At 48.4% G+C, this 57118-nt stretch carries 57 protein-coding genes and 2 riboswitches (1 of these 59 cut by a window edge); of the genes, 11 read left to right on the top strand and 46 right to left on the bottom strand.

Going from position 1 to position 57118, the window contains the following annotated elements; genetic code table 11:
* Positions 1-120 precede the first annotated feature (120 nt).
* From ACTRXI_RS05155 to acpS, 12 genes are all read right to left on the bottom strand, one after another.
* On the bottom strand, positions 121-723 hold the full coding sequence (locus ACTRXI_RS05155) for a PP2C family serine/threonine-protein phosphatase (RefSeq protein ID WP_474261398.1): 603 nt from the start codon (positions 721-723) through the stop codon (positions 121-123).
* On the bottom strand, positions 723-1529 hold the full coding sequence (gene sigB / locus ACTRXI_RS05160) for an RNA polymerase sigma factor SigB (RefSeq protein ID WP_022792609.1): 807 nt from the start codon (positions 1527-1529) through the stop codon (positions 723-725). The genes ACTRXI_RS05155 and sigB overlap by 1 nt, the downstream gene beginning before the upstream one ends.
* Positions 1483-1974 (bottom strand): anti-sigma B factor RsbW, encoded by a 492-nt coding sequence (gene rsbW / locus ACTRXI_RS05165; protein ID WP_474261399.1) that lies wholly within the window; start codon positions 1972-1974, stop codon positions 1483-1485. The genes sigB and rsbW overlap by 47 nt, the downstream gene beginning before the upstream one ends.
* Positions 1974-2309, bottom strand: coding sequence for an STAS domain-containing protein (locus ACTRXI_RS05170; RefSeq protein WP_322527002.1), 336 nt, complete (start codon positions 2307-2309; stop codon positions 1974-1976). Before ACTRXI_RS05170 ends, rsbW begins: the two co-directional genes overlap by 1 nt.
* Positions 2310-2399: 90 nt before the next feature.
* Complete coding sequence (locus ACTRXI_RS05175) at positions 2400-3413, bottom strand: PP2C family protein-serine/threonine phosphatase (RefSeq protein WP_319632359.1); 1014 nt, start codon at positions 3411-3413, stop codon at positions 2400-2402.
* 12 nt (positions 3414-3425) lie between these two features.
* On the bottom strand, positions 3426-3839 hold the full coding sequence (locus ACTRXI_RS05180; protein ID WP_022792605.1) for an anti-sigma regulatory factor: 414 nt from the start codon (positions 3837-3839) through the stop codon (positions 3426-3428).
* A gap of 2 nt (positions 3840-3841) precedes the next feature.
* The gene (locus ACTRXI_RS05185) at positions 3842-4198 is read right to left on the bottom strand and encodes an STAS domain-containing protein (protein ID WP_022792604.1); all 357 of its coding nucleotides are present in this window, start codon (positions 4196-4198) and stop codon (positions 3842-3844) included.
* Between the two features lie 4 nt (positions 4199-4202).
* The gene (locus ACTRXI_RS05190; protein WP_474261400.1) at positions 4203-5048 is read right to left on the bottom strand and encodes an STAS domain-containing protein; all 846 of its coding nucleotides are present in this window, start codon (positions 5046-5048) and stop codon (positions 4203-4205) included.
* A 316-nt stretch (positions 5049-5364) separates the two neighbouring features.
* Entirely contained in the window at positions 5365-5652 is a 288-nt protein-coding gene (locus tag ACTRXI_RS05195) for a CopG family ribbon-helix-helix protein (protein WP_322527004.1), read from the bottom strand.
* A 105-nt stretch (positions 5653-5757) separates the two neighbouring features.
* Positions 5758-6909 carry an alanine racemase gene (gene alr / locus ACTRXI_RS05200; protein ID WP_474261401.1) on the bottom strand — a complete coding sequence of 384 codons (1152 nt, stop codon included), beginning with the start codon at positions 6907-6909 and terminating at the stop codon, positions 5758-5760.
* Between the two features lie 15 nt (positions 6910-6924).
* On the bottom strand, positions 6925-8466 hold the full coding sequence (locus ACTRXI_RS05205; protein WP_474261402.1) for an NAD(P)H-hydrate dehydratase: 1542 nt from the start codon (positions 8464-8466) through the stop codon (positions 6925-6927).
* Between the two features lies 1 nt (position 8467).
* On the bottom strand, positions 8468-8833 hold the full coding sequence (gene acpS / locus ACTRXI_RS05210) for a holo-ACP synthase (RefSeq protein ID WP_462867249.1): 366 nt from the start codon (positions 8831-8833) through the stop codon (positions 8468-8470).
* A gap of 196 nt (positions 8834-9029) precedes the next feature.
* Between acpS and ACTRXI_RS05215 the strand changes: the two genes are divergently transcribed.
* The gene (locus ACTRXI_RS05215) at positions 9030-9731 is read left to right on the top strand and encodes a rhomboid family intramembrane serine protease (RefSeq protein ID WP_474261403.1); all 702 of its coding nucleotides are present in this window, start codon (positions 9030-9032) and stop codon (positions 9729-9731) included.
* A 111-nt stretch (positions 9732-9842) separates the two neighbouring features.
* Here ACTRXI_RS05215 and ACTRXI_RS05220 read toward each other — a convergent pair whose 3' ends face one another.
* From ACTRXI_RS05220 to ACTRXI_RS05230, 3 genes are all read right to left on the bottom strand, one after another.
* On the bottom strand, positions 9843-10103 hold the full coding sequence (locus ACTRXI_RS05220) for a metal-sensitive transcriptional regulator (protein ID WP_462867255.1): 261 nt from the start codon (positions 10101-10103) through the stop codon (positions 9843-9845).
* 91 nt (positions 10104-10194) lie between these two features.
* Positions 10195-11451 carry a hypothetical protein gene (locus ACTRXI_RS05225; protein WP_474261404.1) on the bottom strand — a complete coding sequence of 419 codons (1257 nt, stop codon included), beginning with the start codon at positions 11449-11451 and terminating at the stop codon, positions 10195-10197.
* Positions 11448-11987 (bottom strand): RNA polymerase sigma factor SigX, encoded by a 540-nt coding sequence (locus ACTRXI_RS05230; RefSeq protein WP_474261405.1) that lies wholly within the window; start codon positions 11985-11987, stop codon positions 11448-11450. The genes ACTRXI_RS05225 and ACTRXI_RS05230 overlap by 4 nt, the downstream gene beginning before the upstream one ends.
* A 361-nt stretch (positions 11988-12348) precedes the next feature.
* Here ACTRXI_RS05230 and ACTRXI_RS05235 point away from each other — a divergent pair, with 361 nt between their 5' ends.
* Positions 12349-13257, top strand: a complete 909-nt coding sequence (locus ACTRXI_RS05235; RefSeq protein ID WP_474261406.1) for a hypothetical protein — start codon at positions 12349-12351, stop codon at positions 13255-13257.
* Between the two features lie 54 nt (positions 13258-13311).
* Here ACTRXI_RS05235 and wrbA read toward each other — a convergent pair whose 3' ends face one another.
* The gene (gene wrbA / locus ACTRXI_RS05240) at positions 13312-13929 is read right to left on the bottom strand and encodes an NAD(P)H:quinone oxidoreductase (RefSeq protein WP_474261407.1); all 618 of its coding nucleotides are present in this window, start codon (positions 13927-13929) and stop codon (positions 13312-13314) included.
* Between the two features lie 158 nt (positions 13930-14087).
* Here wrbA and ACTRXI_RS05245 point away from each other — a divergent pair, with 158 nt between their 5' ends.
* Entirely contained in the window at positions 14088-14396 is a 309-nt protein-coding gene (locus ACTRXI_RS05245; RefSeq protein WP_474261408.1) for a winged helix-turn-helix transcriptional regulator, read from the top strand.
* Between the two features lie 98 nt (positions 14397-14494).
* Here ACTRXI_RS05245 and ACTRXI_RS05250 read toward each other — a convergent pair whose 3' ends face one another.
* Positions 14495-15166, bottom strand: coding sequence for a CAP domain-containing protein (locus ACTRXI_RS05250; protein ID WP_474261409.1), 672 nt, complete (start codon positions 15164-15166; stop codon positions 14495-14497).
* Between the two features lie 295 nt (positions 15167-15461).
* Between ACTRXI_RS05250 and ACTRXI_RS05255 the strand changes: the two genes are divergently transcribed.
* Positions 15462-17060 carry a peptide chain release factor 3 gene (locus ACTRXI_RS05255; RefSeq protein ID WP_474261410.1) on the top strand — a complete coding sequence of 533 codons (1599 nt, stop codon included), beginning with the start codon at positions 15462-15464 and terminating at the stop codon, positions 17058-17060.
* 216 nt (positions 17061-17276) lie between these two features.
* On the opposite strand, the gene ACTRXI_RS05260 is transcribed toward ACTRXI_RS05255, so the two are convergent.
* The 12 genes from ACTRXI_RS05260 to ACTRXI_RS05315 form a co-directional block, all read right to left on the bottom strand.
* Positions 17277-18374 carry an NAD(P)/FAD-dependent oxidoreductase gene (locus ACTRXI_RS05260; protein WP_474261411.1) on the bottom strand — a complete coding sequence of 366 codons (1098 nt, stop codon included), beginning with the start codon at positions 18372-18374 and terminating at the stop codon, positions 17277-17279.
* Between the two features lie 25 nt (positions 18375-18399).
* Entirely contained in the window at positions 18400-19833 is a 1434-nt protein-coding gene (locus tag ACTRXI_RS05265) for a dihydrolipoyl dehydrogenase family protein (protein ID WP_474261412.1), read from the bottom strand.
* Positions 19820-20425, bottom strand: a complete 606-nt coding sequence (locus ACTRXI_RS05270) for a CDP-alcohol phosphatidyltransferase family protein (RefSeq protein WP_474261413.1) — start codon at positions 20423-20425, stop codon at positions 19820-19822. Before ACTRXI_RS05270 ends, ACTRXI_RS05265 begins: the two co-directional genes overlap by 14 nt.
* Complete coding sequence (locus ACTRXI_RS05275; RefSeq protein WP_474261414.1) at positions 20422-21087, bottom strand: TVP38/TMEM64 family protein; 666 nt, start codon at positions 21085-21087, stop codon at positions 20422-20424. The genes ACTRXI_RS05270 and ACTRXI_RS05275 overlap by 4 nt, the downstream gene beginning before the upstream one ends.
* A gap of 14 nt (positions 21088-21101) precedes the next feature.
* Positions 21102-22022 (bottom strand): ABC transporter ATP-binding protein, encoded by a 921-nt coding sequence (locus ACTRXI_RS05280; protein WP_474261415.1) that lies wholly within the window; start codon positions 22020-22022, stop codon positions 21102-21104.
* Between the two features lie 12 nt (positions 22023-22034).
* Positions 22035-22817 carry an ABC transporter permease gene (locus ACTRXI_RS05285; protein WP_474261416.1) on the bottom strand — a complete coding sequence of 261 codons (783 nt, stop codon included), beginning with the start codon at positions 22815-22817 and terminating at the stop codon, positions 22035-22037.
* A gap of 1 nt (position 22818) precedes the next feature.
* Positions 22819-23673 carry an ABC transporter permease gene (locus tag ACTRXI_RS05290; RefSeq protein WP_474261417.1) on the bottom strand — a complete coding sequence of 285 codons (855 nt, stop codon included), beginning with the start codon at positions 23671-23673 and terminating at the stop codon, positions 22819-22821.
* Entirely contained in the window at positions 23654-24880 is a 1227-nt protein-coding gene (locus tag ACTRXI_RS05295) for an ABC transporter substrate-binding protein (protein WP_474261418.1), read from the bottom strand. Before ACTRXI_RS05295 ends, ACTRXI_RS05290 begins: the two co-directional genes overlap by 20 nt.
* A 138-nt stretch (positions 24881-25018) precedes the next feature.
* A complete protein-coding gene (locus ACTRXI_RS05300) occupies positions 25019-26410 on the bottom strand; it encodes a copper amine oxidase (RefSeq protein WP_474261419.1) in 1392 nt (463 codons plus the stop codon).
* A 175-nt stretch (positions 26411-26585) separates the two neighbouring features.
* Positions 26586-27359 (bottom strand): anti-sigma factor, encoded by a 774-nt coding sequence (locus ACTRXI_RS05305; RefSeq protein WP_474261420.1) that lies wholly within the window; start codon positions 27357-27359, stop codon positions 26586-26588.
* Positions 27349-27912, bottom strand: a complete 564-nt coding sequence (locus ACTRXI_RS05310; RefSeq protein WP_474261421.1) for an RNA polymerase sigma factor — start codon at positions 27910-27912, stop codon at positions 27349-27351. Before ACTRXI_RS05310 ends, ACTRXI_RS05305 begins: the two co-directional genes overlap by 11 nt.
* A 188-nt stretch (positions 27913-28100) precedes the next feature.
* Complete coding sequence (locus tag ACTRXI_RS05315; protein WP_474261422.1) at positions 28101-29378, bottom strand: NCS2 family permease; 1278 nt, start codon at positions 29376-29378, stop codon at positions 28101-28103.
* Between the two features lie 61 nt (positions 29379-29439).
* Positions 29440-29537, bottom strand: a riboswitch (purine riboswitch).
* A 129-nt stretch (positions 29538-29666) separates the two neighbouring features.
* Here ACTRXI_RS05315 and ACTRXI_RS05320 point away from each other — a divergent pair.
* A complete protein-coding gene (locus ACTRXI_RS05320) occupies positions 29667-30557 on the top strand; it encodes a Cof-type HAD-IIB family hydrolase (protein ID WP_474261424.1) in 891 nt (296 codons plus the stop codon).
* A 52-nt stretch (positions 30558-30609) separates the two neighbouring features.
* Here the strand turns inward: ACTRXI_RS05320 and ACTRXI_RS05325 are convergent, their stop codons facing one another.
* Together ACTRXI_RS05325 and ACTRXI_RS05330 are read right to left on the bottom strand one after the other, a co-directional pair.
* On the bottom strand, positions 30610-31029 hold the full coding sequence (locus ACTRXI_RS05325) for a universal stress protein (protein ID WP_322527031.1): 420 nt from the start codon (positions 31027-31029) through the stop codon (positions 30610-30612).
* Positions 31030-31075: 46 nt separating this feature from the next.
* Complete coding sequence (locus ACTRXI_RS05330) at positions 31076-32527, bottom strand: SulP family inorganic anion transporter (RefSeq protein WP_474261425.1); 1452 nt, start codon at positions 32525-32527, stop codon at positions 31076-31078.
* Positions 32528-32804: 277 nt separating this feature from the next.
* On the opposite strand from ACTRXI_RS05330, the gene ACTRXI_RS05335 reads away from it, so the two are divergent.
* Complete coding sequence (locus tag ACTRXI_RS05335; RefSeq protein ID WP_474261426.1) at positions 32805-33446, top strand: HAD family hydrolase; 642 nt, start codon at positions 32805-32807, stop codon at positions 33444-33446.
* Between the two features lie 43 nt (positions 33447-33489).
* On the opposite strand, the gene ACTRXI_RS05340 is transcribed toward ACTRXI_RS05335, so the two are convergent.
* On the bottom strand, positions 33490-34110 hold the full coding sequence (locus tag ACTRXI_RS05340; RefSeq protein WP_474261427.1) for an HD domain-containing protein: 621 nt from the start codon (positions 34108-34110) through the stop codon (positions 33490-33492).
* Between the two features lie 159 nt (positions 34111-34269).
* On the opposite strand from ACTRXI_RS05340, the gene ACTRXI_RS05345 reads away from it, so the two are divergent.
* The gene (locus tag ACTRXI_RS05345) at positions 34270-37503 is read left to right on the top strand and encodes a DEAD/DEAH box helicase (protein ID WP_474261428.1); all 3234 of its coding nucleotides are present in this window, start codon (positions 34270-34272) and stop codon (positions 37501-37503) included.
* 209 nt (positions 37504-37712) lie between these two features.
* Here the strand turns inward: ACTRXI_RS05345 and ACTRXI_RS05350 are convergent, their stop codons facing one another.
* The 7 genes from ACTRXI_RS05350 to ACTRXI_RS05380 form a co-directional block, all read right to left on the bottom strand.
* Entirely contained in the window at positions 37713-38858 is a 1146-nt protein-coding gene (locus ACTRXI_RS05350; protein ID WP_474261429.1) for a mannitol-1-phosphate 5-dehydrogenase, read from the bottom strand.
* Positions 38855-39295 carry a PTS mannitol transporter subunit IIA gene (locus ACTRXI_RS05355; RefSeq protein ID WP_322527037.1) on the bottom strand — a complete coding sequence of 147 codons (441 nt, stop codon included), beginning with the start codon at positions 39293-39295 and terminating at the stop codon, positions 38855-38857. Before ACTRXI_RS05355 ends, ACTRXI_RS05350 begins: the two co-directional genes overlap by 4 nt.
* A gap of 19 nt (positions 39296-39314) precedes the next feature.
* Positions 39315-41405, bottom strand: coding sequence for a BglG family transcription antiterminator (locus ACTRXI_RS05360; protein WP_474261430.1), 2091 nt, complete (start codon positions 41403-41405; stop codon positions 39315-39317).
* Between the two features lie 12 nt (positions 41406-41417).
* Positions 41418-43199 (bottom strand): PTS mannitol transporter subunit IIBC, encoded by a 1782-nt coding sequence (locus tag ACTRXI_RS05365; protein WP_474261431.1) that lies wholly within the window; start codon positions 43197-43199, stop codon positions 41418-41420.
* A 313-nt stretch (positions 43200-43512) separates the two neighbouring features.
* Positions 43513-44499 carry an aldo/keto reductase gene (locus ACTRXI_RS05370; protein WP_474261432.1) on the bottom strand — a complete coding sequence of 329 codons (987 nt, stop codon included), beginning with the start codon at positions 44497-44499 and terminating at the stop codon, positions 43513-43515.
* Positions 44500-44559: 60 nt separating this feature from the next.
* Positions 44560-44910, bottom strand: a complete 351-nt coding sequence (locus ACTRXI_RS05375; RefSeq protein WP_474261433.1) for an avidin-fold protein — start codon at positions 44908-44910, stop codon at positions 44560-44562.
* Positions 44911-44923: 13 nt separating this feature from the next.
* Positions 44924-45379, bottom strand: coding sequence for a hypothetical protein (locus tag ACTRXI_RS05380; RefSeq protein ID WP_474261434.1), 456 nt, complete (start codon positions 45377-45379; stop codon positions 44924-44926).
* Positions 45380-45503: 124 nt separating this feature from the next.
* Here ACTRXI_RS05380 and thiT point away from each other — a divergent pair, with 124 nt between their 5' ends.
* Positions 45504-46064, top strand: a complete 561-nt coding sequence (gene thiT / locus ACTRXI_RS05385) for an energy-coupled thiamine transporter ThiT (RefSeq protein ID WP_244897352.1) — start codon at positions 45504-45506, stop codon at positions 46062-46064.
* Between the two features lie 122 nt (positions 46065-46186).
* Entirely contained in the window at positions 46187-47230 is a 1044-nt protein-coding gene (locus ACTRXI_RS05390) for an oxidoreductase (RefSeq protein ID WP_474261435.1), read from the top strand.
* A gap of 106 nt (positions 47231-47336) precedes the next feature.
* On the opposite strand, the gene ACTRXI_RS05395 is transcribed toward ACTRXI_RS05390, so the two are convergent.
* On the bottom strand, positions 47337-47942 hold the full coding sequence (locus ACTRXI_RS05395) for a GntR family transcriptional regulator (RefSeq protein ID WP_474261436.1): 606 nt from the start codon (positions 47940-47942) through the stop codon (positions 47337-47339).
* A gap of 193 nt (positions 47943-48135) precedes the next feature.
* Here ACTRXI_RS05395 and ACTRXI_RS05400 point away from each other — a divergent pair, with 193 nt between their 5' ends.
* Together ACTRXI_RS05400 and ACTRXI_RS05405 are read left to right on the top strand one after the other, a co-directional pair.
* On the top strand, positions 48136-49029 hold the full coding sequence (locus ACTRXI_RS05400) for an NAD(P)-binding domain-containing protein (protein ID WP_474261437.1): 894 nt from the start codon (positions 48136-48138) through the stop codon (positions 49027-49029).
* Positions 49026-50453, top strand: coding sequence for a four-carbon acid sugar kinase family protein (locus ACTRXI_RS05405; protein ID WP_474261438.1), 1428 nt, complete (start codon positions 49026-49028; stop codon positions 50451-50453). The genes ACTRXI_RS05400 and ACTRXI_RS05405 overlap by 4 nt, the downstream gene beginning before the upstream one ends.
* A gap of 43 nt (positions 50454-50496) precedes the next feature.
* Here ACTRXI_RS05405 and thiE read toward each other — a convergent pair whose 3' ends face one another.
* From thiE to coaW, 6 genes are all read right to left on the bottom strand, one after another.
* The gene (gene thiE, locus ACTRXI_RS05410) at positions 50497-51156 is read right to left on the bottom strand and encodes a thiamine phosphate synthase (RefSeq protein WP_474261439.1); all 660 of its coding nucleotides are present in this window, start codon (positions 51154-51156) and stop codon (positions 50497-50499) included.
* A 12-nt stretch (positions 51157-51168) separates the two neighbouring features.
* Positions 51169-51972 carry a hydroxyethylthiazole kinase gene (gene thiM, locus ACTRXI_RS05415; protein ID WP_474261440.1) on the bottom strand — a complete coding sequence of 268 codons (804 nt, stop codon included), beginning with the start codon at positions 51970-51972 and terminating at the stop codon, positions 51169-51171.
* A gap of 17 nt (positions 51973-51989) precedes the next feature.
* A complete protein-coding gene (gene thiD / locus ACTRXI_RS05420; protein ID WP_474261441.1) occupies positions 51990-52802 on the bottom strand; it encodes a bifunctional hydroxymethylpyrimidine kinase/phosphomethylpyrimidine kinase in 813 nt (270 codons plus the stop codon).
* A 100-nt stretch (positions 52803-52902) separates the two neighbouring features.
* A riboswitch (TPP riboswitch) is annotated at positions 52903-53002 on the bottom strand.
* Between the two features lie 41 nt (positions 53003-53043).
* Complete coding sequence (locus tag ACTRXI_RS05425) at positions 53044-56403, bottom strand: efflux RND transporter permease subunit (protein ID WP_474261442.1); 3360 nt, start codon at positions 56401-56403, stop codon at positions 53044-53046.
* A 131-nt stretch (positions 56404-56534) separates the two neighbouring features.
* Positions 56535-56993 carry a MarR family winged helix-turn-helix transcriptional regulator gene (locus ACTRXI_RS05430; protein WP_474261443.1) on the bottom strand — a complete coding sequence of 153 codons (459 nt, stop codon included), beginning with the start codon at positions 56991-56993 and terminating at the stop codon, positions 56535-56537.
* A 5-nt stretch (positions 56994-56998) separates the two neighbouring features.
* On the bottom strand, positions 56999-57118 hold the 3' portion of the coding sequence (gene coaW / locus ACTRXI_RS05435; protein ID WP_474261444.1) for a type II pantothenate kinase. It continues 741 nt past the right edge of the window; only the last 120 of its 861 coding nucleotides appear in the window; its start codon lies off the right edge, out of view — the gene reads right to left on this strand; its stop codon occupies positions 56999-57001.

The following is a 57118-nucleotide window of genomic DNA, read 5'->3' on the forward strand; positions in this document are numbered from 1 at the left end:
CAGAAATTGTTTGCATGGGAAAACCACGGAAGAAGTGTTTCACGAAGAAGTGTTGCGCTTAAATTGACAATCTAAGATATACAAAAAACCCCTCCCATCACCGGCAGTGATGAAAGAGGTTTAACCTAATGCGCCAACCATTAAAGTAACATCATCATTTTCGTTTTCAGCTTTTTCAGCAAGTCTGTTTTTATATTCCTCTACCGAACGCATATACGGCAGTGCGCGTTGGTCTTCAGAGGATACAGTCATGCCGTCCGAGTGAAGAACAAAAGAGATGCCCTTATCGAAAGGAACGTACTCGAGCCGGTATTGAAACTTCCTGCCTGAAAGATAGCCCTTTGTTGGAACCGGCCGAAAAATCTCTTCATTATCAGCACTGATATAGCAGGTAATATTACCGATGCTTCCATAGGTCAATTCCTGCTCCTGATAGCAGACCTTAATGACCGCAAGGACTACTCCCCGTTCAGAAACAAGCGCCCGGTTACAGCGCTCCAGAAGCATGGGGATAGATTCATGTTTATGGGCCCGGATGATATTCATGGCTATCTCTGCGGACTGCCTGGCACCTTCGCCACTCCCCAGCCCGTCCGTCACAGAGCAAAGAAAAAAATCCTCTGTTTCGATTACGAGATAGCTGTCTCCACACACACGGTTGCCCGGCTTTGTCTTTTGAAAGACCGCGGTATTCACTTGTGTATTCGAGATGGACTCCTTCATTACAGGCACTCCGAAGGCTCCACTCTTATAGATTCACGCAGCTTCTGCAGAGCCCTTCGCTGCAGTCTTGAAACGTGCATCTGAGAAATACCCAGCTGCTCTCCCGTTTCTTTTTGGCTTAAGTTTTCAAAATACGTACATCTCAGGATCTCTTTTTCTCTGTCCGTTAAAACCGCAAAAGCTTTTTGGAGCAGCAGCTGCTGATCTGTTTTTTCATATCCTTCTTCATTGGCACCAACAAGATCCAACAGCGTCACGGCACTGCCTTCCTGGTCTGCTTCTATGGAACGGTCCACAGATAAAGCCTGATAGCTTTTGCCCATTTCCATGGTTTCGAGCACTTCTTCCTCACTTACCTCGAGGTACTCGGCAATCTCATCTACATACGGAGAACGCTGCAGACGGGTTGTCAGCTCTTCCACGGCCTTTTTAATTCTCGGGCCAAGCTCCTTAATACGGCGAGGTACGTGTACGCTCCACGTTTTATCACGGATAAACCGCTTGATTTCCCCTACAATTGTTGGGACTGCAAACGATTCAAAGCTCCTGTTAAAGGAATCATCAAAACGGCGCAGCGCTGCCAGAAGCCCAATCATACCTACTTGATAAAGGTCGTCATCATGGTCCTGTCCCCGGGAAAATTTTCGTGATAAAGACTGCACAAGCGGTTCATAATGCTGTACAAGCTTAGTCTGAATTTCTTCAGTCGGGTCTTCCTGGAACTGGCGGATCCATTCATAAACTTCTTCACTCGTGCCGTTATTTTTGTTCTTGCGCGTTTGTTTCGGTTGAGACTCCGTCGACATTATTTTCCACCTCGTCTCTTTGCAGAAACTTTGTCATAGAAATAGCCACTCCGTTTTCGCCGCTGATTTCTACTTTATCCATCAATGTGTCTATGAGGAACAGTCCAAGTCCCCCCTCTTTCAGTTCCTCGATCGGTTTTTTGCTGTCTACGGGGCCGAGGTTTTGATCCAGTTCTTCAAGGACAAAGCTTTGACCTGTGTCTGCCACGACCATTTCCACCCGGTCTTCGAACACATTACAGGACAAATGCATATTACCGGTTTCTTCGTACGCATGGTTGACCACATTTGTGCATGCTTCCGCTATCGCAATTTTAATGTCCTCAATGTCATCGTAAGAAAAACCGAGGCGGTTTGCGAGTCCTGAAACTGTCAGCCGGGCGATCCCTACGTATTGAGGCTTGGCCGGAAGGGTCATTTCCAAATAATCTGACTGGCGTTCCATTATTTGGCCTCCTCTGTATTTTCATCATCAATAGTGATTACTTCATCAAGTCCGGTAATGGTAAACAAACGCTTCACACGCTCATTCAGACCTGTCAGACGAAGCGTAGCATCATGATTTTCAGCTGACTTCAAAGCGCCAATAAATATACCAAGGCCGGTGCTGTCAATATAGCTTACCTCTGTCAGGTCCACTACCACTTCTGCGCCTTCTTCTTCTGTCAGCGGATTCAGGTTCGCTTTCAGTTCCGGAGCCGTATACGCATCCACTTCCCCGGCTACTTTCAAAATTTTCTTTTTATCCGATTTTTCTACCACTTCTGTCGATAAATTCATTTAGTAAACCTCCTCATAACCATGCTGCTATATATAAATCACGATTTTTTAATTGTGCATCCTTTTCATTTTTCCCAGATTACAACCTTATTAAACATTTCTGCGCAGTATAATCAATGTAAAGTCGTCACGAAGCTGAAAGCCCTGGGCTCTTTCCAGTTCATAAAATACGTGATTTACAATTTCCTGGGCAGGCAGATGCTGATACGTACGGATGAGTCGCGTAATAGCTTCACGCTCAATAAAGCCGTCGTCGGTTCTGCATTCAGTAACGCCGTCTGATAAGAGCACAACAAAATCTCCCGGCTCCACCGTGAGTTGATATTCCTTATAGTTAGTGTTCCGCTTAATGCCAAGAACGATGCCTTTGGCATGAAGCTCTTCAAACGTATCTTCAGCTGCCTTATAGTAGAAACCGGGCTCGTGCCCCGCTCCTGCATAGTTAAATTGATGGGAGCGTGAATCATACGAGCCGTACATCATCGTAATGAACATGTTCGAAGCAATATTCTGCTCCACCACACGGTTCACATTTTCAAGTAAAGCCCCGGGCTGCAGACGCTGCTCCGGATAGCTGTCCATCGTATACTTGATCATCGACATACATAAAGCGGCCGGTATCCCTTTACCGATAATATCAGCAATCGCAAGACCGACACAGTCGTGGTCGTCTTTAACGAAATGATAATAATCACCGCTCATTTTCGAAGCGGGAACACTTAGAACTCCCACATCCAAACCATTTACGTGTGGAATTTCATCCGGAAGAAACGTCTGCTGCATATTAGCAGCCACGTTAATTTCTGCTTCGAGTTCCTTTGTTTTATCACGAAGGCTCTGGTGTTCCCGGTACGCCAGTCCGTATCCCATCATTACCTCGAGAAGAAGCTCAAATGATTCATGAGCTCCTTTAGGAAGATCCGGAAAGAACTCCTCGAGCACCTCTAAATGAAGACTGACCACTTCTTCCGGGGAAATCTGCTCCTCAAGCACTCTTTTACTGAACTGCTGGGCATAATAAAGCCCCTGTTCGCTCTGCTCTTCTAAATACGCCCGTAAAATATTCGCGTACTGATCATGTAACAATTCCTTCGACTCAGCCAACGTTTTTCCTCCTTAACGGAGCCATTTGATTGCCGTTATCGTTGTACCCTCTTCCATTACGGAGTCAACGTCAAAATCATCCATTAGTCTTCTCACTCCTGGAAGTCCGGCTCCTAAACCACCCGAAGTAGTATATCCGTCTTCCATTACTTCTCTTATGTTCTTAATGCCAGGGCCGCGGTCCTTGGCTGTAATCTTTATGCCCTTCTTTTTCTGGGTCCCCCTGGTCTCTTCCACCGCTTCGATAACGATTTCCCCTTTTTCAGCATACAGGTAGATGTTTCTTGCCAGCTCTGAAATGGCTGTCGTTATCCGCGCCTGATCCACACCGCCAAACCCTATTTCCTTAGCTAAATTTCGTCCGGCCTGTCTGGCTGATACAATTCCCCATTCGGTCTGCACTTCAACACTGGATTGGATACTCATGCTTACCCCTCCAATTCCTGTTGAAGTTTCTCAAGTCCCTGCTCAAGATCTAGTGCCGTTGGTACTTCTTCAAGCATAATGCCCATATCTATCAGAGTGATCGCCACTGCCGGCTGGATGCCCGTCAGAACAACTTTCGCTCCCATTAAATTGGACATTTCCACGACGTCGCCCAGCACTTTGGCGATAAATGAATCAATCATATCCACGGAGGTTAAATCAATCACTACGCCTGTAGAGCCTTCTTCGTGAATTTTACTCAGCAGGTCTTCCTGAAACTGAAGAGCTGTTTGATCATCTAGATCTACCTGCACTGAAATTAATAAATAATGACTTAGTTTTAAGATTGGAATCCGCATCGATTTATGCCCTCCATTCTGCTCCATTCTCTATCTGAACCATTTTGCGCTGCGTCAGCTCAAGCGCTGATTCAATGCCCTTGCGCAGGCTGCTTTTCGTCGGGAAGGTGCTCAGATCAATGCCCAGATTTACAATTGTCTGGGCAATTTCCGGACGGATACCGACCAGAATGCACTCCGCCCCTACCAGCCTCACCGCTTTAGAGGCCTGAATAATATGGTTTGCCACCATCGTATCTACTACCGGCACGCCGGTTATATCAATTAAAACTACCTGGGAACGATGCTGAATAATCCCGTCGAGCAAATTCTCCATAATAAGCTTTGCCCGCTCGGTGTCAATCGCTCCAATTAATGGCATGACACTGACTTTTTCAAAGACAGGAATAAGAGGAGCAGAAAGTTCATTTAGAGCCATCTGCTGAATTTCGAGTGTTTTTATCCACGAATCGGAATAATCATCAACCAGCTGGTTCACGATCGCATCCACCCATTCTTCCACTTCTACAATCAAGCGCACGCTGTCTTCGTCTGCGTTATTAATATATGGCACAATGTAGGCAGTAACGATGCGCCGGAACACCTGCATTCCCTGCGTAAAATAGCTCAGCGGCCAGTCGGTCTGGATAAGCCGTTCCGCAAAATTCTTGATTTTACTTTTGGCTTCCGACCGCTCTAAACGGACTGAGCTGTACAGCACATCAATAAATTCTTCGTTGTTTGTGAATACTAAATCATCAGGAAGGGAGTTTTTAAAATATTCTTCCTGAACCCGGGCCATCTCTTCTTTCCATTTGGAAACCAGCTGTTCCTGATGGTCATTGATGGCCTGCACTACAGATGAATGCATCGTGAATTCCTCCATCTAGTCTGTCCATTTCCGTTTTATGGGCGGGGATAATTTTTATATGTTAATGCCCGGACTGGTGCATACTTTGTATTGTTTTGTACCGTATAGTTTGTTAATGGCACACCTGTACACTATCATACTCTATTTAGTATTATTCCATGTATAATACTTTAGCGCAAACAATTATGGCTGCAATCATATATATTCCTGAATAAAATTTATTACAATAAAAAAGCTGCCCGCCTTTCATAGACAGGCAAGCAGCTTTTTTATTCATCTCTGTTTCTTTAAAAGAAGAAATATAATTTCGAGTGTTTCAGATTCCGCTAAGCAATCGGCGATTCAAAGAGTGATCCACTTCTGTTTCTGCCTCAAATGACTCAGCAGCAATATTTAAATTGATACTGCTCATTTCTTCATACCCTTGCTTCATCGCTTCTTGAAACTCCAGACGTTGGCGTTCTTTTAAATACATCTCCGTGGCTTGATGAATAAATTCGTTGCGGTTTGAGCTCTGCTGCCCCTCTTCAATCATTCCATCAAGTTCGTCAAGAAGATAGTCAGGCAGGCTGACCTTAATCTGCTTAGTGCTTTTCTGATGCACTCCACACACCTCCAGGTTGACCCTTTTAGATTCCCATCCCTTAATCATTACTTAATTCATAATAGCATTTCTATATGCTGTTTGCAAAGCGCGTTTTTCATAAAATCAGGGTTCAAACCTGTTTTCGGGAGTATATACCCGGGGGACGCGTTTACTGATGGTACAGGGAACTTCATATGTAATCGTTCCAAGACGGCCGGCTACTTCCGTGACGCTGATCGTTTCCTCTTTCTGGCTGCCAATCAGTGTCACTTCCGTGTCCACCGGAAATTCATGCGGCAGCCGAACCATCATCTGATCCATGCAGATGCGCCCTACAATAGGTACGCGAAAGCCTCCTGCCAATACCTCCCCCTGATTTTCAGCGTGCGCTCTCAGCCAGCCATCTGCATAACCGATAGGCACAGTACCTATCCATTCATTTCCCGTGGAGGTATATGTTGCGCCGTAGCTGATACTCGTGCCCGGCGGCACTTCTTTCACCTGAGTCAGGCGGCTGTGAAGCGTGAATGCTTCCTTAAGTGTAAATGGAAGATGCCCGGTAATATCTGCTGCGGGGGTCAATCCATACATTGAAATCCCGAACCGGACCATATTAAAGCAGCGCTCCGGAAAACGCATAGCCGCTGCGCTGTTACCGCAGTGAATCAGGCGGGGAGCGCTTCCCAGCTGCTGTACCAGGGCAACGACCCGGGAAAAACGGGCATACTGCTGTTCAAAATAAGCAGTCTCCAGTTCATCAGCAGTAGCGAAATGCGTATACATACCTTCCAATTCTATAGAGGGAATCCGGTTTACCGCGGCCAGAAAGGAAGAGATTTCTTCGTCATTTATCAATCCCAGACGGCCCATGCCGGTATCTACTTTCATATGAATGAAAAGAGATTCTCCGGCTGTATGCCGGGAGGCTTCCTTTAGCCATTCTTCCTGAAAGACCGTGAGCCGGATATCGTGGCGGGCGGCCACTGGGGCGTCCTGCGGCCGCGTTCTTCCAAGCACGAGGATAGGCAGTTTTATGCCGGCTTCCCGCAGTTCAAGCGCTTCTTCAAGCAGCGCCACCCCAAAATAGGAGGCTCCCGCCTCCGCTGCTGCCTTTGCAGTTGCCGCCGCCCCGTGTCCGTAGCCATCCGCTTTCACTATGGCCATTACGGCCACGTTTTCTGTATGAAGCTTCCGCACTTCACGGATGTTGTATTTAATATTTTCTGTATTGATCTCCACCCACGTGTCCCGGTAGGATTCGCTGGAAAACGCCATGATGACTCCTCTTTTCTATCGTTTCTTTTGTGCCTGAATGAAAGCCAGAGCTTTCGGCAAATAATCGATCAAATTGGATGCAGTAAACGAATAATCCGATATTCCTTCATTTATCGCAATTTCTGCAGCCAGGCCGTGTGTGTAGACTGCATTACAAACTCCCTCTTCCACTGTTGGACCCTGAAGCATCATGGCGAGTACAATGCCGGTTAGTGCATCCCCGGATCCTCCCTTGGCAAGGGCACTGCTGCCGCTGGTACTTACATACTGCCTGCCTTCAGGGGTTGTAATAATCGTATTTGGCCCCTTCAGCACAAGATAGCAGCCAAATTCACGCGCATATTCGCGTGAAACCGTAAACCGCTCTGCATTGACCTCCTTTGGCGAAAGACCTGTGAGACGGCCCATTTCACCGGGGTGCGGGGTCAAAATCAACGGGTGTTCTCTGTTTATCATTTCCGCCTCCAGCTCCGGCAGAAAATACAGTCCGTCTGCATCGAGCACGAGCGGCGTTTGGGTCTCTGTCAAAAGCCGCTTCGTTAATACTCTCGTACTTTCTGTCCGGCCAAGCCCGGAGCCGGCTGCAACACCGTCCATTCCGTCCCACGGGAACGGCGTTTCCTGTAAATCGGCGACCTGACCGTCCTCCGTTTCAGGCAGCGGAAAGTAGGTTGCTTCGAGCACATGGGAGGCGACAGCGCTCAATGCAGACTCCGGTACGCTTGTGGTCAGAAGGCCAATGCCGGCATGCAGGCAGGCGTTCGAAGCGATAGCCGGGGCGCCGGGCATATTATAGGCCCCTGCTATCAGCAGCCCTTTGCCGTTATCGCCCTTGTGCGACTCCTGCGTCCGTTCTGGCAGGCTTTTGGCCGCGTCGGTCAGATCCCATGTCTGTCTTTTCTGATCCAATGCCCTCCACGAAGCCTGAGGTACGCCGATCGGTACAATTCGAATTTCACCGTAATAGTGCCTTGCCGGATACAGGTACGTGCTCAGTGTAGGAGCTTCAAGAATTACTGTAGTGTCTGCATTCACTGCCACACCGGGAAGTTCTTCCTCATTCGCCGGCACTCCCGTGGGAATATCCACAGCTACAACCGGTGCTGTTATGCTGTTAAGCCACTTTCCGGCAGAATAAAAAGGCTCCTTCAGCTCTCTGTGAATTCCGGTTCCAAGCATTGCATCAATATAGATAACACCTTCCTCGGGCGGTTCTGGGTCAGGAACGCCGGTACCTGCTTTCAGCGGAAGCCCGCAGGCACGATACAAGTCTTTATGATACAGCGCTCCTCCGGAAAGGGCATCCTCTTCCGCCAGCAGATACACAGAAACATCCCACCCAAGAGAGGAGAGTGTCCTGCCGATAACGAAACCGTCGCCCCCGTTGTTTCCCTTCCCTGCAAAGATAACCGCTTTACGCGCTTCAGGATACATATCATGTATGGCAGCTGCCGCCGCCCGTCCCGCATTCTCCATTAGCAGCTCTTCTTTCATTCCAAGTGTTTCGATGGTGTATTGATCGATCTGCTGCATTTCTTTACTTGTTACGATCTGCATCCTATTCGCCGCCCCTTTCTTCAATAATAACCTGGGCCACCGCACTGTCTCGCGAGTGACTGATGGAAACATGGATAGTATAAGCCTCGTAGCCCGTGCAGCGGAGCAATGGCTCCCCCCGTTCTCCATTACTCACTGTAATATCGTGAAAGCCCGTCTGCGAAGAAATGCCGGTGCCTGCTGCTTTTACAAACGCTTCCTTGGCAGCAAATCTTCCTGCTGTGAATTCTATCAGCCGCTTGCCGGAAAAATGCCCGCAAGCCCGTAATTCATCTTCATTTAAAATTCGCGGCAAAAATTTTTTCTGCTCCAAAGAGCGTTCAATCCGCTCTAATTCAATGATATCAATGCCTATTCCTTTAATCATTACTTTCTCCCTTCCCGCAACGCTTTTCGTGTATTCCTCTATTTATTCATGCTACACTGACCGTACATACTTATACACTTTAGTATACCCGTCACCAGAAAGGGGACTAACCCACTTGTTTATCCGCCACGAAACTTTTTCTACATTTATAAGACGATACCCCGTAATCTCAATTATATTAGCGGTCCACCTGCTATTGTTTTTCTGGGTAAATCTTTCGGAATTAACGAACGGCCTGATTCCGTTCGGGGAAGTTATTTATTATTTGATGGTTGGCAACAACTTCGCTATTCAGAGCGGAGACTACTGGCGCCTTCTTACTCCAGTGTTTTTACATACGTCTTTTGGGCACGTGCTTTTTAACTCCTTTGCGCTGCTGCTGTTCGGACCGCCGCTTGAATTCATGCTCGGCCGGCTCAAATTTCTGGTTTTCTATTTGACAGCCGGAGTTATTGGAAATATCGCCACACTATTTTTCGGTTCGCTCTATTTATCACATTTGGGTGCTTCCGGCGCCATTTACGGACTTTTTGGCGCTTATGTATTTATTATGATGAACCGCCGGCACCTTATTGACCCTTCAAGCGCCCAGATAGTTATCGTTCTTCTTGTGATAGGCATGGTGTTCACCCTTCTGAATTCCGGCGTCAACATATGGGCGCACTTATTTGGATTCGTTGCCGGGTTCGGGCTGATTCCTTTGTTTTTAAAAAACGCAGTCCCCTTCTATTTCTCTCAGGGATTCGGACCTTCTTCCGACATTCGCAGGCCGCGCCGGAAAGTACGCGCGATGACTGCCCAGAAAATAGGAAGACGAATCGCTCTAATTGCCGCCTACGTCATTGTCGGCGCCGTGCTTCTCCGGGTGATCCAGCTCGTCATCGCCGCGCTAATGTAAAAAGAAAAGCGGAAGAAGCCGTTTAGTGGCGCGGGATAATTCTCTCCATATAATAACTGCTTTCCCAGTATAGAAAAGAGGCCCTTCCCGCAGAAGTGGCCTCTTTTTCGTTTATCTGCTTTTTACGAGCAGATTGACAGCTTCCTGGACAGATTCACTGGTATCTTCCCCACGTTCCATCTGTTCACGCATGCATTGTTCCAGGTTTTCACTGACAATTACACCGATCGCACGGTCCATCGCAGAACGAGCAGCCGACATCTGTCCTACAGTATCCCGGCAGTCCTGTCCTTCTTCCATCATCCGAAGAACACCGCGCACCTGCCCTTCGACACGGCGGAGTCTATTTTTAATATTAGCATCATACTCCATGAGTTAAGCGGCCTCCAATGTATTTAAAATGTACATTGTCATTATACATGAAATAATTGGTAATTTCCTACACCCTCTAATAAATTTTCAATCAGCCCGCTCGCCACTCAATCGTATTGGGAGCTGCAGGAACTTCCCATCTTTGATTGAGCGGCACTTCTCCAAGTGAGTCATTGTTCTCAGAGATAAACTTTATGGACTCATATCCAAAATCAGCTGCTGCCAGTCCCACCGCATCAATCATCGCCTGCTGAACCTCCACAGACGTGTCTTCGAGAGAGCCAGCCAGGCTGATGGTTACTGATTCACCTTCACCTTCTACATCCCCTACAGTAAGAGACCCGGGGATCGGGGCTCTCACTTCAGAAATTTCAGGTCCTTCGTTCATTTTCACCAGCGTTTCCTCTAAAGAAAGCAGAGTTCCGTTTTCATTCGTAGTAGAAATCCCCGCTCCTTCACCAGTCACTAAATAAGAGGCGTCATCTACATCATATAAATAATAGCCGCGATTCTCTTCAATATCCTGAACATCTATTTCTTCTTCATTTCCGCTGCTTTCATCAGGTGTATTTGATACTTCTATACCTGCTTCTCCTAAATAACGGGCAAGCTCTTCAATGCCCTGCTCGATCCGGCCGGCTTCCACAGCCGTGATTTCGGAGGATACTGCTGCTTCGATACTGCCATTCTCTGCATTCTCCCAGGAGACCTTTTCGGTCATAGCAGGACCGAGCCCAAATTCATTTCCGTCCACTTCTTCAGTAATAAAATTCAAAAGCTCTTTCAGCCCCGTTTCTGCCACAAATGTTAAAGGGACAATGACCGATCCCTGTACACTTTCAAAAGGGATCGTCACAGCGTTCACACTGCCGCTTCCTTTTTCTTTCGTAAGCGCAGATACATACCCATCCGGCATTTCTCCGCTCTCTTCCGTATCTTGCTGAATTGTCGGCGGGCTTTCTTCTTCAGTACCGCTTTCTGCAGGCTCAGATTCTTCAGGCACTGCACTGTCTGTATCGTTTTCAGCTGTGTTTTCCGTTTCCTGCTGTTCGGCTGACTCTGAATCTCCGGCTTCATTCTCATCTTCAGCATTCTCTTCCTGAGAAGGGGAAGCCGTCTGATTCGAAGTCCACCATATTCCTGGAACGATAAGTATCGCTAGTAGGAGAACTGCCGCCGAGGTAAAAACAGGAGCCGGCCAGCGCCGGTGTGTGCGGTGTCTTTTCTTTGAGTCCAGCCGATCCTGAATATTATGGAAAATTTCATCTTTGGATCGTTTATCCTGCACCCGGGGCATTTGCTTTAATGAATGTTCAATCCGTTCCATGGAACGATTATGCTTCTTCACTCTCCTGCCCTCCTTTCTTCTAAATTTTCCCTGTTTTCCATCAAGTCCTGTATTTTTTTCACGGCCCGGTGCTGTGTCGTTTTCACCTTACTCTCTGACCATCCGAGCACTTCAGCTGCTTCTTTGATCGAAAGCGATTCCACATAACGCAGCATAAGCACCTGCCGCTGATCCGGGGAGCACGCTTTCATGCATTCATAAATTTCACGCACATCGTCTTTCGCAGTGAGAATCTCATCTGGAAGAGGCGCCGGGTCCCGCATTTCCTCTTTTGATAAAGGACCGAGTACTCCCAGCCATTTCCGCTTCTTTCTGTTTTGCTTGCGGATCCAGTCTATGCCGACATGTCTGGCGATAGAATAAAGCCAGGTTTTTTCACTGCTTTTGCCTTCAAACGTTTCAAAGGAATGCAGCACTTTAATGTAAACTTCCTGGACCAGCTCCTCGGCTGTTTCACGATCTCGGACCATATAAAATAAATATTGGAAAAGGGAGTGATGATATTGTTCATATAGCCTTTCAAACTCATCATGCATGATGAACACTTCCTTAATGTAGACGTTCCCTGTCTTTTTTAGTTACACCGTTGATTTTATTAATGGAAGGCGGAAAAGAAATTACGCTTCCATCCATTTTCTGTTTATGTATATTCAACATTTAATTTTTCTGCTGATACTTTCTAAGATATTAGCAAAATACTTCGCATTATTATAGCATTTCCACGGTTTTTTCCGAAAAACCCCCCACCGCTTTCACACTCTGATTTAACATTAGTAAAGTCCTGTTTATGTTCATTTGAGGGATTTGAACCTTTCTTTATTTTGAAACATGGTATAATTATGTAACAACATTGTATTAATTGTAAACTAAATTTAATATTTGACCTGGGGGGATTCCATGAAAAAATTCTCATTTTTAGCAGTTGCCGCCACAGCCGTTATTACTCTCAGCGCCTGCGGCACCGAAAATAGCGAAAACGCGGAAAACAGTGAAAAAGCAACTGAAACAGCCTCCGTTGAAGCTAACGGAGAAGAAAATGAAGACAATGAAGAAAATGACAGTGCAAAGAATGAAGAACAGAAAGATAAAGATACGGCTTCCGAAACTGATGAAGCAGCAGAAGACGACGCTTCCGCTGAAGACAGCGCCTCTACAGAAGATACTGCCACAGAAAATGAAGAAGGAAATACGGAATCCGAAGACACTGCCAGCGAAGATGCTTCATCGGAAGATACTTTACCGGAGGATGATGAGGCAGAAGAAAGTGCTTCTGAAGAAACGGCCAACAGTGAAGAAGCAGCTTCCGAAGAATCTACTGAGACTGCTGAAACTACAGATACAGAAGCTAACAGCACCTCAGCTTCTGAAGAAGAAGAGGCTGTAACAGAAGAAGTAACTGTTTACTACCTCGACAGCGATTTGATGAATACAATTTCTGAAACCCGCAGCCTTGAAGCAGCGTCTGAAAATGATCTGCCGTTTGAAGCTGTGCAGGCATGGCTCGACGGCCCTGAAACAGAAGATGCCGTTAGTCCGCTTCCAGTAGAAACCGAAGTACAGTTTGTCGAATTTAAAGACAACACTGCCTTTGTTTCCTTTGAACCTTCTGTCCTCGAAGCCACTACAGTCGGAAGCACTCTCGAGCTCGCATTTGTAGAACAGCTGGCAGTGTTAATGGACCAGTTTGGATATGGTCAGACTCAGATTCTTATTGACGGCGAAGTTGTCACGGACTTTTACGGGCACCGGGAAATCAACCAGCCTATCGAAGCGACGGATCCTTCGGAGCTTTATGGCAGTAACTAACACCAGGTATATAAAAAAAGCGCCCGCACACGCGGACGCTTTTTTTGCTTTCTATTAGTTGCCCAATTTCTCTGCCACTTTTGCAACGCGGGCGCCTAAACGGCCGCCCATTGTCAATTCACCCTCGCTTGGCATCCGGGTACCGTCCGGACCAGCAAGCGTAGAGGCACCGTATGGCGTTCCGCCGACAAAGTCACGTTCAGTCATTTCCGGATTTTCCCCGTATGGAAGACCAACAAAAATGAATCCAAAATGAAGCAGCGGTACGATCGACGTTATAATTGTTGTTTCCTGACCGCCGTGAGCTGTGTTTGTGCTCGTGAAGATTCCTGCTACCTTGCCTTCAAGCGAACCGTTTGCCCACAGGCCGCCAGCTGCGTCCATAAACTGCTTAACCTGAGCCGGCATATTGCCAAAGCGTGTTGGGATACCCCAAACAACGCCGTCAGCCCATACGAGATCGTCTGTTGTAGCTTCAGGAATATCTGCCTGTTTATTCTGCGCCTCTACATACGCTTCCTGCGTAGACATACCTTCCTTAGCCATCTGCGATTCGGGAATTCTTACGACACGTACTTCTGCACCTGTTTCTTCTGCGCCTTTCGCTACTGCCTTTGCCATTTCATGTATATGTCCATAAGAACTGTAAAACGGTACCAATACTTTACTCATTAAAAAACACTCCTATTACTTATATTTATAAAGTTACTTACTTTTCGAAAGTACATGAAAACATTTGTACTGTCAACTCACCCTTCAAGCTATACCCCAGCCCCTCCTCTACGAAACAATGATTTTGTGGTACTATGTTCATAAAGAGGTGAACTATTATGCAGAAGACTTCCATCTGCCCAAAATATGAATTTGCAGCGGAGCTGCTCGGCAAAAAATGGACGGGCCTATTAATCCTTGTGCTTCTTCAGGGACCACTCCGCTTCAAAGATATAAAAAGAGAGATTCCGGATATGAGCGACCGGCTGATTACCGAACGGCTAAAAGAGCTTGAAGAAAAAGGGATTGTCGAACGCAGCGTATTTCCGGAAAAGCCTGTGCGCGTCCAGTATCAGCTGACGAGTAAGGGTAAGGATCTCGAACCGGTCATTAATGCCATCCAGGACTGGGCTGAGGCCTGGGTTTAATAAAAAGCAGGTACTTTTCATGCAGGAAAAGCCTGCTTTTTTCGTGATTTAAACACAAAAAAGCGCCTGCCTTCAAGCAGCCGCTTTTCCCTGATTCTTTATTTTTCCAAAAACATCTGCGTCCAGTATTGACCGTATTCTCCGCCTTCTTCATAGCCGATCGCAATATGCGTGAAGTCCGGATTGAGGATGTTATCACGGTGACCCGGGGAATCCATCCAAGCATCAACAACGTCCTGCGGCGTATCCTGCCCGGCTGCAATGTTTTCACCGGCGCCCTCATAGCTTACGCCGAATTCCTGCATCATTTCAAAAGGACTGCCGTAGGTCGGACTTTCATGGGCAAAATAATCATTCTCAATCATGTCCTGGGACTTCGCATCTGCTACGCTTTGCAGGGAGCTGTCCGCTTCCACCGGTGCAAGTCCATTTTCTGCCCGAACTTCATTCGTCAGACGAACAACTTCCTGTTCAAATTCGGACTCGCTCTGGGAAGAAACTGCATCTGAAGTTTCAGCGGAACTGCTTTCTGAAGAAGAGTCACTTTCACTTCCCGGAATAGCAATACTCTGGCCTACATTAATCACATCAGGATTTTCAATGCTGCTGTTTTCTTCCATAAGTGCATCAACGCTTACACCGTGATCTTCAGCAATCGTATATAAAGTATCTCCTGACTCTACGGTGTATGTATCCTGCCCCAAAGCAGTTAAAGGGAAAATAAGTGTTGCTGACAGAGCACCGACAACTGCTGTTCTTTTAAATCTCATCTCATTCACCTCTTATAAAAGATAGATAACTAAATATATAAATGATAACGTTATATTAAAATTTTACCATTAATTTCTTGAAAATAAACATTTCAAAGGAATTTTACAAATTTTTGCGGCTATTGTACTATATTTTACATTAATTAAATCTAAAACCTTCCTTATCAAAATAATTACTATGGTACTCTACCCTCCTTGTTGTTGCCGAAAACTAAGATTATCTATTAAGATAGGAAGAGTGCTTACGAACGCGGGCAGATTATCAGCAAATTTAAACGAAGGATGGATATAACGAATGGCTACATGGAAAAACGAAATCGAATCCCGAAAGACGTTTGCCATTATTTCGCACCCGGACGCCGGGAAAACGACCTTAACGGAAAAGCTTCTGTACTTTGGGGGCGCTATCCGTGAAGCCGGAAGCGTTAAAGGCAAGAAAAACCAGCGTCATGCTACAAGTGACTGGATGGAAATTGAGAAGCAGCGCGGGATCTCTGTCACAAGTTCTGTAATGGAGTTTAATTATCAAGGGCACCGCATCAATATTCTCGACACTCCCGGCCACGAAGACTTCAGTGAAGATACGTACCGTACGCTGACCGCGGCCGATTCGGCAACCATGCTTATTGACGCAGCCAAAGGGGTCGAGGCACAAACCAAAAAGCTCTTCAAAGTCTGCAGCATGAGAGGCATTCCTATCTTCACATTTATTAATAAGCTGGACCGCCAGGGGCGGGACCCGTTCGAGCTGATGGAAGAAATGGAAGACATTTTAGGTATCCGTTCATACCCGGTCAACTGGCCGATTGGTATGGGCCAGGACTTTCACGGCATCTACGACCGCCATGCCAAAAAAGTAGAATGGTTTAACCCGGATTCCCCGTCCCAGACGGAAGTCGTTTACGTAAACGGCACCGACGATCCTAAGCTGAAGGAACGTATCGATCCACAGCTCCTCGCTGCCTTTCAGGAGGAAATTGAACTTCTCGATGTAGCCGGGGATGCGTATGATGAAGAACGCATCAAAAGCGGCGAGCTCACTCCCGTCTTTTTCGGGAGCGCAGTTTCGAACTTTGGGGTGCAGAATTTCCTGGAATATTTCATGGAATGGGCGCCGGCTCCTGTCGGAAGGGAAAGCGATCAGGGATTTGTTTCCCCGCTCAGTGACAATTTCTCCGGGTTTATTTTCAAGATTCAGGCGAACATGAATCCAAAACACCGAGACCGGATCGCCTTTATGAGAATTACTTCAGGCAAATATTCTCCAGGTATGCAGGTCAATCATGTCCGTATCGGCAAAAACATGAAGCTTCACCAGCCAACGCAGTTTCTTGCCAAGGACCGCAGTATTGTCCAGGAGGCATACGCCGGCGATATTATCGGCCTGTACGATCCGGGGACCTTCCGAATCGGCGACACGCTTGCAGAATCAGGCACATTTTCTTTTGAAGAAATGCCACACTTTTCTCCTGAACACTTTGCTGCCATTTCTGTTAAAGATGCAATGAAGCACAAATCATTTGAAAAAGGACTGCAGCAGTTAACAGAAGAAGGTGCCATCCAGCTGTTTAAAACGTATCAGCGGGTGCCGGAGCAGCAGATTGTCGGCGTTGTCGGCGTGCTTCAGTTTGAAGTACTCGAGCACCGGCTGAATAATGAATATAACGCCCATATTAAAATGGAAAATCTTCCATTGTCAGTCGCCAGGTGGGTCGACGGACCAACGGAGGCAATGAACACCTTTGCCAGAAAACAAAAGAACTTGGCTCTCGACCGGAATGGCCGGCTAGTTGCCCTATTTGAAAATGAGTTCCAGTTAAACATGGCCAAAGACAAATATCCCGATATTTCCTTCCACGAAAACTCTTATTTCGTTTCCAGCCAAACGACGTAAAAAGATAGCAAAAACGGACCGCCTTTCCATCAAGAGGCAGTCCGTTTTTTTACGTTATACAAAGGATTTTTATTTCATGCCTTCACCCGGATTTTTACGCTTTTCTTGATGGCCAGCTCCAGAAGCCAGTGGCGGCAGGTCTCTTCAGCTCTTTTTTCCAAGTGAAAGCACCACTTGGCAAAAGAGCTTCCAGATCCCGCGCCACTACCCGGCTTCTTACGCTTTTCTTGATGGCTGTAGTTCTTTGATGAATTTTTTGTCGATCCGGTGCTTGATTTTAAACGGTGCTTTGCCTACACGGGTTTTGTCACCGTAAATCATCAGCCCCTGCTTACTTCCAAGATTTAAAATTGCCATATAATTTTTTTGTGGCGAATACTTGGTCAGCTTTTTGCCTTTCAGGGAACGCTTGATGTTTTCAAGAAGCACAGGAGCTTCTTTGACAGCTGAGATTCCGTTTTTCGGAATGTCTTCATGTCCCGCGATGGTAACGCAGTCGCCCACTCCGAATATTTGCGGATACGCTACTGACTGAAGGTGTTCGTTTACAAGCAGATACCCTTCGCTATCGACCGGCAGTCGGGAGGCTTCAAACCAGGCTGGTGCTTTCGGGCCGGTCATCCACAGTAGATCTTCATACGGAAAGGAGAGCGAATCCGTTTCCACCGTTCGATCTGTCACCCGGTGCACTTGTTCATTTTCAAAGTATTCAATCCCTCTTTTATCAAGAAGATCGTACACCTTCTGACGCGTTTCCTCTGTGTCTTCCGGAAGAAGCTTACTCCCGGAAATAATTTTCACCGGAGATAGGAACTTGTTTTTACTTCTCCATGCCTGCGCGGTAAATGCCATCTCGATTCCAGCATAACCACCACCGACAACAACCGGATGATGACTTGTGCGGACACTCTCTATTGCTTCAGAGAAGTTTTCATTGGCTTTTAAAATTTCCGCATGCTTTTGAACATGTGGAATTTCAAGACCTTTCGGCTGGGCGCCAATATCTACGGATAAATAGTCAAAATGCATAACTTTACCTGCATTGGTGAGAACAATATTCTGCTCTGGATCAATGGAAGTAACCTTGGCTGAAACAAACGTGCCGCCGTTTTCATTACAGAACGACCGAAGCGGAACACGAATATCTTCGATGGCGTAGCGTCCTTCCATATAGCCTGAATACATACCTGAATAATACTGGTACTGTCCCGGGGAAATAAGAATCCACTCTACGTTTTTTTTCTTTTTCTTCCATTCTTTTATTACGGAAAGATTGGTGTGGCCTGCTCCGACGAATATTACTCGTTTAGTCACTATATTTCCTCCTCTGTCTCTTCAATTACCGAAACCATGCTACATACTTTTTAAGTACCTTGTTGATGGGGCTGTTAAACAAAGCCTCCCGCCAGTATTCATCCGCTGCTTTTTTCACGATGTCCCCGTGAGCCGGATACGGATACACGACACTTGAAAATGACCGCAGCTTCTTCTTCCACGTTTTTGCTGCAGTGACCTGCTGCATCCAGTCAGCCGCATGGCGTCCGACAGCATGAGCCCCAATAATGTTTCCTTTTTGGTCGGTAATAATTTTTACTAAAGGAACCGGGTCCCCTTCAGCCAGAAAACGGTCCACCTGTTTACCTTCGATGCGGTAAATACGGGCATCTACGCCTTCAAGCTGTTTCGCTTCTTCCTCAGTGACGCCCAGATGAAAAATTTCCGGCTCAGTATAATACGCCCAGGGAAGCGCATTATAATTAATTTTCCGGCGCAGCCCGAAAACAGCGTTGGAAACCACAGTCTGCCCTTCCATACCGGCCGCATGTGTAAACATATATCCTCCGCTTGCGTCACCAACAGCGTAGATATGCGGCACAGACGTCTGCATTGTATTCGAGACGTCGATGCTCCTATCTTTCTTTACCCTCACACCTGCTTTTTCTAATCCTATGTTATTTGTGTTCGGCACACGTCCTGCCGCAAGCAAAAGCGCATCCGCTTCAATTTTCTGTTCGGCTGCTCCTTCTGTGACAGCATAAACGCGCCCATTTTCTTCTTCGAGTCTTACCACCCGGCTGTTGGGAATAAAATGGATTTCCTTTTCTAATTCTTTCTGCGCCCGTGCAGCAATTTCCTTTTCCTCTTTTGAGAAAATCCGATCCCCCGAATCTACCGCCGTCACAGAAGAGCCGATTCGTGCAAGCGTTTGGGCAAGCTCCATACCTACCGGGCCGCTTCCGACACACACCAGCTTTTCCGGCAGCTTCTCAGCCTCGAAAATTGTTTCATTCGTGTAGTAAGGCAGAAGCTCCAGATTTTCAATTGGAGGCACATTCGGACTCGAGCCGGTGGCAATGACGATTCTTTTTCCTCCAATGACACTTCCATCTTCAAGATATAAATGATGGGAATCCATAAATTCACCGCGCCGCATGTACACATCAATCCCGAGCGCTTCGAACTCGCTTATGTCATCAAGCTCCTGCACCTCAGCGACAGCGTCCCGCACTCTTTTTTTCACTTGTTCAAAATTGGCATTCCCATCCAGCTGAAGACCAAATTCTTCCGCTGCCCTTCTTGCGTTCTGGATTTCCCGTCCGACAGTCACAAATGCTTTCGAAGGTATGCAGCCGGCATGCAGGCATTCGCCTCCAAGATTTTCCCGGTCATCGACCAGAGCGGTCTTCATGCCAAACTGCGCTGCTCCCGACGCGACGGTCAGTCCGCCGGACCCGCCCCCAAGTACTATTAAATCGTAATCAATCTGCGGCATTCTCATCCTGCTCCTTTAATAATCGTTTTGCTTCCAGTAGCCTCTGCAGGCCGGTAAATGTTTCGACAAATAAAAATAAAGCAGTGGAATACAATAAAAAAGCTGGAAAAAGCATCATTAGGGAAAACAAAATAAATCCTTCGGTCCGCTCAGCGAGCCCCGCCTGATAGTAAAACGATTTGACCCCGCTTCGTTCCGACATATTTCCCACTGTTAAAAACACGGTAATCGAAAACAATATGGAGACACTTAACAGAAGAAGCAGCCACATTAAATCCGGATACCGGAAGGCAAGTCCAAGCAGAACGCTCGCTTCCACAAGACGATCAAACGTAATATCAAGCACCGTCCCAAACGCAGAAGGCCTGGTTTTTCTCGCCATTGCCCCGTCTACGGTGTCTAAAAACCCTGATATCCAAAGACAGATAAAGGCTGCCCATGCAGCGTCAAAATAAATGAGCGGCCCTGTAAGCACGCCGATCCCAAATGCCAGAACCGTTACCTGGTTGGCGGTCCAACTCCGGTTCAGAAACCAATCGGCTGTTTTGTCTATAACCGGGTCTGCCCATTTCCGGGCGTGTGTATCAATCATTGCAGTTCCCCATTTATGTTATTTATATTATTTTCATACCCTTTTTTCCTTAAAATGACAACCACGATCAAAAGAGCGGCAAAAACGCTGACAGCGCTCAATATATATCTCCATTCCCCGGTTAACAGCCCCGACCCCAAAAAGCTGTAGCCGACTGCCCCCGGCAGCAGTCCAATAACAGTCGCTGCTGTATAGGAGGACAGGCGCACCCGGGACAGCCCGCATACGTAGCTGACAAGGTCAAAATTCAGGACGGGCAGAAGCCTCATCAAAAGCGTGCCCCGAAAGCCTTCCGCTTCGAGCTTCCTCCGCCACACTTCCATCCGCCCTTTAATTTTTGGCCGAAACAATTCTTTCCCGAGAAGGCGTCCGAGTCCGTAGGCTAGCAGGGCCCCGGTGGTCCCGCCAATCATAATGTATATCACGCCTGCAGCCGGACCGAAGGCGAGACCGCCGGCAAGCGACATGATCGAAGCTGGAAATAAAATAAGCGGCCGGAGCATACAGGCTGCTATGTAAATAACTGGAGCCCATACGCCGAGTAATAAAATTTCATCCCGTACTGCCTGTGGCGAGAACCGGAATACTTCGGCGTTCAGCCAGGCAATGGTCACGACAGCTGTCAAAAAAACCACATATTTTATAATGCTTTTAATACTCATACGCTGCCCCCTTTTTAAATCCAGGTTATAAATGTTTTTCCCTGAAACGGTTCATTCACAGCAAGGGTAACGGACTGGGCTCCCCCAACTCCATAAAATGTCTGAATCCACAGGCCGTACTGTTTTTTTACAGGTCCTGCTTCAGCTGCGACATAACCCTTTCCTGCCTCCTTTGTGACCCGCAAAGCTTCGGCCGGGACAAAGCCTTTCTCCGGAAACCACCATCCATCTGCTAGCAGAGAAGCAGTCTCTTGTCGCTCCGGCGCACTCATCAGTTTGTCTCTATTACCTGTTTCTATAACTTCTCCGCCGGCCATCACACTGACACTCTCTCCCATATCGAATGCCTCCTCGCGGTCATGCGTAACAAACATTGAGGTGATGTTTTCCTGCTCCAGTATTCCCTTCACCCAGTGGCGCATTGTTTTACGTAAAGAGGCGTCCAGACTCGAAAACGGCTCATCAAGCAGTAATACTTTCGGTGTTGCAGCTATCGCCCGTGCAAGAGCTGCACGCTGCTGCTGGCCTCCGGAGCATTGATACGGATACAGTGCCCCGAGCTCCCCTATCTCCATTTTTTCGAGCAGCTGCCTGCCGGCTTTCGTGCGTTCTTTTCTAGGTATTCGTTTCATCTTCAAACCGTACGTAACGTTTTGCAGAATCGTTAAATGCGGAAAAAGCAGCGGCTGCTGAAACATTAACACGACAGGACGCTTCTCCGCGGGACTTTCGTTTACACTTGCCCCGTCAATCATCACCGTACCGCCTGAAAACGTATCAATACCCGCAATACAGCGTAAAAGCGTTGATTTTCCCGTGCCGGATTTGCCGACCAGGCTTCTATTTTCCCCCTCTTTAAGCTCGAGGTTTATGTTCCGGAGCACCTGATTGTCCTGATAGACCTTGCTTCCGTTCTGCACTGACACATATGACATATTTCCCTACCCCTACCACGATTTTAAAATTTTCGTACTTATTCTGAGTACTCCGTCAGCAGCAAGCGCAGCCGCCGCTGGAAGGGCGGCTGTCATTAATGAAAAGGCACTGACTGCTGACGGCGGCGCACTGTTTGTATACGGATAATACAATACCGCCATGGTCGTAACCGTTCCTCCTCCTATAATAACAGTCAGGGCAAATTGGCTGACAGAAATTACGACGACGAAAAAGACAGCTGTACGCACAGAAGCAGTCATCTGGGGCAGCTCAATCAGCAAAAACCTGGCGGCTGCCCCGCCACCGAGGCTTCGCGATTGTTCATACTGACTTCTTCCTATCCGCTCGTAGCCGGCACGAATGATGCGAATCGTGTATGGAAGTGTCGGAAGCAGATGAAAAAAAGCGACCCCGTACCATGTATTTGCGGTACCACTTTGCAGAGCAAAAATGTGCAGACCGACAGCAAGGGCGGTAATCGGAAGAAGCACGGGGACTAAAAGCATGGCATCTATCAGTTCTTTCCCCCTGAACTCCCGGACAACAAGCGCTTTGGCTGCCGGAATGCCGATCACAAGGTTCAGAGCCGCCACGCAGAGGGCAATAAGAATCGTCTGTCCCCAGGCCTCGGCAAGCAGCGGGTCGCCAAATGGTACTCCCCAGCCGTCGAGCGTCCAGGCCGTCGGCCAAACCTCCCCAAACGGCCATTCCGAAGCGAAGCTCTGCACCATGAGCGCAAGCAAAGGGACTGCAAAGCAAAGTGCAAAAACGGCTGCTGCTGCTTTTCTTTTCATGCTACTCCCCCCTCCATATCCGTATACGCAGCCGGCGGGTATACCACATCAGAAGTGCGCTGAGAGTAATGAATATCACGCCGATCCAGGCCGATACCGCGTAGGCATAGGGGCGCTCCTCCCAGTTTCCGCCGCTGTACCATTCAAAAATAGTAACACCAATCATTTCCGGGCGGGTTGCCCCTACCAGCCCCGGCACTTCAAAGGCACCGAAAACAAACGCAAACAGAATTACTCCTGTTTCCAGGGTTACTGCTTTTAAATAAGGCCATTCCGCGTCTTTAAATTGACGGAACGGCCCACCGCCAAGCGTCGCCACTGCATGTTTTACCGAATTGTTCATCTCAAGGTATACCGGTGCTGTCATCAGCACCACGAAAGGCACCTCTTTCCATACGTAGGATAAAATAATACCGATGCCGCCAGTATCATTTGTCAGGATAGGGAACTCTGTTCTATTGTCGATCCAGCCCATCTGCTGCGTCAGAGAGGCTGCCCATCCGCTTTGCGAAAAAAACCAGATGACAAGATAAGCCCCCACAAAATGGGGGACAGCCATCGGGACCCAGAACAGCGAACCAGCTCCGGCACTCCGCTTTTTACCAAACAATAATTTAGATGCGATCACTCCGATCCCTAAAGAAAGCACGGTGGAAACGGCCGTCACTCCGAAACTGAAGCTGAGGCTTTCCCAAAAAGCAGGCAGCGAAGCTATCTCATTAAGGATGACTAACGGACGTCCTTCTGCGCCCAGCCGCGTCCACAGTACTGCGACCGCGTAAAATGAAAGCCCTGCCGTAACGAGAAGAGCCGGCAAAAGCATAACTATCATGCTTTTACCTTTGAACAATTTCATTTTCCCACCGGTCTTCGGTCCACTCTACATAGCCCGCATCCATTTCCGGCTGATAGGCGTTGTTCAGCACTTCCGTATCCAGCACGGAATCCCCGCGGTCCTGTTCAATAAACTTCTGGCGCATCTCCCCGGAGAGCGTATCCAGATCAAGAACGGTGCTGTCCCCCCACATTGACGGCGCCTGTTTCTGCAGCTGGGCTTCCGGAGACACCAGGTAATTAATCGCAGCCATCGCTCCCGGTACATTAGTGCTGTTAAAAGGTATAGACAGATAATGGGTGTTCCCTATCGAATTGTTATCAAATACAAACGTGTCTGTTGTTTCCGGAAACGTGCCGTCCTGGATCAGGCTTTCCGCCCGAGCTTCATTGTAGCCCATGGTCATAGACACTTCGCCGTCCCGGTACAGCCGGTCCAGCTGGCTGAGCGACGATGGATATGTCTCTCCGTTTCTCCATAAATCCGGCTCCATTTCCCGCAGGGTCTCCCACATACTGCCGCTTTGCTCATCGATCCATTCTTCATCATAGCCCTGTTCAATAACCTGTTCGGCTTCGACATTGTTATAAATAAAATGACGCAGAAACGCGTTACCAGTAAAATCGGTCGCTTCCGGATACGTAAACTCCCCCGGATTCTCCTTCACCCATGCAGCCAGCTCTTCAATACTGTCCGGAGGCGTCTCAACCTTTTCCGTATCATACATAAAGGTAAACTGTACCGACCCCCACGGCACTTCCATCCCTTCAACCGGCGTACCGAAATCATACGCGTTTGTATCGGCTTCCATATCAATATGATTTTCAACGTTAGGGAGAGCGTCTGCAAAGGAACCGTATAAAAGCTCGTTTTCCTTTGCGTTGCGGAAATTCTCCCCGTTCAGCCAGACGATATCCATCGTCCCTTCTTCTGTGCCCGCTTCTTTTTCAGAATAAAGATTTTGCAGCGCATCTTCGGTTTCAATTGGATTCCGGTTCAGCGTAATGTCATACTGCTCCTCCAGACGCGGGGCCACCCATTCATCTATGTATTCGTTGGTTCCCTGGTCCCCGCCCCACATATGTAATTCCACGGTCGTTCCAGCGGCTTCTTCCTCAATATCCTCCCAATCCTCTTCCTCCCAGGACGTCCCGCCTTCCTCTGAATCTCCGGAGCATCCTGCAGCGATAAGCATCGTTCCCGTGGCTGCGATTATTTTCCAATTCATCTGCTTCAATTTCTCCCTTCATTTGTGCTTATTCCATGCTTTTTCTTTTCCCTTTTATCAGTATCTCATACATACCATGTTTATCGCCTGCACACAAAAAGACTGCCCTCTGCAGGACAGCCTTTTTAAAAATAAATACTACGCTTCTTCGCGGCGACGTTTCGTTACAGCAATCCCTGCAAGAATGAGCGCCATGCTGCCGGCAGCAATTCCCCATGGGCTCACATTCTGCTCTGAGCCGCCAAGGCCGGTCTGAGGCATTTCTTCCGGCATTGCTTCGTCAGAAGAGCTTTCTTCAAAATTCTCCGGATACTGAGCTACAATGGCGCCGGAAAGACCTTCACTCACGCCGAACATATGGCCGTAAGCTTCGCGTGTATCTTCATAGGCACTGTCGTACTCTCCCATTGTATAGCTGTCAAAAGCTCCGATCAGCTGATCCACGTGCATGCCGAGACCTTCAGAAAGTCCTTCTGCTTCCAGTTCACCTTCGGTAGCCCCTGCCAGGAATTCAGAGAACTCTGTCTGATAGTTTCCGAGGTTGTCGAGTGCTTCCTGCTTTGCTTCCTCGTCTTCTGCACCTGTCGCTTCCACATAATCAACAAAGTAGCCGATGTGCTCGCTCCACATTTCTTCAAACTGTTCTCCTGCTTCTTCCCCGTACACGGAAGCAATTGTATCAGAGAGCTCCTGTGTATTCTGATTCAGAATTCCTGCCGCTGCCCCAAAATCCTCTGCTCCGGCTCCACCCTTCTGCATCGTCGTTACAGCGAGCGCTGCGTGTTCTGAAAGCAGGAAGTTCAGGTCCGAACGAAGATCAACCGCCGGGGTGTCCGGGGTGGTGTTGTCATACTCTTCCGGGAACTGGGCGGCAATAGCACCTGATAAGCCTTCGCTGACTCCGTACATGTGCTCAATGGCATCGCTTGACATGCTGTAGGCCTGGTCGTAATCGCCTGCAACGTAGCTATCAAAAGCGCCGATCAGCTGATCCACGTGCATGCCGAGACCTTCTGCAGCTGCATCGGCTTCAAGTCCGCCTTCAGTAGCACTGTCAAGAAACTCTGAAAACTCTGTCTGATAGTTTCCGAGGTTGTCGAGCGCTTCCTGCTTTGCTTCCTCGTCTTCTGCACCTGTCGCTTCCACGTAATCAACAAAGTAGCCGATGTGTTCGCTCCACATTTCTTCAAACTGTGCACCTGCTTCTTCTCCGTAAACGGATGTGATAGTGCTTGTGAGATCCTGTGTATTTGCTTCTAATGCCGCGGCGGATTCTTCAAAATCATCTGCTCCGTCCGCTCCCTTCTGCATCGTCGTTACTGCCAGATAGGCGTGCTCTGAAAGATAGTGGTCCAGCTGGGCCCGGAGGTCCCCGGCCGGCGTGGCTACAGAAGCCATCATTTCCTCTGACATTTCCATATCGTCGTGGCTGTCATGACTGTCGGCTGAAGCGACTCCCGGTGCTGCCGGGATAATAACGGCGGCAGATAACGGCAGGGCTATGACGGTACGTTTCCAGTTGATGTACATGAATGAATCCCCCTTATATTTGGTTTCAGTCAGCTAACGAAACAAATATACAGTTGGATCATATTTTGTGAATTTTTTGTTAATTTTCATTTGATATAATTTCCCATGCCCCCACGGTATGAAAACAATTTCATATAAAAAAAGACCGGAAATTTTTTCCGGTCCTTTCGCAGCTTTAGGAAAACGGAGCTTCGAGCACTACTTCACCTTCAGGTGCTTCATTATCCGGCTCTGGTTCTCTCGTAATCGCTACGGCGTTCCAATCTTCGTTCACTGCATCCGATGGGAAGACAAGCGAACCGCTTCCGTCTTCATTGGTTGTAAATGAGCCGGCCGGAACCATCTGGTTACCGTCACCAACCATCCATACCTGATAGACTTCACTATTATTAAGATTTTCGAGTCCTTCTACGTGTACAGCCATTTCTCCCTGCTGCTCTGTATTAAGAAGCGTGACCGTTCCGCTTCCCTGGGAGTTTTCTGTAGCGGCAAACTCCTGGGACGCAATCACTTCGCCCGTTTCCTGCGAAGAATCTTCAAGCTCGGAAAGAGCCGTTTGCATTTCTCCAAGGTCTCCGGCGAGTTCTTCGCGTTCTTCAGCTGCCTGCTGCCACTGCGTGCCAAGGTAAACGTTCGTGCCTATGGAAGCAAGCAGTACAGCGGCCAGTGCGCCTGCTACAGCGCTCCATTTTCTTTTTGGTTTTGCCGCCGTGATTTTCTCTTCCGGCTCTCTTCCGACGACATGCTCCATAACCCGGTTTTTCATACCGGCCGGCGGGTCCTGCGGTTCGATATGCTGGGGAAGCTCTCCCATAATCGCCTGCATTTCCTCAAGCTCCTGTCTCGTCTCCTCGTCCGTTTCGAGCCAGGCTTCAAACTCCCGCTCTTCTTCTGTGGTCAAAAGACCATTTATATAATCAAACAACCAGTCTTGTTTATTACTCGCCATAATCAACCCTCCGTTCCCTGGAGAGGTGTTCTTTTAATTTCTTTAGGGCTAGCCTTATGCGGCCCTTAACAGTACCGAGCGGTATATCGCAGGACTCTGCAATCTTACGCTGGGAAAGCCCCTGAAAATAAAACAGGCGGACAATTTTTTGTTGTTCCTCTGAAAGAAGCGCGATTGCCTGTTCGAGCTCTTCGTTGCTTTCCTTCAGCTCCACCTGCTCTTCCACCCCTGTCGTTTCCTCTTTTGAATCCCTCGGATCCCATTCCACTTCCGGCTTTCTTCTCCGGATGGCATCAATCGAGGCGTTGCGTGTAATCGTAAGCAGCCAGGAAGAAAGCGACCCTTTATCTTTCTGGTAGACGGCGCTTCCCTTCCCCTGCCATATTTTCATAAAAACATCCTGCATGATCTCTTCGGCTATTTGCTGATCCCTGGTCATTCGGTAGGCGAATGAATAAAGCAGCCGTTCGTAACGATCATACAGAAGTTCGAGCGCTTCTCTGTCGCGCTCGCGTATGCGCTCATACAAATCGTTATCCGATAACTTCGACATAGGTCTTCTCCTTTTTTCAAAATGCGTGGGAAAAGAGGTATGTACTCAGCTTACGCAACGTACCCCGGTATTGGATCTCTTTTCCTCGAAAAAATTTGTGTAATTCTATGGTGTATACATCTCCTTTATCTATCGTAAGCGTTTAAATCAATTCTGCCAATAAAAAAATCCCGCCCGAAAGGCGGGAATTACACCATGTAGGTAAATACATAATGAAGGAAAAAGAGAAACGAAATAGCGTACATGACCGGCGAAACGGCCCGCGGACTTCCAAGTGCCATCTTCAAAAGCGGATAGGCTATAAAGCCAAAGGCAATGCCGTCGGCAATGGAGTACGTGAGCGGAATGATTCCGATGACCAGATAGGCCGGGAACCATTCGGAGGCATCATCAAAGGAGATATGGCGGATTTCCTGCACCATCATCCCTCCAACAATAATTAAAACAGGAGCAATCGCACTTTCAGGAATAAATCCTAAGAGCGGGGTGAACAGGAGAGCCACCAAAAACAGCAGGCCGGTTACGACCGCCGTCAGCCCTGTTTTTCCTCCTTCTGCCACTCCCGCAGCACTTTCTGCAGCTGGAATGGTCGGCGACGTGCCGAGAAAGCCGCTGCCAAACGCCGTGACTGCTGCTGCCTGATAGGAACGGCCAAATTTTTCTTTACGCTCCAGCAGGCCGTGTAAGAGCCCCATACTTTCAAACACGATAATCATAGTCAGAGAAAAGACTGCTGTCCAAAACGGAATAGACGACCATGCGGAGAAGTCAGCTGCAGTAAATACCGAGGCATAGGCGCCGGTAGTTTCCGCCGTTTCTCCTGCGCTGCCGCTGCTGATCCCAAACAGTCCTGCGGCAATAGAAATAACCGCAATGCCAATAAGAAAAGCACCCTTCACTTTACGGACGACAAGCATCAGCATGATTAAAAGACCAAAAAGCGTCAGCATCGCAGCTGGATCTGCCAGATTGCCAAGAGCCACAAAAGTTTCCGCATCTCCCTGCACGAGCCCGCCCTTCTGCAGGCCGATAAAGGTTAAAAATACCCCGATACCGACTGTAATGCCCTGCTTGAGCGACAGCGGCACCGCTTTTGCCAGCTTTCCTGCAATCGGTGTCAACGCCGTTATTAAAAACAACACGCCTGAAAGAAGGACAATCGCAAGTCCCTGCTGCCATGTCCAGCCCATTCCAATCACAAGCGTATACGCGAAAAAGGCGTTTACTCCCATGCCCGGAGTCAAAATGATCGGGGCATTACCCCACAGCCCGATGAGCAGACACCCGAAGGCTGTCACGAGTGCCGTAGCGAGAAGGGCAAATTCGTACGGCATTCCTGTATCAGATAAAATAGCCGGATTAACAATTAATATATAAGCAATGGTAAAGAAGGACGTTAAGCCTGCCGTCCATTCTTTTTTTACTGTCGTCTGATGGTCCTCCAGCTGAAACAATTTTTTTAGCATCATTCATTCTCCTTTATCTTCCCGTATATGATTTTTAACCATAAAAAAGTGCCCCCGCGTGAAGGATCACGCAGAGACACGTAGTCGGGAAAATCGGCTCCCGGTAGAAACATCGGACCCAGTTCGTCCGATTATACGAGTCATTTTTGTTTGTCAGTTTTTCTTCCAATTATGGAGTATAGCTTCTTCGGACCATTTCGTCAACTATTATTAACTTCCGTTTGTCAATTCATGTTATTCTGAATGTATAATTCGGACGCCACGGGCGTTACATAAGAGGTGACGGGAATGAATGTAGTAGCAATTGATATGGACGGCACTCTTCTCCATTCAAAAAAATATATATCTGAACAGAATGCCAAAGCATTAAAACGGATGCGGGTGGAAGGACATAAGCTCGTCATTGCAACCGGCAGGGGCATTGAAGACGTGGAGCATCTGCTCGAGGATGCCGGCCTTGAAGCTGATGGCATCGTTTCGCTGAACGGAGCAATCGTAAACCAGGGGCGATCCGTCGTGTATGAAAACGTAATGGAAAAGGACACAGCGCTCCGCGTTGTACAGTCGCTTGAAGACTTTGGCGTTTATTTTCATGTTTACACGAACAAAGGCATGTTTTATATGCCGAAGGGCTGGCAGTATTTTATGGAGGACGCCCATGTGTTCGCAAAAGAAGAGAACGATTATGAGGATCGTATGGCAGAATTCAAGCGCAAGGAGGAATACAATACGGGGCGCTTTCATATGCACCAGCTCCGCTCCCTCGAAGAGATTGAGGGCGAAGACGTGCATATTTACAAATTTTTGATGCTTTCCCCGCTCGAGGATAAGCTTGCTGCTGTCCGAAGCGCGTGGAAAATCCGCCAGGACGTTTCCATTACGTCCTCAGGCCGGGACAACCTGGAATTTATGCACCCAAATACCGAAAAAGGAGCCGGTCTCCATCACCTGCGCATTCAGGCAGGGTGGGAGGATGCAGTTACGTTTGCGATCGGTGACAACTTTAACGACGTATCCATGTTCCGCTACGCTGATACTGCTATCGCTATGGAAAATTCCGAACAGGATGTAAAACTGCTCGCCGATGAAGAGACGAGCCATAATGATGATCACGGAGTCGCTCAGGCTGTATATGACTACGTACTCTCTTCCACGAAACGAAAAGCAGAGCCGCGCTAAAAACATTCAATAAAAAAACCGTCTGCTGCGGCTTTTGCCACAGCAGGCGGTTTTATTTTACAACAAGCACCGGACATTGCACGCGCTTTACCACTTTGTGGCTCACGCTGCCAAGCACCATCGTCTGCAGCTGGTTAAGTCCCCGGCTCCCGATCACAAGGCAGTCATACGCTCCGCTATTTGCGAAAGATACGATGGTCGGCCCAGGCTCGCCGTGTTCAATATGAACCTCGTAAGAAATACCTGCTTCTTTCAGGTCGTTTTCGAGATCTTCAAGCTGCTCCCGGCGCTTCATCTGAATAATTTCTTTGTTTCCGTAATGCAGCACGTCCGATTTGGACTGATCCTTATCAATAATATAAATGACGTCCAAATGCCCGTCCGGCACATTTTTTAATAGCTTTACCGCATGCCCTGAAGCACGGCGGGCATGGTCGGACCCATCTGCTGCGAGTAACACTTTTTGGTACACAGACATTCCCCTCTCCATTAACAATTCTTTCTCCTGTACTTACTTCTTAATGTCCGGAAGACATTCCTTCAAGCTTGCGCATTAATTCCGAGCTTTCCTCGTTAATACTTGTAAAGTGTACTTTGGTGCCTTCCTGTTTAAACTTCAGTCTGACTTTTTCAATCGCTTCGACCGCCGAGTCATCCCAAAGGTGGGTTCGTGATAAATCAATTTCCACTCTATCGAATTTCTCTTTGTAATCAAAGCTCTTCACAAAGTCAGTTACCGAAGCGAAAAACAATGGCCCGTCCACATGGTACACCCGTGTGGTTTCATCCTTAACAGTTTTACTCACGTGAACCTTTGAAATTTTAGCCGCGAAGAAAATAGCACTCAAAATAACTCCGGCCACTACGCCGATCGCAAGGTTATGCGTATAAACGACTGTAACTACTACGAGAATCATAACTGTCGAGTCCGTTTTCGGCGCTTTGGCTATAGTCGGCAGGGAGCCCCAGTCAAATGTACTGATCGATACCATGATCATGACTCCTGCTAATGCCGCCATTGGAATCTGCACTACCAGACTTTGAAGGACAATTATCAGAAAAAGCAGTACAACCCCGGCGGTGAAGGCAGAAAGCCTGCCTGTACCACCGGATTTAACGTTAATGACAGACTGGCCAAGCATAGCACACGAAGCCATGCCGCCAAAGAAGCCAGTCACCACGTTGGCGATTCCCTGACCGCGGGACTCCGTATTTTTATCACTTTCCGTATCCGTCATATCATCGACAATTGTAGCGGTCAGCAATGACTCAAGCAAACCTACGACAGAAAGCGATAAGGCGTATGGAAGGATAATCAGAAGCGTTTCAAAGTTTAGCGGGATATCAGGAAATAAAAATACCGGCAAAGATGATGGAAGGGTCCCCATATCTCCAACTGTCTGAGCATTGATGCCTCCAAATACAGCAACTAAACTTACAATAATGATTGCTACTAATGTGGAAGGCACAGCTCCTGTAAGCTTCGGAAATAAATAGATAATAATAAGAGTAATCCCTGCCAATATAAACGGCCAGTAACCGTTACCCTGGAAGTACTCTAATTGGGAGGTGAAAATCATAATCGCCAGGGCGTTGACGAAGCCCACCATTACCGATCTGGGAATAAACTTCATCCAGCGGGCAAGGCCGCTGAAGCCTACGATTAATTGGATAATACCAGTCAAAATTGTTGCTGCGAGCAGATACTGCAGTCCATGCTCAGCCACCAGGGTGACCATCAATAATGCCATCGCCCCTGTAGCGGCTGAAATCATACCCGGTCGTCCTCCCACAATCGCAATCATTACCGCCATGCTGAAAGAAGCATAAAGCCCTACTTGAGGGTCTACACCTGCCACGATGGAAAATGCGATTGCTTCCGGAATCAGCGCAAGTGCTACTACAATTCCTGCCAGCACGTCACCCCTAATATTTCCGAGCCACTCCATTTTCAGTTTTGAAAAATCCAAACCTTTTTTCTCCTCTCTTTTTTTATACTCTTTATCCTTGGTGCATGCGGGCATTCCGGCCTGTTGCGCGCCTCACATGCTTTCTTTTTTCAGGCTTTCATCTGTATGAAAACCAACGTCACGAACCATCAAAGTGTAGCATATCACATCAATTTTTCAATAGATTACATGAAAGTTTTTAATGTAAACGCTCTCTCATACCGGGCTTTTTTCCCTGATTGAAAAACGGAAAACTCGGGAAAACCAAGTATCGAGATATCTATTAGGAGGAGTCAATATGTACGGTACTTTTGTTTTTGATGTAGACGGAACGCTTATTAATACAGAGGACGCCATTATTAAATCACTGAGGCGCGCTGTGGAGGAAACCACGGGAGAAGTTATTGAGAATGAAAATCTGCGTCCGCTTCTTGGCATGCCGGAGGCAGACGTCTTAAACCGGCTGGGTCTGCAGGATGACGAACGCCGCACGGTACAGGAAAAATGGAGCGCATACCTCGAGGACAACCGGTTTTTGATTGATATATTCCCCGGCATCCAGGAGCTGCTCGAAGGACTTAACATTCAGGGCTACCAGGTCGGAATCGTTACCTCCAAAACACGCGAGGCATTTGACCATGAAATGAAACCCTTTGGCCTGCAGCAGTTTGCTTCTTACATTATCAGTGCCGACGACACTACCCATCATAAGCCTTCTCCAGAACCGCTCCGGGCATTCATGGAAAAAAGCGGAGCAGAGGCCTCCAACACCATTTATATTGGGGACACGCAGCATGACAGTGAAAGTGCCGAAAAAGCAGGCACTGCTTTCGGTTTAGCCGGCTGGGGTGCAGTCCACCCGGAAAATACGTCACCGACGCTGCGTTTCGAACGTCCCGAAGAAATTTTGGAATATGTCACAAACGCACCGTCATCCTGATAAATATAGAAAGGGCTGCCCGGATGACCGGACAGCCCCATTTTTATGCCTTTCTTTCCCATTCACTGTAAAACTCCTCCAGATAACTGACCATAAACCGCTGGCGTTTTGTAGCGATCGATAGGCCCGTATCTGTATTCATCATTCCTTTCAGCCTCAGCAGTTTATCGAAAAAGTGCTGAATCGCGCTGTTCCGTTCGTTCCGGTACTCCGGACGCGGATCATGAAGCGGCTGATGGATGTGTCCAGTATATGCAAATGTACGGGCAATCCCGATCGCACCGAGGGCATCCAGGCGGTCCGCATCCTGCACTACTTTTCCTTCCAGAGTCTCCGGTGCCCGTTCTTTATGGTGCCGGAAGGAAATCGAAGAAATAATCTGCATAATATGATGCTTCAATTCTTCATCGGCTTCATTTTGCTCAAGCCAGCGCATGATTTTTTCTTCTCCGTCTTCCCCCTCTTCGAGAAGCTTTTCATCCCCTATGTCATGAAGCCAGGCTGCGAGAATACATACATCAGGGTCGGCCCCTTCTTTTTCAGCGATGTCCCCTGCAAGCGCCGCCACCCGCTCAGTGTGCCAATAGTCATGTGCGGGATCTGTATGGGCAAAGAACGCCCATGCCTCCTGCTTCGCTTCATGAATCAGCTGCCTGATATCCATAAGAACCTCTCCTTCCGACTATCTCTTTCTTTATATTATACCTTTTGCAATCGTTATTGTATGTACTTTTATTCCCTTATTTCAGGAGTAATATGCTAAAATACGGGCATGGAAAACGTACGGAAGATAGTATTTCCAGCGTTGCAAGGAGGATGAGGATTGGCTTTATTTGTTCCGGACGCTATACGCCAGATGACCGATGAAACTACATATTTAGAAGGCAAACGCCTGTATGATTTATATAAAATCGCCCATATGACAGAAGAAACCCTGATGCAGACCCGGCATGTGGAAGCAGTCGTAAAGGACACTCCTTTTCCGGAAGACGTTTTTATTGCCGTTGACGGGAGCCATACCATTCAGGAAATGTACTGTTCCTGCGACCGTTTTTATCATTCCTCGTCTGCTCCATGCCGCCATCTTGTTGCCCTGCTGCTCGAAGCTCCTGCCTTCACCAGCCCTCCGGCTTCGCCTGTTTCAGCTGCATCGGCCGGAAAAGATACAGTGAAAGATCAGTTCCTGGAATACTTTTCGCCCTTTCAGTCAAAGGTGGAGGACATAGGCACGCAGATACATGCTGATTTTTTACTATCTTTTCCTGTGGATAACCGGAGGCCCGACGTTTTATTTCCAGTCGTCCAGGTGAAGATTGGAGAAAACCAGCGATACGCTGTGAAAAACATTTATCAGTTTATTGAAGCAATGAAAAACGAGACCCCCTTCCGCCTGGCTCCTTCTTTAACATTTGATCCTGTCTCCCACTATTTTTCAGAGGAAGATCTTCATGTCCTTCAGCTGCTTGCTTCTGTGCTTCGGCATGAGGAATCGGGGTCTTCCTTTCAGGAGCAGTGGATAGCAAGAAGCGGAACGAAGAGGGAAATCGCGGTGCCGCCTTATGCAGTCGAAAAGCTTTTCAGCCTGCTCGACCTCTGCCCGAATGCCTATATCACAGATACATACGGTGAAAGGCCCTGGAACGTGAAAGACAATTGGCCGTATTCTTTTTTTCTCAGTTATGAAAAGGAATCGGATACGCTGATTTTCTCCACCCCACAACAGGAAACGCCGTCTTTTATCAGCGAGAGCATATATTGTTTGTGGAACGGACAGCTGTACTGCCCGGAAAAGGAACTGGCGCGAACCGCAGCTGCCGCCCAGCGAATGCTCATACAGGCAGAAGGGCAGCGCCTCGTTTTTTCCCGACAGGAGTTTCTCGATACCTTTTTACACTGGGGCGCTCCGTTAATGAATCACCACTGCCTGGAAATGAATGAGAAGCTGGAGGAAAATCTTCACATAGAGCCGCTGCAGACAGCCCTTTACCTTTCAAAAGGTACCGGAGGTAAAATTACCGGAGAGTTAATTTACCGTTACGGATTTAAAGAGTACAGTGCCTTCCGGCCGGACCCTGTGCCGTCTGTCGAAGATTCTTATCTTATGCCCCGGGACCGGCAGCAGGAACACCTGCAGCTCCAACGGCTGCAAAAGAAAGGATTCCTTCAGGAAAATGACCGTTTCGTCCTTTCTTCCCCAAAAAATATTATTGGTTTTTTATCGAAGGAGCTGGCAGCGCTGCGGCCTTATATGGACATCTTCATGAGTGAAGAAGTTGAAAATATGCTTATTCCAGGGGACAGCCTGTCGTTACTTTCTGACATTCATGCCGATGAGGGATGGATGGAGCTGTCGCTTGCCTCGTCTGTAACAGACGCTTTAGAAACACCCGGGGTCTGGAAGGCAATCCAGGAAGGACAGGACTTCTATAAAACAGATGACGACCGGTACCTGCCTCTCGATGATGAGCTGCTGCAGCGCCTCGCCCGCGCCCTACAGCAAATGCCGAAGCCGGACCAGTCCAAAGAAGGCGGTGCAGTGCGTTATCCGGCCCATCAGGCGTTCAATCTGGATAAACACCTTTCCGGCACTCCCCGCTGGCAGACGACCCTTGAGGTCGATGACATGCTTGAAAACATCCGGCGGGCTGCTGAAAACCATAAATTACTTGCCGAGCCGGCCGGCGTAAAGCTGCGGACGTATCAGCGTGAAGGGATCCAGTGGATGAAGCAGCTGGCCGCCTACCGCTTTGGCGGCATTCTGGCAGACGACATGGGCCTTGGAAAAACGCTGCAGGCGCTGGGCTTTATTGCGACAGAATGCAAAGAGAACCCCGGAGGAGAACCATTTGTTATTATCGCTCCCTCCTCACTTTTATATAATTGGAAAAAAGAAACGGAACGCTTTTTTCCATCTTTAAACACCACAGTTGTTTCCGGAAGCAAAAAAGAACGGGAGCAGCTGATCCAGCAGCAGAGCGATATTTTCATCACCTCCTATCCTCTGATCCGCCGGGACGTTGAATGGTACGGAGAAACATTTTTCCGCGGCATTCTGCTCGATGAGGCCCAGGCGGTCAAAAATGCCGGATCTAAAACAGCAAAGGCCGTAAAGCAGCTCCGGAGTAAATACTGCTTTGCGCTGAGCGGTACCCCGGTGGAAAACAGGCTTGATGAGCTGAGATCGATATTCAGCGTCGTGATGCCCGGGCTCTTTCCAAACAAAAAGCTGTTTTCTTCCTGGAGTCCCGAAGAGGTGAGAGACAGAGCATCTCCTTTTATTATGCGCCGCACGAAAAAAGAAGTGCTCCAGGAGCTCCCTGAAAAGGTTGAAACGACCACTTACTGTGATCTGTTAACGAGTCAGGCGGACATATACAAAAAAACGCTGCAGAACGTGCAGCAGGAGGCAGGCGCTCTCCTTGAAGAAGGAGCGGACTCCAACCGGATGCACCTTCTTTCCCTTTTAACCCGCCTGCGCCAGATCTGCTGCCACCCTTCGCTTGTGGAGCCCGAATATCAAAGCTCATCCGGAAAGCTTGAAGAACTCGTGCGTATCCTTCATGAGGGCACGGCCAACGGCCAGCGGGTACTCGTTTTTTCCCAGTTCACTTCTATGCTGGCTCTTATTAAAAACCGTCTGGCAGAAGAAGGCATCGATTACTATTATCTTGATGGGAGCACTCCAGGAGAGGAACGGGTACGACTTGCTGAAACCTTCAACGAAGAAGAAGGCCCGGACGTCTTCTTGATTTCATTGCGCGCTGGCGGCACCGGTCTTAACCTTACCGGAGCGGACACCGTAGTACTGTATGACCTATGGTGGAATCCGGCGGTGGAAATGCAGGCAGCTGACCGCGCCCACCGTCTCGGCCAGACTAAGACAGTTCAGGTAATCCGGCTTATCACTCATGAAACCATCGAAGAAAAAATTCAGCACATGCAGGAGGAAAAACGACACCTGTATGACCAGGTCATCACTGATGAACAGAACAGCCTGAACACGCTAAGCGAAAATGATATCCGCCTGCTGTTAACCGGAAAAGCGCAGGAAACCTGAGCAGCGGTGGATGCTCTGGAGGAGATTTGCCCAAAGGGGCTTTTTCCCTTTGGCGAAGCTCTGAAGAGCACGCCGCCGCTGGTTTCCGGAGCTGGATCAGGAAAAGCGCAGGAAACCTGATTAGCGGTGGATGCTCTGGAGGAGATTGGCCCATATAAATTAAAGAAGCAGAGGCGCCTGATCGGACGCTTCTGCTTCTTTATTTACTGTTATTGTTCCGGAAGATATCCGGCTACCAATTCGACCAGCGGGTGATGAGCAGGAAGCTCAGCGTAATGGCTTAAAGCTCCTTTGTACCCTTCCCGGTCGATCGTGTTCTGAAGCTCTACGGCCTCCCCGTCTTCAGTTACGTTAAACTGAAGAGCGGCGGCGATAACAAAAGCCAGTGCTTCCGGGCGTTCCCCTGCTTCCTGCAGCTCCACCGCAGGACGGACTAAACGATCCTTCGGACCAAGCTTCCGGATCGGCCCGCGGCCTACCCGGGTCACGGGATCGGAAAGATATTCGTTTGAAAATCTTCCTTTGATTTTTGCCTGGTACTCGTTCTGTTCTTTTTCACCGAAGCCATGCTTAATTTGCAGCAGGCGGCCAGTTTCCCGAATCGCCGCTTCAAATGCACCAGCCACCTCCGGGTGATCCATCGCTTCCTTCGTCGTTTCACACCCGTATAAAAAACCGACATAAGCAAGGGCTGCATGGCCGGTATTTACCGTAAACAGCTTCCGCTCAATATACGGGGTCAGGTCATCCACATACGTAACCGCTGGTATATCCGGAGTTTTTCCCTTCAGCGAAGGGGCTTCCACCGCCCATTCCAAAAATGGCTCGACGACCACCTTCAGTCCCTGGCCCTCAGGCTGGTTCGGAACAATGCGGTCTACTGCAGCATTGGCAAATCCGGCAAAATTAGCGGCTTCTGCTTTTTCTTCCTCCGTCAGCTGCTCCCAGATATATTTTTTCAATTCCGCCGTTCCGGCCACCATATTTTCGCAGGCTATAATATTAACCGGGCTGGCGTGCCCTTCAGCAGCTTTTTGTTTTAATGCTTTTGCAATAACGGGAGCTACATGCTTTAATACTGCCGGCCCGACGGCCGTTGTAATCAAATCCGCTTCCGCCAGCTTCTGTACGAGAGCCTCTTCCTCTTTCGCACTGTGAAAAGCCTGAACTCCCGAAATGGTTTGCGCAGAAGCACCGTCTTCGGCGAGCTCTACCACATATTCCCCTTCGGCCTTCAGCTGATCGATCAAAGTATCATTTACATCTGCAAAATACAGCTCATACCCGGCATCAGAGAGCACCTGCCCAATAAAGCCACGGCCAATGTTACCAGCGCCTATTTGTACTGCTATCATGAGAGTTCAACCTCACCAATCACCTCGAGCAGCTCTTCTTTGGATGAAGCCTGGACCATTTTCTCAATGTTATCTTCATCGGAGCATACAATCGCAATCTTCGATAAAATGTTCAGATGTTCATCGCCTTTGCCAGCAATACCTATCAGAATTCGTACATTGTTGCCGTCAAAGTCCACCCCGTCCGGCACCTGAATGACTGACAAACCGGAATGGTCCACCCATTCGCGCGAGTCTTCCGTACCGTGCGGAATCGCAACGCCGTTCCCCATGAAGGTCGATGTTACTTTTTCGCGCTCGAGCATACTGTCAATGTAGTTTTGCTGCACATATCCATTATCGACAAGAACGCCTCCCGCTTCACGGATGGCTTCTTCCTTTCCTCCGAGCGATACGTTCAATTTTACATTTTCCTGCTGCAGTACTGGTTTAGTCATATGATTTCTCTCCTTCTCCTTAATTTATTTTCCGTTTCAACCATTCCCGAAAAACTTCATCAATATGCTTTTGAATGTCATTTTCTTCCCCACTCCTGAGGACATCCAGCCGATCGGGGTTCATCAGCATCTCTTCACTGATGGTACTCATCAGCTCAAATACTTCTTTTCGTTCCTGTTCCGGTGCAAGCATGACCAAAACACGGTCAACGTCCGTTGTTTTACCATCCATGGCTGTCAGCGCCTGTGGTGCTTCGAGCTCCCACAGCGTCAGAGACGGTTCACTCACCAGAGCGCTTCTTGTATGAAATAATGCCACATTGGTTTCGGGAATCGCAAAGCCCTTCGCCTGCTTTTCCCAGATTTCTTCTGCGATACTTCCCGCATCCTGTACGATATTTTCTTTCTTCAGCTCGTCCATGATCCAATGAACTGCCTGTTCTGCGTTCTGTCCGCCCTCTACTTTTCTCATATAAAAGCGGTGATACATCTGTACGGTTAAATCTACGCAAAGCTGTATTTCATATAAACTGAGCGTTGTTTCATGTGCTTCCTTCCGCTTCACTGACACCCCGGCTCTGCTCTGCTGACGGTAGATCGAGTCCGCTGACCGAAGGATTGCTCTCGTATCTTCTTCATTTAGAAAAGGATGAACCACTAAATGTGGAAGCGGCTGCGGATCCAGGGGGATCGTAGAGATAATTAAATCGTAGCCATCCATATTCATTTCCTCGAGATCGAGCAGACTCACATTTTCGAGATCTCCGAGCACGGGAATTTCTTTTCGCAGCCGGCTTTCAAGCAGCTTCGAGGAGCCGATGCCGCTCGAGCATACGACAAGCGCATGCAGGGGAGCGGCAGCCTCTTCCCGCTCTATTGCCGTTCCGAAATGCAGGACCAGAAAACCAACCTCGGCATCCGGAAGATAGCTTTCCGTAAATACGGTGTCCGCTGCCTGACGAAGATTTGCGAACAAATCAGCATAATTTTCTTTAATAGATTCCATCAGTGGATTATGGATTCTCATGTTTTCACTAAGCCGGTACAATGCCGGCTCGAGATGGGCAACCAGCCCTTCATACAGGGAATGGTTTTTCTCAAGCGGTTCTCCCGTTAATTTTTCCATCTCGCGAATCAGCGCTTTTGCTTTTAAGGCTACCGGGAGGTGATCCACCTCCAGCTGGTTTTCCACCGGCGTCCGGAGCTTTGCCCCCCGCAGATGCATTGTAATATAGCCAATTTCCGCCTCAGGAATGGACAGTTCAAGCACACGCTCAAGCTTTCGAATGATGGCCTCTGCAATCGCGAACTCTTTTGTGTCACGCAGGTTCTCCATGTAGTTCGCATTAATATCTATGCTTTCTCCTACAGAGATCCGCTCAATCGCTAAAGTTAAATGGACGATCAGTCCGATATAAGCACTGTCGGCAAAATTCTTCGGAAGCTGATCCTGCATGTTTGAAAGCACCTGCTCCACCGTCGACCAGTGGTTTTCTCCAACCATATCGAGCAGACGTTCAGCTACCCGGCCCTGTTCAGTCTGCACATTTCGCTCGTAAATGTGGTGGCGGATCGAGCTGAGCAGCTCCTTTTCTTCCACATTTTCTGCAATCAGGCTGCTCATCGCCCGTCGTTTAGCTGCTTCCGCTCCCTGCACTTCCACCCCGTAGCCTCTGCGTCTCACAAGTGTTAGTGAAAATAGCTCAAGCCAGTCTTTGAGTTTATCCAAATCCTGGCTGATCGTTGCTATAGTTACTTTTAATTCTGCACCGAGCGCCGTTAATTTCACGGGGCCGTCCGATTCAAGAATGAGACAAATCAGCAGGGTACGGCGTTCATCCGGCGTATATTCAATAACGGCGGGACGCTGGAGACGGAGTTTGATTTCTTCGATATCTTCTTCCGTCCCCTTAAGCCGCACTCCGCTTCCTGTCCGTCTTTCGAGTTCAACCTGTTCGCCGGCAAGCCAACCTGCCAGCTTATCAAGGTCCCGATGGATGGTCCGGGAGCTTACATTAATTTCTTCAGCTATTTCAGCCACTGGCTTTAGTTCCTGATGATGCAGAAGATGCAGCAGTAGTTCGCGCTCCCGGCCTGTGAGGTATTCCATCGGTTTCCCTCCTTATTCTCTTGTTTTTAGATCTTCAACCACTTCATCGTACTTGTCGCTGCCGAGGAAATTTTCCACCGAAACATGTTCTGCGTCCGGCCGTTTCTGCCGTGCCCGTTCGGTTAAATCCTTGTGCGTAATGATCAGATCCGCGTCGTCCGGAATGTTCGAGATAGATGTGTTCGATACACTGATATCGAGTCCGGCCTTTTTCACCTTGTCCTTCATCACCGACGCTCCCATGGCACTTGAGCCCATACCGGCATCGCAGGCAAAAATGATTTTGTTAACCGGCGGCTTTGCCGCTGCCGCTGTTCCAGCAGAAGAGCTTTCTTCCACACCTTTTTTCTGCTTCAGATCTTCAACCACTTCGTCGTACTTGTCGCTGCCGAGGAAGTTTTCCACCGAAACATGTTCTGCGTCCGGCCGTTTCTGCCGTGCCCGTTCGGTTAAATCCTTGTGCGTAATGATCAGGTCCGCGTCATCCGGAATGTTCGAAATCGACGTGTTTGTCACGCTGATATCGAGCCCGGCCTTTTTCACCTTGTCCTTCATCACCGATGCGCCCATGGCGCTTGAGCCCATACCGGCATCGCAGGCAAAGACAATTTTGTTAACGTCTTTATCCAAATAAGCACCGGTGTCTGCTTCAGCCGTACCTGCATTGGAATGAAGCGCAGAAGCTGCAGAGCTTTTCTTCCCTTTCATGCTTTCCATCTTCGCTGTGGATTCTTCAAGTGTTTCTCCTTCATTGGAGCTGAACTTTAGAATCAGGGAAGCGATAATAAAGGATACGGCAGCTGAAAGCACTACGCCCAGTAAGACTCCAATGAAATCTCCAGGGGCTGCAAGGCCGAGTACCGGGAAAATACTTCCTGGTGACGGAACGCTTGTAAGGCCAACGTTGAACAGGGAGAACGTGAATACCCCGGTCATGCCGCCTGCGATAGCTGCAAGAATTGTGAGAGGTTTTGACAATACATACGGGAAGTAAATTTCATGAATACCGCCCAGGAATTGAATAATCATGGCGCCCGGAGCGGAAGCTTTCGAAATTCCTGTGCCAAATATTGCAAATGCAAGCAGAATCCCTACACCGGGACCTGGGTTTGGCTCGAGCAGATACAGAATTGATTTTCCGGCGGAAGCAACCTGTTCTGCTGCGATAGGACTAAGAACTCCGTGGTTAATAGCGTTGTTTAAAAACAGCACCTTCGCCGGTTCAATAATAATACTCGTTAACGGCAGCAGGCCTGTGTTGACCAGAAAGTCCACCGCTCCGCTTAAAACGTTCGTTAACCATTCCACGATCGGCCCGATGGCAAGAAGGCCGAAGATAGCCAGAATGAAGCCGATAATTCCTGCGGAAAAGTTGTTTACGAGCATTTCAAAGCCCTGGCGGATTTTCCCTTCAACCAGTCTGTCGAATCCTTTAACGGCAATACCGCCGAGCGGCCCCATTGCCATAGCTCCGAGGAACATTGGAATGTCAGCACCGGCCACAACGCCTATTGTGGCGACTGCGCCAACGACCCCGCCGCGAACGTCATGGACAATCTTTCCGCCCGTATAACCAATTAAAAGCGGAAGCAGGTAAATGATCATCGGGTCTACCAGTGTTGCCAGAGTTTCGTTCGGCAGCCAGCCGGATTCGATAAATAATGCCGTAATCAGTCCCCATGCAATAAAAGCACCGATATTCGGCATGATCATGCTGCTTAAAAAGCTTCCGAACTTTTGAATTCTTGAACGGATGCTTTTCTTCTGCGGTGCATTTTCTGTTGATGCACTCATTGTGGTTCCCCCTTTTTTGGTCCAAATATATTGATGACAATAATGAAATGATTTCTTGATGAAGTATGGACCGTTCATTTTTAGTATTCGCTTACATCTTTATTTTATGGGGATTCCTGCACGAACACAATTAAAGGAAAATACAAATACGACAGGAGCGATGTTGACACGATTAAACAAACAGATCCAAATGCTGTAAAGCACCTCTAGCGCACGCAGACTTTTTCATTTATGTATAACTATTCGCTGATCTCTCTCCAGCATCCTTTATTTCATAAAAAAATACCGCGCTTAGCGCAGCATTTTTATTTCTTTATCTGGTCGGCGGGGCCATGAATTCAGGTCCAACCGGGTCTTTTACATGCTTATTTACAATTTCGTTCACGGCTTTCATATCCGTCTGATCGAGCTGCCAGTTCATAATTTCCTCAATGCCGTTCATCTGATCCGGGCGGCGGCCGCCCCAAAGGGCTGTGCTTGTACCCGGCTGGTCCAGCACCCAGCGGACAGCTAAATGAATCACGCGCTTGTCATATTTATTTTTCACGTATTGATCGAGTTCATTTACCGCCGCAATATACTGTGGAAAACGGTCTGCCTGAAACTTTGGATCCCCGTTGCGGAGATCATCACCTTCAAATGTCGTATTTTCCGTCATTTTGCCGCTTAACAGCCCGCGGCACAGTGAACCATACAGCAGCGTGGAAATTCCCTGCTTTTCAGCATAAGGCAGAATGTCTTTTTCGATGCCCCGTTCAAAAATGTTATACGGCGGCTGTATAACGTGAACCGGTGCCGTTTTTTGAAATTCTTCGAGCTGCTCCACAGTGAAATTACTGACCGCTATTGCACGGATTTTACCAGCATCGAGCACTTCCTTCATGGCTCCTGCCGTTTCGGCCATATCTGCTTTAGGATCCGGCCAGTGCACATGATAAATATCGATATGGTCAGTCTGAAGCCGCTGCAGGGAATCATCAATTTCCCGGTGGATCCGGGCAGCCGTACCGTCCCGGAAGGCACCTTCATCGTTCCAGTTCATGCCGCACTTGCTCGAAAGTACAACGTTTTGCCGTTTATTATCATGTTTTAACGCTTTTCCGACAATTTTTTCTGATTCTCCGAACCCGTAAGCAGGAGCAGTATCCACAAGGGTGATGCCTTTATCAAGTGCTGCATGTATCGTTTCAATCGACTGTTTTTCATCTGTACCGCCCCACTGCGTGCCGCCAATAGCCCACGTTCCGAGCCCTATGCGGGACGGGCGAAGATTCGTGCCGGCAATTGAAGTATGTTCCATGCTGAAAGTCTCCTTTGTATGATGCGTAGTTGAACATACTTTTCCTCCAATGCCAGCATTTTAAACCGTGTCGCTTTTTAATTCCTCTACGATAGATGTCCCCTTCTCACTGCTTTCATCCTGCCACTGCCAATGTTCATGCAGGCGGATTCTCCCGTCTTCCAGCACTTCCGGAACCGAATAGCACCTGCCGCCCCGGAGGCTCCAGTCCTCGTTTACATGATTGTAGCGGAATTCCGGATCTCCATTTGCATACACTTTTCCAATTAGAACACCGGAAACGACTTCACCACCCGAATAGCGGGCCCGAAGCACTGATCCCTCCTGCTCGTAATAAAAAACAGTCTGCCCTGATACCTCTCCGCCTGCGCTGTTCTCTATACCTGCAAACTGTCTGCCATGATAATTCACTGCTTTTCCTCCTTCACTGCCCAAGCGAACGGGCTAATTGGTTTGAAAACATGATGACCGCCAGAAAAAACGGACCGGAGCCTGCCATGATCCAGGCAACGGTCTGTGCCTGCACAAACTGGGTAATAAAAAATGACATGGAGGACGCCATCGTCACAATGACGAAAAAGCCATCGAGCTGATAGGCGTAGATAATCGATACGCCGTAAAAAATGCCAAGAAAACCGAAAAAAAACGTACCCAGAATTGGATACAGAATATGATACTGATACGGCTCTACGAGCTTAAGAAGAAGCACTCCGACAATCGAACCAAGGTACGTGCATACCGCTAAAAGAAAAGCCAGATTGGGAAAAAGCTGCACCTCCCCCAGTATAATTGTATAAAATATAAATAACAGCAGGGTAACCGTACAGGCGGCTCCGCTGCCCTTTAAATACTCTCTCAGCATATCTGTCGATGTATCCATGCAATCCTCTCCCTGTTTCTTCCTTCTTTTCATATTATATCAGACAAACCCCTCTCCTTGGCGTTTCTTTCTTTTTCCTATTATGCTAAGATAGTATCGGTAAATTCCAGGGAGGTGTTCATCGTTGGAGAGGGGTAAACGTTTAGCAATTATGATAGAAACAGCATTCATGGCTGCTCTCTCTTTTATTTTAGGATTTCTTGAATTCGGCGGACCGTGGCTCGCCGGCGGTTCGATTTCTTTTATTATGGTTCCTATTTTTCTAATGGCTTTTCGCCGCGGATGGAAAGCGGGACTTGCCACAGGGTTTTTGGCAGGAATGCTCCAGCTTCTGCAGGGCGCAACTATCGTTCACCCTGTTCAGCTCGTTCTTGAATACCCGATCGCTTACACGGTGCTCGGATTTGCTGCGATTTTTACGACACATGCTGTATTCCGGGAACGGATTCCTTATCTCCTGATGCTTATCGGTATTGTTTTCGGGGCACTGCTTCGCTATATCGACCATTTTGTCTCAGGCGTTATCTGGTTTGGAAGCTACGCTCCGGAAGGTACACCTGTGGTAGCGTATTCGGCACTTTACAACGCTTCGTATTTAATTCCGCAAACCATTATTACCGTTATTATTCTGTTTGTTATCGCAAAATACCGTCCGAAATTTTTTGATCAGCCGAAATGGAAATAGCATGTTAATGCAAAACACTTTAAAGCGGCAGTCGTCCTGCCGCTTTTTTCTATGATGGAGACGTTTCCTTTTCCGGTCCCGGGGGAAAAGTTTATTAACAACTTTTGAGGAGGTCGTCAGTCATGCAGCCAATCAATACTGCTATTATCGCTTTTGGTTTTTCAGGGTCTGTGTTTCATACACCTATTATTGAAAAAAGCGATCACTTTAACATCCGTCTCGTTTCATCCTCGAGTCCGGAAAAAGTACATGAACGGCTTCCGGATGTTGAAGTTACCACTGAAGCAGAGGAAGCCTGCCGGCGGGAGGATATTGATCTTGTGGTCATTACGAGCCCAAACACGACGCATTACCCTCTGGCTAAAGCTGCAATTGAAAACGGCAAGCATGTTGTTTTGGAAAAACCATTTGTTCCTACATATGAGGAAGCCGTAGAGCTGACAGAGCTCGCCGAAGCAAATGATGTCGTTTTAAGCGTATATCACAATCGCCGCTGGGACGGTGATTTTTTGACGATCCGTTCCTTGCTGGAAGTAGGGGCGCTTGGCGACGTTCACACCTTTCAGGGTACGTGGAACGACTATGCTCCGGAGGTGGAGGGGCTCTGGCGTGAGCAGGACCTGCCAGGCTCGGGAAGCTGGTTTGATTTAGGAGCCCATTTCATTGATCAGGCGCTTGAACTGTTCGGTATGCCGGAAACCATTTTCGCTGACCTTGAAATGCAGCGTCCGAAAACGAATAATACCGATTATTTTCATGCGATTCTTGGGTATCCGAACCAGCGGGTTATTTTACAATCCAGCTTTCTTGCTGTCGGAGAAGTTCCGAGATATATTGTGCATGGAACGAAAGGCAGCTTTGTAAAATACGGCTTTGATCCCCAGGAGGATATGCTGATTAACGGGAAAACACCCGGGGATCAGGGATGGGGCCTGGAAGACGAAACTTACTACGGGACGTATACCGATGCGTATGGAGGCACTGAAAAAATCCCTACGCATCAGGGATCGTACGAATCCTATTACGAAAGGATCGCCCAGGCCATCCAGGAGGATGGTAAAAATCCGGTGACCGCCATTGAAGCAAGCAGAGTCATCCGGCTGCTCGAGCTCGCCGAAAAAAGTGATTGGGAAAAACGTGTCATTCCAGTCTCCTTTAATAAATAATAATGCTTTTCCCGGATTCCCTCCGTGCTTATGGGTTTTTATTACCCCTGTCTGCATGGGGGATTTTTATTTCCAGGATTGGGACAGTAGAAGTATGTCACCGGTCTCACCACGAATGAACGGAGAAATCCAGGTCCTTCTTTAAGTGGCTCTTCATCAGCGCTTCTGCCTCGTCCTCATCGTGATGCCGGATCGCTTCAAGTATTGCTTCGTGCTCTTCAATCAGACGCGGCCTCTGGTGATACACCACTGTTCTCCGGAACAAAAAAATAACTGACTGCATCCGTTCAATGGTATCAATTAGTACATCGTTATTGCTCGCACTGACAATAATATCGTGAAATTCCTTATTTGCTTCCATTATTTCCTCTGTTGTTCCCTGCTTTGCCGTCTCTATACACCTCTGCAGGCCTTCTATCCGGTCAGGACCCATGTAACGGGCAGCCTGGCGGACAGCAAACCCTTCGAGCAGTATCCGCACATCAAACGTATTCATTAAATCTTTAATAGTTGGATTAATCACCCGTTTGTCTTTAATCAAGCCCTCCTCTTCAAGCTTGCGCATTGCATCCCTTACAGGTGTCCGGCTGACCCCAAGTTCGTCTGCCAGTTTTACTTCCGTTAATTTTTCCCCGCGTCCATATTTTTCCTCAAATATGGCATCCCGAATTTTTTCGTATGCCGTATCCGAAGCAGAGTGCTGTTGCTTCATCGTGCCGTCATCCCTTCTGCTGCAATCCTCTGATTTCATTTCTTATTCTTATTATACCTATCTAATAGAAATTAAACCAACTCGCTATTCAATGTATACAATAAACATAAAATTGTGTACAATTATCTTCATTGAAAGCCTTATCAATGATAATAAAAAATTTCCACTTTACGAAATGAAGGAGTGAAACGATATGAATATCGGACAAATTGGTTTAGGCATTATGGGAGGGCCGATGGCCGAAAATCTTCTGAAGGCCGGTTTTGCACTGAAGGGATTTGATATCCACCCTACAGCCAGAGAGCGGGTAACGGAAGCAGGCGGGAAAGCTGCTGATTCGGCAGGGGAAGCTGCTGAACACAGCGACATTATTATCACAATGCTCCCCACCACAGCCATACTCGATGAAGTAATAATTAATGACATTCTGCCAGTCGTAAAAAAGGGAGCCATCGTAATTGATATGAGCTCTGTCTCCCCCGTGGACTCCAAGCGTTGGGCAGAGAGGCTTCAGGAAAAAGAAGCAGCCTTTTTGGATGCGCCGGTAAGCGGCGGTGAACCGAAAGCGATAGACGGTACGCTTTCCATCATGGCTGGCGGCAGCGATTACGCTTTTGCTGCTGCTTATCCAGTGCTGCGGGCTGTTGGCACAGACGTCACACATGTTGGTGAAGTGGGAGCCGGATCCACTACGAAGCTTGCCAATCAAATATTAGTAAATGTCACGATGGCAGCCATGTCGGAAGCCGTTCTTCTCGCTTCCAAAGCAGGAGCGGACATTGATAAAGTATATGAAGCCATCCGCAACGGCCTGGCCGGCAGCAGTGTACTCGATGCAAAAATCCCAAAAATTCTCGAACGGGACTTTACTGCAGGCGGACGCATTGACATTAATTTAAAGGATCTCTCTAACGTGCTTCAAACCGGCAAATCCCTCGGGGTCCCCCTGCCGCTTGCATCGGATGTGGCTGAAATGTATGAATCGATGATTGCGCACGGCAAACAATCCGACGATCACAGCGGCGTGCTTCAGCACTACGAAATGCTTGCGAACTATTCAGTGCCAAAAGGAGGAAAACACGGATGACACAGATAAATAGTTACATTAACTCCCTTCCAGATTACGATGAGAAGAAAGTAGATGCTTTTTTTACGGAAGCAGCCGAAAATATACCTCACAAAATCATCTCCCTCGACGACGATCCTACCGGTGTTCAGACTGTCCACGGCGTGCCGGTGTATACAGACTGGGAGGAGTCGACTATTCGGGAGGCCTTTGAAGACGAGCGGCAGCTCATCTTCATCCTCACAAATTCGCGTTCCTTCTCTGAAGCCGAAACAACGAAAGTCCATACTGACATCGCAGAGCGAATAGCCCGCGTATCTGAAGAAAAAAATCAGCCATTTCTGCTGATCAGCCGGGGAGACTCCACCCTGCGAGGTCACTATCCGCTGGAAACAGAGGTTTTAAAGGATACGCTCGAGGCCCGGACAGGCAAAGCAGTGGACGGAGAAATTCTTATTCCCTTTTTTGAACAGGGCAACCGGCGGACCGCTTTCGACGTCCACTATATTCAGCAGGGGGAAACCTTTGTACCCGTAGCGGAAACAGAATTTGCCCGCGACCGGATGTTTGGATTTGCTTCGAGCCACCTGGGTGAATACGTTGAAGAAAAAACAAACGGGGAATTTAAAAAGGAAAATGTTATTTCCATCTCTCTTGACGAGCTCCGGGCTCTCGACCTCGAAGCGATCGAGGCTAAACTTGAACAGGCCGCTTCCTTTCAAAAGATCATCGTTAACGCTGTCAGCGAAACAGATGTAAAAGTATTCTGCACAGCCCTGTTCCGCGCCGTGCAGAATCGGAAAAACTTTCTCTTCCGGACGGCGGCGACGTTTACTAAAGAAATTGGCGGTATTATCCGCAAACCGTATTTAGACGCGGAGAGCCTCTTCGAGCACCAAAGTGACAATGGCGGTCTGATTATTATCGGCTCTCATGTGCAAAAATCGACGGAGCAGCTCGAAGCTCTAAAACAGCTGACCGATATCCAATTCGTGGAATTTTATTGTCCTGCAGTAATGGATGAGAATGCCTTCCGTAAGGAAACCCGCCGCGTTCAGCAGATCGTCGATGACTCTATCGAAGGCGGGAATACGGTATGCGTCTACACTTCCCGGGAGCGCATTGACTTAGGAGCGAACCGAAAAGAAGAAGAACTGGCGCTATCCGTAAAAATTTCCGATGCAGTAACAAACTTTGTGAAAAATGCTGCTTCACAGCCGGCATTTGTCGTTGCGAAAGGCGGTATTACATCAAGCGATGTTGGCACGAAGGGGCTGCTCGTAAAAAAAGCAGAAGTGCTCGGGCAGATTGCTCCCGGTGTACCCGTCTGGCAGACAGATGAGAAAAGCCGCTTTCCTGGTATTCCCTATGTAATTTTCCCGGGAAATGTAGGAGAAAAAGAAACATTACAGCACGTCGTACAAACCTTACAGAAGCATATATAACATAAAGAACCGGCGGGAAGTTTGTACTGACCCGCCGGTTCTTCTATTTTTCCTGTTTTTCTGCCGGCCCATTCAAACGGCTGCGAAGTTCTCTTGCAGCATCTTCCGGCTCGTCTGCCAGACTGATCGCAGAGATCAATGACACTCCGTCAGCTCCGGCCTCCACAATATCAGCAGCGTTGGTGGCGTCAATGCCGCCGATACCTACAATCGGAAGAGCAATGCCTTCCGCCCGGAGCCGGCGGATGCCCTCCAGTCCGACTGGAGCTTTGGCATCTTCTTTAGTATCAGTCGCAAACATCGGTCCTACGCCCAGGTAATCCGCCCCGTCTGCAGCCGCCCGGTGTGCTTCTTCAATAGTGCGCACGGATACCCCGATCACCATGCGGGAAGGGCAGCGTTCTTTAACTTTAGAAGCCGGGTCATCCTCCTGTCCGATATGAATCCCGTCTGCTTCGAGCCGGATTGCCATATCCACATCGTCATTAACAATAAACGGAACATTAAAGGCAGCACACTGGGCCTTCATCTTCCAGCCGAGCTTCCATTTTTCCTCTTCAGGCAGTGCCCCCTGGCCTTTTTCGCGGAACTGGAAGCACGTAACACCGCCCTGAAGAGCTTCCTGCAGTACGTCTTCCGGGTTTCGTTCACCTGTATTGTTGCTTCCCATAATAAAATACAGCTTCAAAATCTCTTTATCCATGGTTTCAGCTCCCTATGATTCCTGTTTGACGCGGATATAGTGGCGCAGATCCATTTCCTGTGTTGCGTGGAGGGCGTTTAATAATTCAATTTGAAAGGAGCCCGGGCCCTCCCTCGTCGTTAGACTGCCTGCGATTTCTGCTGCTGCCCCGTAATAAGCAAGTGCGGCTGCTACTGCTCCAGCCGAATGCTGAACGGTTAAAAAGGATGCTGCGATCGAACTGAGAAGACAGCCGGTGCCGGTTACTTTGGTCAGCAGCGTATGGCCATTCTGCACGATAAATACTTCGCCCTGATGAGCGACCGCGTCTTCCACTCCGGTCACCGCGGCAATTGCTTCAAACTTTCTTGCAGCTTCTTTGGCAAGCTCCGGGTTATCTGCTTCTCCCGAAGCGTCTACGCCCTGTACATTCCCGCTTTCGCCGAGCAGCGCGGCCATTTCTCCTGCATTTGCCCGGATCAGCGCCACGTCCAGCTCTTCGAGAAGAGCAATCGCCGTTTCGGTCCGATAAGCCGTCGCGCCTGCCCCTACGGGATCCAGTACAACGGGGATGCCTTTTTCATTGGCTGCTTTGCCGGCGATCCGCATCGCCTTCACCTGTTCGCGGTTCAGCGTACCAATATTGAGTACAAGTGCGTTCGCTGCTTTTGCCATTTCGGCTGCTTCCTCCGGCGCGTTTGCCATAACCGGGGATGCGCCCATCGACAGCAGTCCATTTGCAGTAAAATTGGTTACTACTGTGTTCGTAATATTATGAATCAGCGGCCGGGTTTTTCGTACTTCCTCCAGCAGACCTATAACTTCCTTTGCTTTCATGCCGATCCCTCATTTCTTTATTTTAATAGTTGATCGAGTGGAACGCGCACTCCCCAGTGGTTGACAGGCCCATTGCCTTTACCGATCTCAAGGGGGTGTGCAATCGCATTGGTAATATATTCTTTGCTTTCCTGCACTGCCAGATAGATGGACTTGCCCCGTGCAAGCTTTGCGGCAATCGCGGCTGATAGTGTACAGCCTGTCCCGTGCGTGTGCTTTGTATCCGTCCGCGGCGAACGGAAATAATGAATTTCTCCATCGACGTACAAAATATCGACTGCGTCTTCTTTCATATGGCCGCCCTTAACAAGCGCTGCCCGGGCCCCTAATTCATCAACAATTTTTTTAGCAGCTGCTTCCATCTCTTCGAGGTTCTGGACCTGAAAGTCCGTCAGGCTTGCTGCCTCAGCCATATTCGGCGTGACGACTGCGGCCAGAGGAAGAAATTCATTTTTCATAACTTCAAGCGTCTCCTTCTCAGACAGAGAATCGCCGCTTGTGGCAACCATCACCGGGTCAATAACCACCGGCAGGTCGTATTTTTTCAGCATGTTCACCGTCGTGCGGATCATATCCGGCGTTGCGATCATTCCGGTTTTTACCGCATCCGGCATAATATCATCAAAGACGGAATCCAGCTGGGCCTGAAGCAGACTGGTGCTCATATGCTCCACCTTTTGGACCCCGGTTGTATTTTGTGCGAGCACGCTCGTAATAGCAGACATCCCGTAGGCTTCACATTCCTGAAATGCTTTCAGGTCAGCCTGGATCCCAGCCCCGCCGGTAGGATCTGTTCCGGCGATGGTTAATACTTTAGGTACTTGTGGCATTCGTTGTATCCTCCTTTAGAAGGAATCCTGCTTTAGGTTCAAAAAAAGCTCACTCCCTGAAAGTAGAGAGTGAGCTTTGGCGTATACGTACGTATTTGTATAAAACGAAGCTCCACTTCCCTACGCTGGTACTACCCAGATCAGGTTCGAAGGGACCAAGAATGGTTCTTGTCTCAGCGCAGGCGCCCCTAGCGGATTCCTTACTATTTTTCTTAATCGTACGTGACGCACAGTCCTAATGTCAATTTTTTTCATCATCGCCGGATTTTTTATTTTTGTCCGAATCCTTCGAGGAACGGTCCCGTTCCTCATTTTGTGAGTTGCCGACGATACGTTCGAGAAGGTACAGAATCTCATCCCGCGACAGGTCTTCGCGTTTTTTATCTTCTACATTCTCAGGTTCCTTGCTCTGTTCTGCAGCTTCATTATTCTGCTGGTCTTCATTATTATTCCGTTCTTCCTGTTCTCTCTTTTCCCGTTCCTTTCGCCGTTCTTCTACTTCCCAGCCGTACATGTAGCCCCCGTCCGGCATGGCGAATTTTTTATTCATGCTTCTTGTTTCTTTGGTAAACAAGGTATAGAGCGTTGGAATAATAAACAGCGTCAGGAACGTACTGCTGATGAGACCGCCGATGACTGCAATACCCATCGGCTGCTGAATTTCTGCTCCTTCCCCAAATCCGAGGGCAAGCGGCAGCACCCCAAGGATAGTCGTAGAAGCTGTCATCAGGATAGGGCGTGCCCGCTTTTTCACAGATTCAATAACGGCTTCTCTTACCGGCAGCCCCCGTTCCACCAGCTGATTCGTATAATCAACAAGCACAATCGCGTTGTTAACAACAATACCCGCAAGTACAATCAAGCCGATAAACACTGTGATACTTAGTGGTGTCTGGGTCGCAAACAAGGCAAGCATAACACCGATCACGACCAGCGGTACGCTGAACATTACCACAAACGGATATTTGAATGATTCAAACTGTCCAGCCATTACGAGATAAATGAACACTACCGCCAGCAGGAAGGCAAACACCAGACTCTGAATGCTGTCATCGAGAAGCTCCTGTTCGCCGGAGAAGTTCAATGTAGTCGCCGCTCCGGTATCTACATCGTCAATCGTATCCTCAATTAACGTAGAGGTTTCGTTCAGACTCGTTCCGGAGCCGTATGTGACTGTAAACTCAGTACTCCGCTCCTGGTCAAGCCGGTTAATAACCGCTGGCCCCTCTCCTTCTTCAATATCAGCCACGTCGCTTAAGCTGACGTATTCTCCTTCCGGAGTAGCGAGCTGCAGACTTTCAAGGTCCTCCTGGTTTTCAAGGGAATCCTCTGCATACTGCACGTTCACATTCAGCGGGCCTTCATTATCCGTCTGGATTGTCGACGCCACTTCCCCGCTTGTAGTACTGTTTACCGTCTGCGCGATTTCAGCCGGCGTCAGGCCATTATCCTGCGCATCGTCTTCGTTAATCTGCACCTGAATTTCCGGAGCAGTCTCTTCATCTGACGTTTCTACATTCCGAATCGTGTTTTCACTTTCAAGCTCCGACTGTACTGCGTCTGCATCTTCAGCGAGTCGCTCTTCATTTTCGTTTGAGAGCGTAAATTCCACGGAATTTGCTTCTCCGCCGCCGATGGCTGCAGAAGACGATAACGAAATATCTGCCTGCTCGTCCGTGTTTTCCACATCGGACTCAATTTCTTCAATCATTTCCTCGGTCGATATGTCCCGGTCTTCGAGATCCTCCATTGTAACTGTAATAGAAGCTTCATTGGATCCCGAGCTTCCACCGCCTCCGGCTGCAACTCCACTGCCGCCCGAGCCGACTACCGCCATATAGCTTGCAATCTCATCCTGGTTTTCAAGCACGCTTTCAATTTCGTCGACCGTTTCTCCGGTCGTTTCCAGATTTGTGCCATTTTCTTTTTCAACATTGATCGTGAAAAAGCCCTGATCTGTCGTCGGGATAAAGTTCACCCCGGTCTGGGCAATGCCGCCGGCTCCGCCAAGCAGCAGGAGCAGTGTTAACAGCAGAGCGACAGCGCGGTGACCGAGGACCCAGCGGATCGAACGGTCCAGAAATCTCATCGGCCTGGATTTTTCACGCTTTACTTCCCTGTCTTCCGGCAGCGGCTTCAGCACACGGCTTGCAATCATCGGCACAACCGTGACAGCTACAAGCAGAGAAGCAAGCAGACTGAAGGCTACTGATAAAGCAAAGGCCTGGAAAATCTCGCCGACAATACCGGAAATAAAGACGATTGGCAGAAAGACAGCTACTGTCGTCAAGGTCGAAGCTGTAATCGCTCCGGCCACTTCCTTTGTACCGTCTAGAGCTGCCCGCTTAGGGAGTTTTTTCATCGACAGGTGCCTGTATATATTTTCAATAACAACAATCGCATTATCGACAAGCATCCCGATCCCAAGAGCCAGACCGCCCATCGTCATTAAGTTTAAACTCACATCGGTAAAGTAAAGAAATGCAAATGTCACAATTACCGAAAATGGTATCGCAATACCAATAATGAGCGGTGTCGTTAAGTTTCTTAAGAAGAAGAAAAGAACAACCATGGCGAAAACACCGCCGGCAATTAATGCAAGAGCTACGCTGTTAATGGACTGCTGAACGTAATCCCCTTCATCGTAAATAATCGTCGTGTCGAGATCATTGTACTGATCTTCCTCAAGCAGATCGTCCAGCGTATCGTTAAAGTCCGTGGAGACCTGGGCCGTATTGGCATCTGACTCCTTCAGCACGGTCATTTGAATACCGGGCTCCTGGTTCACTTCAGTGTAGGCTGTCTGTTCCTCAGTGGTACGCTCCACTTCTCCTACATCACTGACAGTAACCGTATCCCCGGATTCATCCTGGCCGACCGCCACTTCTTCCAAATCCTCGACTCCGCCAAGTTCATTGACCGTACGGGTCGTCAACGTTTGTTCTCCGGAGGTAATCGTTCCCCCCGGCTGCGTAATATTGTTTGCCTGAACGGCATTAGTGACGTCAGACTGGGTCACGTTGTTGTCTTCAAGCGATTCCTGGTCCAGCGAAATTTCGAATACTTCGTCCAGTCCACCGCTTGTATCAACACTTGCAACTCCTTCAGTGCGTTCAAGCTCGGTTATGATGTCATCCACCTGGCTCTGGGTTTCAGCCAGGCCGTTTCCTTCGGAATAAGCAGCCATTTGAATCATACCCTGCGCATCCGGATCAAACTCGATAAACGAAGGATCTCCCGCATCATCCGGCAGGTTGGCATTGTTCATGGCATTGTTGATTTCCTGCTGCACATCCTCCACTGAAGTGCTCCATGATAGTTCAAGCAGTACAAGGCTTGTGCCTTCCTCTGACTGGGAGGTCATGCGGTCCAGTCCTTCGATAGTAGAGAGCTGCTCTTCCATCGGTTCTGTAACGCTGCTTTCAATTTCTTCCGGGCCGGCGCCCTCATAGTTTGTCGCTACAGCTGCGACCGGTGGTTCAATCTCTGGAAACAGCTGCAAAGGCAGATTCGTCAGCGATACGAAACCCATCATGATAAATAAAATCATGCCGACAATGGTCAGTTTCGGCCGCCGAATAGATGTGCGGGTAATTTTCATGCATCGTTCCTCCATTGGTATGTATATTTCGATAGTTCATCGTCTAAACTGTTAAGTAACTTAACTACACAAACAACCTTAAACGACTGGATAGCTTCCGTCAATGAAGATGCATGGGCGGCCTGCTTCTTTTATTTTTTATACGCGTTATTAATTTCTTCCTCAAGCCGGTGTATAACCTGGGTTGCCTGCTTTAATTCTTCAAGCGGTATTTTGGCAATATACTGATCCACAATATTTTGTTGAAAAATTGTCAATTCTTCTTTCAGCTTCCGGCCTTTCACCCCGTACACGAGCTGGGTTTCTCTTTTGTTTTCTTTATTGGCAGCGCGGTAAAGAAGATCTTCTTCTTCGAGACGCTTCATCGCCTGGCTTACCGCACTTTTTGAAATGCGCAGCCGGTGAGCCATCTCTGTGAGCGTCAGACCCTCGTGCCGCAGGTTCATAAAGAACAGCGCTTCCTGGCGGGTCGTCAATTGCAGCTCCCCAAGCATCGGAACCTCCGGCTGCAGCAGTGTACTAATATTTTCAAGTGTATTTACCGCCTGTTCAAACAGCTCTCTGTGTGTGTATGGTTCCATTTCGCTCATCTTATTCATCCTTTTCCTTCAGCTTTCTTTGCAGCAATCTGCGGCTGTTCGTGCATATAAGCCCCTACAGCTCCACTGAACTCTCCGTAAGGAAGAAAGCATGGTTCTTTTCCCCGGAGCTTCGT

The organism is Marinococcus sp. LNHM4E3-1, assembly GCF_056034405.1.

What these genes read in the sequence shown, in the direction of transcription:
- ACTRXI_RS05155 (WP_474261398.1), bottom strand. Translation starts at nt 723, where the DNA reads ATGAAGGAGTCCATCTCGAATACACAAGTGAATACCGCGGTCTTTCAA.
- sigB (WP_022792609.1), bottom strand. Translation starts at nt 1,529, where the DNA reads ATGTCGACGGAGTCTCAACCGAAACAAACGCGCAAGAACAAAAATAAC.
- rsbW (WP_474261399.1), bottom strand. Translation starts at nt 1,974, where the DNA reads ATGGAACGCCAGTCAGATTATTTGGAAATGACCCTTCCGGCCAAGCCT.
- ACTRXI_RS05170 (WP_322527002.1), bottom strand. Translation starts at nt 2,309, where the DNA reads ATGAATTTATCGACAGAAGTGGTAGAAAAATCGGATAAAAAGAAAATT.
- ACTRXI_RS05180 (WP_022792605.1), bottom strand. Translation starts at nt 3,839, where the DNA reads ATGAGTATCCAATCCAGTGTTGAAGTGCAGACCGAATGGGGAATTGTA.
- ACTRXI_RS05185 (WP_022792604.1), bottom strand. Translation starts at nt 4,198, where the DNA reads ATGCGGATTCCAATCTTAAAACTAAGTCATTATTTATTAATTTCAGTG.
- ACTRXI_RS05190 (WP_474261400.1), bottom strand. Translation starts at nt 5,048, where the DNA reads ATGCATTCATCTGTAGTGCAGGCCATCAATGACCATCAGGAACAGCTG.
- alr (WP_474261401.1), bottom strand. Translation starts at nt 6,909, where the DNA reads ATGGCGTTTTCCAGCGAATCCTACCGGGACACGTGGGTGGAGATCAAT.
- ACTRXI_RS05205 (WP_474261402.1), bottom strand. Translation starts at nt 8,466, where the DNA reads ATGCAGATCGTAACAAGTAAAGAAATGCAGCAGATCGATCAATACACC.
- acpS (WP_462867249.1), bottom strand. Translation starts at nt 8,833, where the DNA reads ATGATTAAAGGAATAGGCATTGATATCATTGAATTAGAGCGGATTGAA.
- ACTRXI_RS05220 (WP_462867255.1), bottom strand. Translation starts at nt 10,103, where the DNA reads ATGGAGTATGATGCTAATATTAAAAATAGACTCCGCCGTGTCGAAGGG.
- ACTRXI_RS05230 (WP_474261405.1), bottom strand. Translation starts at nt 11,987, where the DNA reads ATGCATGATGAGTTTGAAAGGCTATATGAACAATATCATCACTCCCTT.
- ACTRXI_RS05235 (WP_474261406.1), top strand. Translation starts at nt 12,349, where the DNA reads ATGAAAAAATTCTCATTTTTAGCAGTTGCCGCCACAGCCGTTATTACT.
- wrbA (WP_474261407.1), bottom strand. Translation starts at nt 13,929, where the DNA reads ATGAGTAAAGTATTGGTACCGTTTTACAGTTCTTATGGACATATACAT.
- ACTRXI_RS05245 (WP_474261408.1), top strand. Translation starts at nt 14,088, where the DNA reads ATGCAGAAGACTTCCATCTGCCCAAAATATGAATTTGCAGCGGAGCTG.
- ACTRXI_RS05250 (WP_474261409.1), bottom strand. Translation starts at nt 15,166, where the DNA reads ATGAGATTTAAAAGAACAGCAGTTGTCGGTGCTCTGTCAGCAACACTT.
- ACTRXI_RS05255 (WP_474261410.1), top strand. Translation starts at nt 15,462, where the DNA reads ATGGCTACATGGAAAAACGAAATCGAATCCCGAAAGACGTTTGCCATT.
- ACTRXI_RS05265 (WP_474261412.1), bottom strand. Translation starts at nt 19,833, where the DNA reads ATGCCGCAGATTGATTACGATTTAATAGTACTTGGGGGCGGGTCCGGC.
- ACTRXI_RS05270 (WP_474261413.1), bottom strand. Translation starts at nt 20,425, where the DNA reads ATGATTGATACACACGCCCGGAAATGGGCAGACCCGGTTATAGACAAA.
- ACTRXI_RS05275 (WP_474261414.1), bottom strand. Translation starts at nt 21,087, where the DNA reads ATGAGTATTAAAAGCATTATAAAATATGTGGTTTTTTTGACAGCTGTC.
- ACTRXI_RS05280 (WP_474261415.1), bottom strand. Translation starts at nt 22,022, where the DNA reads ATGTCATATGTGTCAGTGCAGAACGGAAGCAAGGTCTATCAGGACAAT.
- ACTRXI_RS05285 (WP_474261416.1), bottom strand. Translation starts at nt 22,817, where the DNA reads ATGAAAAGAAAAGCAGCAGCAGCCGTTTTTGCACTTTGCTTTGCAGTC.
- ACTRXI_RS05290 (WP_474261417.1), bottom strand. Translation starts at nt 23,673, where the DNA reads ATGAAATTGTTCAAAGGTAAAAGCATGATAGTTATGCTTTTGCCGGCT.
- ACTRXI_RS05295 (WP_474261418.1), bottom strand. Translation starts at nt 24,880, where the DNA reads ATGAATTGGAAAATAATCGCAGCCACGGGAACGATGCTTATCGCTGCA.
- ACTRXI_RS05300 (WP_474261419.1), bottom strand. Translation starts at nt 26,410, where the DNA reads ATGTACATCAACTGGAAACGTACCGTCATAGCCCTGCCGTTATCTGCC.
- ACTRXI_RS05305 (WP_474261420.1), bottom strand. Translation starts at nt 27,359, where the DNA reads ATGGCGAGTAATAAACAAGACTGGTTGTTTGATTATATAAATGGTCTT.
- ACTRXI_RS05310 (WP_474261421.1), bottom strand. Translation starts at nt 27,912, where the DNA reads ATGTCGAAGTTATCGGATAACGATTTGTATGAGCGCATACGCGAGCGC.
- ACTRXI_RS05315 (WP_474261422.1), bottom strand. Translation starts at nt 29,378, where the DNA reads ATGCTAAAAAAATTGTTTCAGCTGGAGGACCATCAGACGACAGTAAAA.
- ACTRXI_RS05320 (WP_474261424.1), top strand. Translation starts at nt 29,667, where the DNA reads ATGAATGTAGTAGCAATTGATATGGACGGCACTCTTCTCCATTCAAAA.
- ACTRXI_RS05335 (WP_474261426.1), top strand. Translation starts at nt 32,805, where the DNA reads ATGTACGGTACTTTTGTTTTTGATGTAGACGGAACGCTTATTAATACA.
- ACTRXI_RS05340 (WP_474261427.1), bottom strand. Translation starts at nt 34,110, where the DNA reads ATGGATATCAGGCAGCTGATTCATGAAGCGAAGCAGGAGGCATGGGCG.
- ACTRXI_RS05350 (WP_474261429.1), bottom strand. Translation starts at nt 38,858, where the DNA reads ATGATAGCAGTACAAATAGGCGCTGGTAACATTGGCCGTGGCTTTATT.
- ACTRXI_RS05355 (WP_322527037.1), bottom strand. Translation starts at nt 39,295, where the DNA reads ATGACTAAACCAGTACTGCAGCAGGAAAATGTAAAATTGAACGTATCG.
- ACTRXI_RS05360 (WP_474261430.1), bottom strand. Translation starts at nt 41,405, where the DNA reads ATGGAATACCTCACAGGCCGGGAGCGCGAACTACTGCTGCATCTTCTG.
- ACTRXI_RS05365 (WP_474261431.1), bottom strand. Translation starts at nt 43,199, where the DNA reads ATGAGTGCATCAACAGAAAATGCACCGCAGAAGAAAAGCATCCGTTCA.
- ACTRXI_RS05370 (WP_474261432.1), bottom strand. Translation starts at nt 44,499, where the DNA reads ATGGAACATACTTCAATTGCCGGCACGAATCTTCGCCCGTCCCGCATA.
- ACTRXI_RS05380 (WP_474261434.1), bottom strand. Translation starts at nt 45,379, where the DNA reads ATGGATACATCGACAGATATGCTGAGAGAGTATTTAAAGGGCAGCGGA.
- ACTRXI_RS05390 (WP_474261435.1), top strand. Translation starts at nt 46,187, where the DNA reads ATGCAGCCAATCAATACTGCTATTATCGCTTTTGGTTTTTCAGGGTCT.
- ACTRXI_RS05395 (WP_474261436.1), bottom strand. Translation starts at nt 47,942, where the DNA reads ATGAAGCAACAGCACTCTGCTTCGGATACGGCATACGAAAAAATTCGG.
- ACTRXI_RS05400 (WP_474261437.1), top strand. Translation starts at nt 48,136, where the DNA reads ATGAATATCGGACAAATTGGTTTAGGCATTATGGGAGGGCCGATGGCC.
- ACTRXI_RS05405 (WP_474261438.1), top strand. Translation starts at nt 49,026, where the DNA reads ATGACACAGATAAATAGTTACATTAACTCCCTTCCAGATTACGATGAG.
- thiE (WP_474261439.1), bottom strand. Translation starts at nt 51,156, where the DNA reads ATGGATAAAGAGATTTTGAAGCTGTATTTTATTATGGGAAGCAACAAT.
- thiM (WP_474261440.1), bottom strand. Translation starts at nt 51,972, where the DNA reads ATGAAAGCAAAGGAAGTTATAGGTCTGCTGGAGGAAGTACGAAAAACC.
- thiD (WP_474261441.1), bottom strand. Translation starts at nt 52,802, where the DNA reads ATGCCACAAGTACCTAAAGTATTAACCATCGCCGGAACAGATCCTACC.
- ACTRXI_RS05425 (WP_474261442.1), bottom strand. Translation starts at nt 56,403, where the DNA reads ATGAAAATTACCCGCACATCTATTCGGCGGCCGAAACTGACCATTGTC.
- ACTRXI_RS05430 (WP_474261443.1), bottom strand. Translation starts at nt 56,993, where the DNA reads ATGAGCGAAATGGAACCATACACACACAGAGAGCTGTTTGAACAGGCG.